The sequence below is a fragment of the Stutzerimonas kunmingensis genome (assembly GCF_014764705.1).
GTDB lineage: Bacteria > Pseudomonadota > Gammaproteobacteria > Pseudomonadales > Pseudomonadaceae > Stutzerimonas.
Genome location: NZ_JACXXG010000005.1, coordinates 1 through 55363 on the forward strand (window position 1 = coordinate 1; position 55363 = coordinate 55363).

A 55363-nucleotide genomic window follows, 5' to 3' on the forward strand; every position below is an offset into this window, starting at 1 on the left:
GTGGTGCTGAAACCTGTCAAAAAGGCCTGAAGTCAGGCCTTGTGTGGACTCCGTTAGGCCAAAGCGCTTGAAAAAGCGCCAAACCGGACGGGTTGGGGCAGTTGAAGCCGAGTTTTTCAACGGCCTGCTAGATACCCGCGCGCTGTTCAGCTGCCACTCTCGCGACCCCGCCGTGTTGCATGCGCAGAGCAAGAAGCCGCGTCTGCCGATACGCCCGGTGGCATTCAGCGATTCGCCGCAAGTGCGCTTCGTCGGTCACCCCGAGCTGGAGGCGAACGACGCATTCATGGCGCCCTGGCTGGACAAGGTGGCTGGCTGGATCGAGGCCGGCAAGACGCCGCACGTCTATCTGCATACCCCCGACAATCATCGTGCGCCCGAGCTGGCGATGCGTTTTCACGGCTTGCTGAGCGAGCGCTTGCCCGGCCTGCCGGTCCTGCCTGCATTGCACCCTGCGCCGCAGATGTCCTTGCTGACGGATTGAGCCAGCGATTTCGACCAGTTTTGTAAAACATCCCTTTCAACTTCGCGGGTTGGCTGTTGCCCATAAGGAATGACCTTTGGCCGCTTCTTCCTTCTCCTGTTGCTGCTGCTTGCCGGCTTCGTCCTGGCGGTGCGGCAGGATCTGATCGACATCCCGCCGCGCTGGAACCCCTGGGCGCCGCTGGATATCCGTGAGCCGCCAAACCTGTTGACGCCACTCAAGCTACGGCGCCTGCAGCAGGACCGAACGCTCTGCGAACAGGCGCTCGCCACGGCACCGCTGCGTTATTCAGCGGTGCCGGACAACACGCCGGAGCCCGGCTGTCCGGTCGAGAACAGCGTTCGGGTGCAGGGCTCGGACGTGCGGTTCAACGGACCTTTTCTCGCCACCTGTCCGCTGGCGGCGGCTTATGCGATGTTCGAGTTGCACGGACTTCAGCCGGCGGCCCAGGCAGTATTCGAGCAGCCGGTGGTGCGCATTGATCACTTCGGCAGCTTTGCCTGTCGCAACATCGCCCGCAGCAACCGCCGCAGCCAGCACGCCAGCGCCAATGCACTGGATATGGCGGGCTTTCACCTTGAGGATGGCACCCGCATCACCGTGGCTCGGGACTGGGAGGGCGAGGGCGACAAGGCGCGTTTCCTGCGGCTGGTTCGCGATGCGGCCTGCGATGCGTTCAACGTGACGCTCGGGCCGGAATACAACGCGGCCCACCACGACCACTTTCACGTCGACATGGGCGGCTTCGGGATGTGCCGCTGAACGCTCGCGCGCAGCCTGGAATGCTCTGGCACAATGCGCGGCTTTCCATCATCGCTGGATGTCCCATGTCCGCACGCAACCCTGTGGTTCGAGTCGAACCGCTGACTTCTCAGTTCGCCGCTGCCGCCCATCAATGGGCGCAGCGTCTCGACTTGCCGGAAATTCAGGACGTGGCCGAATTCGCTTTGCAGATTGGCGCGGACGGCTTGCAACTGCAGTTGCTCGAAGCGCAGGCGCCGGGCCCGGTACGAGTGGACTTCGTCGAGGGTGCTGCGGCGCACCGGCGGCAGTTCGGTGGCGGCAGCGGGCAGATGATCGCCAAGGCCGTGGGCATCCAGCCCGGCATCCGGCCGCGTGTGCTGGATGCCACCGCTGGGCTCGGGCGCGATGCCTTCGTGCTGGCGACGCTGGGCTGTGAAGTGAGCCTGATCGAACGCCAGCCGCTGATTGCCGCGCTGCTGGAGGATGGCCTGGGTCGCGCGGCTGGGGACGCCGAGGTGGGTGCTATCGCCGCGCGGATGACCCTGCTCAAGGGCAATGCCATCGAGCTGATGACGCAGTGGCAGGGCGAGGCGCCGCAGGTCATCTACCTCGACCCGATGTTTCCCCATCGCGACAAGAGTGCGCTGGTGAAGAAGGAGATGCGCCTGTTCCGGCCCTTCGTCGGCGACGATATGGACGCGCCGGCGCTGCTGGCCGCGGCACTAGAGCTGGCCAGCCATCGTGTGGTGGTCAAGCGTCCGCGCAAGGCGCCGGCCATCGAAGGCGCCAAGCCCGGCTACAGTCTGGAAGGAAAATCCAGCCGCTACGACATCTATCCGAAGAAGAAACTGCAGGGCTGATTCACCCGTCCGCAACCTCTCGCTTGCTCACCTCAGCGGCGATAGGCGCGTAGAAATACGCTCACCGCATCCCGTGCGTGCAGGTTGCCTTCGTCATTGGTTGGCGCCTCGGCATAGCCGACCAGCAGGCGGAAGTGCTGGGCACCCTTGATCAGCGAGCAGAAATGCTCGGCGGCCCGCAGCGGATCGTCGATCTCCAGCAGGCCCAGCGCGTTGGCTCTGGTGAACAGCTGTTGCAGGTCGCATAGCAGTTGCTGCGGGCCGGCATCGAAGAACATCTTCACCAGCCCCGGATTCTGCGTCGCCATCGCCACCATCACCCGATGCAGACCGATGGACTCGGGGCTATTGACCAGCTCATTGAAGGCACCGCCGATCGCCAGCAGCACCTTCTCGATGTCGCAATCTTCCTCCACCTGAAACAACCGCCTCGGCAGGCGCGTTTCGCAGGTGGTCTTCACGGCCGCGCTGAATAGCGCCTCCTTGTCCTTGAAGTGGCTGTACAGCGTGAGCTTGGAAACGCCGGCTTCGGCGGCGATGGCCTCCATGCTGCTGCCTTCGTAGCCGTTGCCGAGGAACAGCACCTGCGCGGCAGCGAGGATCGCCTCGCGCTTGGCAGGGTCTTTCGGGCGACCGGGACCTGGCGATACGGAGTGGTTTTCTGTCATGGGCGTTTTAATAGTGGACTGGCTGGTACGGTATTTTTACTATACCGCGCAGTATAAGTATTCCAATCCGCTTCGCGACAGAGAGACTTCATCGTGTTCCGACATGCCTTGTCCCTTGCCTCCATGTTCGGTTGTGCCTTTGCCCTGGTCGCCTGCGGCAACGGCGAACCGCCGCAGCAGCTCCCTCGTCCGGTCATGGTGGTGCACCCGCAGCCAGCCAGCGAAGCACGCGAAAGCTATCCCGGTGAGGTGCACGCACGCTACGAGCCGGAACTGGCGTTTCGTATAGGCGGCAAGGTTGTCGAGCGTCTGGTGGAAGCCGGTGATCGCGTTCGCAAGGATCAGCCTCTGGCGCGGCTCGATCCGCAGGACGTGCGGCTGCAGCTGGACGGTATGCGGGCGCAGGTGGCGGCGGCGGAAGCCAATCTGCGCGTAGCCAAAGCGGAACACGACCGTTACAAGGCGCTGCTTGGTCGCCAACTGGTCAGCCAGTCGCAGTTCGACAATGCCGACAACGCCTATCGCGCCGCGGCTGCCCGTTTGCAGCAGGCGCGGGCCGAGTTCGATGTGGCCAGCAACCAGGTCGATTACGCCGTGCTGCGCGCCACCAGCGATGGCTTGATCGCGCAGCGCCGAGTCGAGGTGGGGCAGGTGGTCGCGGCGGGGCAGACCGCCTTCGTGCTGGCTGCAGATGGCGAGCGGGAAGTGGCCATCGATCTGCCGGAGCAGTCGCTGGAGCGCTACCGGGTTGGCCAGGAAGTCGAGGTCGAACTCTGGTCGCAACCGGGGCGCCACTATCTCGGCAAGATCCGCGAACTCTCGCCAGCCGCCGATGCGCAGTCGCGGACCTATTCCGCGCGTGTTGCCTTCAGCGAACAGGAGGTGCCAGCCGAGCTGGGACAGAGCGCGCTGGTGAGCATTCGCCGCGATGGCGAAGTGTCGCTGGCGGTGCCGCTGTCAGCGCTGAGTGCGGAAAAGGGCCGGGCGCATGTCTGGCGGCTCAGAGCCGATTCCACCGTCGAGCGGGTCGAGGTTCGGACCGGGCCCTTCGGCGAACAGCTGGTGCCGGTCCTCGAAGGGCTGGGCGCCGACGACTGGATCGTCCTGGCCGGGGTGCAGATGCTCAGCGATAACCAGCCGGTTCGCCCGGTGGATCGCCACAATCGCCCCGTCGAGCTGGCCGCCCAGGAGTAATCGCGATGCGCTTCAATCTCTCCGCCTGGGCGCTGCAGAACCGGCAGATCGTCGTCTACCTGATGCTGCTGCTGGCGATCGTCGGCGCGCTGTCGTACAGCAAGCTCGGCCAGAGCGAGGACCCGCCATTCACCTTCAAGGCCATGGTCATCCAGACGCAATGGCCGGGCGCTACCGCCGAGGAAGTGTCGCGCCAGGTCACCGAGCGCATCGAGAAGAAGCTGATGGAAACCGGCGAGTACGAGCGCATCGTCTCGTTCTCCCGACCGGGCGAATCCAATGTCACCTTCATGGCACGCGACTCGATGCGCTCGAAGGACATTCCCGACCTCTGGTACCAGATTCGCAAGAAGATCGGCGACATCCAGCACACCTTTCCGCCGGGTGTGCAGGGGCCCTTCTTCAATGACGAGTTCGGCACCACCTTCGGCAACATCTACGCCCTGACCGGCGACGGTTTCGACTACGCGATCCTCAAGGATTACGCCGACCGCATCCAGCTGCAGCTGCAGCGGGTCAAGAACGTCGGCAAGGTCGAGCTGATCGGCCTGCAGGACGAGAAGATCTGGATCGAGCTCTCCAACGTCAAGCTGGCCACGCTCGGCGTCCCGCTGGAAGCCGTGCGCCAGGCACTGGAGGCGCAGAATGCGGTGACTGCCGCCGGTTTCGTCGAGACAATCAGCGATCGGGTGCAGCTGCGCGTCACCGGCAGCTTCGAGACGGTCAAGGAGATTCGTGATTTCCCCATCCGCGTTGCCGGCCGCACCTTCCGTATCGGCGATGTCGCCGAGGTACATCGCGGCTTCAACGACCCACCCGCGCCGCGCATGCGCTTCATGGGCGAGCCGGCACTGGGGCTGGCGGTATCGATGAAAAGCGGTGGCGACATCCTGGTGCTGGGCGAGGCACTGGAGCAGGAGTTCGCCCGCCTGCAGCAGGAGCTGCCGGCGGGGATGCAGCTGCGCAAGGTCTCGGATCAGCCCGCTGCGGTGAAGACCAGCGTCGGCGAGTTCGTCAAGGTGCTGATCGAGGCGCTGGTGATTGTGCTGCTGGTGAGTTTCTTCTCGCTAGGCGTGCGTACCGGGCTGGTGGTCGCGCTGTCGATTCCGCTGGTGCTGGCAATGACCTTTGCCGCCATGAGCTATCTGGACATCGGCCTGCACAAGATCTCCCTCGGCGCCCTGGTCCTGGCCCTCGGACTGATGGTGGATGACGCGATCATTGCGGTGGAGATGATGGCGATCAAGATGGAGCAGGGTTACGACCGCCTCAAGGCCGCCAGCTTCGCCTGGACCAGCACGGCGTTCCCGATGCTGACCGGCACGCTGATCACCGCCGCCGGTTTCCTGCCAATCGCCACCGCCAATTCCAGTACCGGTGAATACACCCGTTCGATATTCCAGGTTGTGGCCATTTCGCTCATCGCGTCCTGGATCGCCGCGGTAATGTTCGTACCGCTGATCGGCGAAAAACTGCTGCCGGACCTGGCCAAAAAATCTGCACACAAGCACGGCACAAGCAGCGAAGGCCACGATCCTTACGCAACCCCGTTCTACCAGCGCGTACGGCGCGTGGTGACCTTCTGCGTGCGCCGGCGCAAGACCGTCATCCTGCTCACCCTGGCGATCTTCGCCGCCGCGGTGGTGCTGTTCCGCCTGGTGCCGCAACAGTTCTTCCCCGCGTCCGGCCGTTTGGAGCTGATGGTCGATCTCAAACTGGCCGAAGGCGCCTCGTTGAAGGCGACCGAAGCGGAGGTGGCGCGGCTGGAACAGCTACTCAAGGAACGGGCCGGCATCGACAACTACGTGGCTTACGTCGGCACCGGCTCGCCGCGTTTCTACCTGCCGCTGGATCAGCAGCTGCCGGCGACCAGCTTCGCCCAGTTCGTCGTGCTGGCCGACAGCATCGAATCCCGCGAGGCTCTGCGCAGTTGGCTGATCGAGCGTATGCGCGAGGACTTCCCGAGCCTGCGTGGTCGCGTGACGCGACTGGAGAATGGCCCGCCGGTGGGCTATCCGGTGCAGTTCCGTGTCACCGGCGAGCACATCGACGTGGTGCGCGGGCTGGCTCGCCAGGTTGCTGCAAAGGTCAACGAGAACCCGCACGTGGCCAACGTCCATCTGGACTGGCAGGAGCCGAGCAAGATGGTCCGGCTGAACGTCGATCAGGATCGTGCCCGGGCGTTGGGCGTGACCACCGCCGAGCTGTCCGGCTTCCTGCGGCGCACCTTCACCGGCAGCAGCGTCAGCCAGTTCCGCGAGGACAACGAGCTGATCGAGATCCTCCTGCGCGGCACCGAGCGCGAGCGGCTTGAGCTGTCGATGCTGCCGAGCCTGGCTATCCCAACCGAGAGCGGGCGCAGCGTGCCTCTGTCGCAAGTGGCGACGCTTGAGTACGGCTTCGAGGAGGGCGTGATCTGGCATCGCAACCGCCTGCCGACGGTCACCGTGCGTGCCGACGTGTACGGGGAGCAGCAACCGGCTGCGCTGGTGCGGCAGATCGAGCCGACCCTGGCAGACATTCGCGATCAGCTGCCCGGCGGCTATCTGCTGGAGGTTGGCGGAACGGTGGAGGACTCCGAGCGCGGCCAGCGTTCGGTGAATGCCGGCATGCCGCTGTTCGTCATCGTCGTGCTGACCCTGCTGATGGCGCAGCTCAAGAGTTTTTCACGCTCGGCCATGGTGTTCCTCACCGCGCCGCTGGGCATCATCGGTGTGGCGCTGTTCCTGTTGCTGTTCGGCCAGCCGTTCGGCTTCGTCGCCATGCTCGGCACCATCGCGCTGTCGGGAATGATCATGCGCAACTCGGTGATTCTGGTGGATCAAATCGAGCAGGACATCGGCGCTGGGCAGGCGCGCTTCACCGCCATCGTCGATGCCACGGTGCGCCGCTTCCGGCCCATCGTGCTGACCGCGCTGGCGTCGGTGCTGGCGATGATTCCGTTGTCGCGCAGTATCTTCTTCGGGCCAATGGCGGTGGCGATCATGGGTGGCCTGATCGTTGCCACGGCGCTGACGCTGCTGTTCCTGCCAGCCCTGTATGCCGCCTGGTTCAAGGTTCGGGAAGACGAAGCCGGCACCCTCTGATCGGCAAGAGGGCGCGCCCACTGCGACGCGCCTAGATTCCGGCGGCCTCGAGCAGTCGTTCGGCGGCGACTTTCGCGTCCCGTGCCTGCTCGCCCGGCCCTTCGATATGCGCCATGCTCAGCGCGCCTTCGAGCAGATACTGCAGTTGGCGCGCCAGCTGCAGCGGCTGTGGCGCATCCAGGCGTTCCAGCAGCTCGCGAAGGTAGGCCAGCAATTCTGCCTTGTAGGCGGAGGAGCGGCGGTGAATCGGGTGGTCGCGGTCGTGATATTCGGCCGCTGCGTTGATAAACAGGCAGCCGCAGAAGGCGTCGTTGCCGTGAATCATTCCGTGCAATCCATCGAAAATTCCCAGTAGCGCCTCACGCGGCGGCAGTCTGGTGGCACGCTCGCGCAGGCGCGCGAGCATCAGGTCGTGGCGCGCCTGCAGCACGGCCAGGATCAGCTCGTCCTTGGACTTGAAGTGCTTGTACAGCGTCATCTTGGCCACGCCGGATTCGGCCAGGATGCGATCGATGCCGGTGGCGTGATAACCCTCGCGATAGAACAGATTCTCTGCGGTGTTGAGCAACTGGTCACGCTTGTTCGATGCCATGGATACCTCCTGTGGTTCGACATTATGCGGGAGCGCTCGCGGCTTGCTCCAGTTGGGGTGGATTTGGGTTGGTGCTTGAAGTGTACAGACAGGTCTGTATATTATCCAGTCGCAGCCAATCACGAGGGCAACACCATGAAGCTTTACGACCTGACGCTATCCGGCAATTGCCACAAGGTTCGTCTGTTTCTCAGCCTGATCGGCCAGCCGGTGGAGCTGGTGCCGGTGAATCTGCTTGCGGGCGAGCACAAGCAGCCGGCGTTCCGTGAAATCAATCCGCGCGGACAGATTCCGGTGCTCGAGGACGGCGACTTTCGACTTGGCGATTCCCAGGCAATCCTGGTCTATCTGGCCCAGCGCTATGCCAATGAGTGGTATCCGCAGGACGCCGAAACCCAGGGCCACATCGCCAACTGGCTGAGCTTTGCCGCCAACGAGGTGCAGCATGGCCCGGCCACCGTGCGTCTGGGCAAGCTGTTCGGCCGGCCGATCGACGAGCCCCTGGCGCAGGCACGTGCCGCCAGCGCCCTGCGTACGCTTGAGCGGCACCTCGCGCAGCACGCCTGGCTGGCGCAGACCAGCAAACCGACCATCGCCGACGTTGCCGTCTTCCCCAACGTCGCGCTGGGTGGTGACGGCGGGCTCGATCTGGCTGCCTATCCGGCGCTGCAGGCCTGGTTCGCCCGCGTCCGCGCGCTGCCGGGTTATGTCGGCATGCCGGGGTTGTGACGCCATGAACGTGCAGAATGGTCGGATGCTCGGCGAGCTGGACCGGCACCCGGGCCGACGGATCGGAGTATCGCTGCTGCTGGTGATCGGGCTGGCAGTCTCCCTGTTTGGCTTCGTCGAGGATGCTTCGGCTGCGCAAGGGTTGCGCTTCAGCCTGGTGAAGACGGCGCAGAGCGACAGTGGCGACTTCCTGCTGGGACGGAACGGTTGGCAGGAGGCGCCGCCCACTCAGCACATCGCGATTCTGATCGAGCATCGCGGCAGCCGCTTGCTGTTTGGAACCGGGCTCGGTCGACAGATCGACGCGCAGCTGGACGCCGAGGTGCCCTGGCGAATCAAGCGCTACGCGGACGTGCGTCCGGTGCGCGATCAGCTGGAGGGGGACGGACTGGAGATTGATCGTATCGTGCTGGGTTGCGTGCGCTGGGAGCACGCTTCGGGGCTGGCCGACTATCCCGAGGTACCGGTATTGGCCAGCGCGGACAGCCTGGGCTATCTGGAGGCTGCCACGCCGCCAGCGGTGTTGTCCAGCCAGTTTCGCCACCCGGTCCGCTGGCAGTCGCTGGAGTTCCAGGCGAGCCCCTATCGGGAGCACCGTCGCAGCCTGGATCTGTTCGGCGACGGCCAGGTCGTGCTGGTGCCGCTGGATGGCCATGGGGCGGTCGGTCTGTTCCTCACGCTTGCCGATGGCCGCCGCTTCTTCTTTCGCGGCGACCGACTGGAACGGGACGCCGGCGATGCGCCAGAGGACGTTATCGCGCTGCAGGATGCCAACACCCACGCTTCGCTCGGCTACTATCCGCGCTGGGTGGAGGGAGCCGGACAATAAAAAAATAGCGCGGCCGCTGCGGATTTGGGCGATGCTTAGGGCATGGGAACGAGCGATCAGCCGCGCGACGGCGCCGCCCCGATCGCCAGGCCCGTGCCCAATGGCCGAAGTAGGTCTGCCGCTGTGAAGACGGATAGCTGCGAGCCCCTGGCAAGTGTCGTCGATTTGTTACTGGATGCGATCTGCGTTGTCGATGCGCAGGGCAACTTCGTCTACGTCAGCGCCGCCTGCGAGCGCATCTTCGGCTACACCCCGCAGGAGATGCTCGGCAAGCGGATGATCGAGATGGTCTACCCCGAAGACCGTGCCCGGACCCTGGCCGCCGCCAAGGAGGTCATGGCCGATCAGCCGCTGCTGCACTTCGAGAACCGCTACGTGCGCAAGGACGGCGGTGTGGTGCACATCATGTGGTCGGCCTGCTGGTCGACCGATAACAAGCTGCGCATCGGCGTGGCGCGCGACATCACCCAGCGCAAGCAGTCTGAAGCGATGCAGGCGGCGCTCTATTCGATCTCCGAGGCGGCGCACGGGGCCAAGGACCTCGCGGCGCTGTATCAGCAGATCCATCTGACCATCGCCCAGCTACTGCCGGTGGACGATTTCATCGTCGCCATCCGCAGTGCTGCCAGCGGCGAGCTGAGTTATCCCTACCAGGCACTGGCGCTCGATTCGACCGGGCTGCCAGCGGAGCCCGCGGCGTCCCTGTGTTTCTCCGTTCTGCATGGCGCGCAGCCGTTGCGCTTCAATGCGGACTCGATGCCAGCGCTGGCGCTTCCGCTCGGTGATGGGGATACCCATGCCTGGTGGCTGGGGGTGCCGCTCAGTTCGAGCGAGGGGGTGATCGGCGTGCTGTTGCTCAAGAGCACGGCCGCGCCCTACACCGAGAAGGATCAGGAGCTGCTGCAGTTCGTCTCGGTGCAGGTGGTCACGGCAATCGAGCGCAAGCAGCTGTATGCGCGACTGCACCGGATGGCACAGTACGACGAACTCACCGGCCTGCCGAATCGCGCCTGTTTTCGCGATCGCCTGGACACGGCCCTGGCGCGGGTGCGGCGCAATGGCGGACGCGTCGCCTTGCTCTACGTGGATCTGGATCGCTTCAAGCAGGTCAACGATACCTACGGACACAGCGGTGGCGACCAGCTGCTGCGCGCAGTGGCCGATCGCCTAACGCACTGCGTGCGCGACACCGATACCGTGGCGCGGCTGGGTGGCGATGAGTTCGTGGTGCTGCTGGAAAGCATCGCCGAGGCAGAGGATGCCCGCCGCGTCGTCGACAAGATCCGCGCGGCCTTCGAGGAGCCGATGCAGATTGCCGAGCACAGTCTCGATATCGGCTTGAGCATAGGCACCGCGCTCTATCCCGAAGACGGTGATGCGGAGGCCCAGCTGCTCAAGCAGGCCGACGACCGCATGTATCTGATGAAGGCCCGTGGCGGCCAGCCGCAGGATTGCGACTGAAGGTCCCGGACATATCGGCACCGCGCCTCAGAACGACTTCAGCATCCTGCCCAGCAACTCCATCGCCTGCTCGCTGCGGGCGTCCCATGGATGGCCGTGATTCAGCCGCGCGCAGTTGCGAAAGCGCTGGGTCGCCGAAAAGATCGGCCCTGGCGCCAGGCTGATGCCCTGGGCCAGCGCCAGTTGCAGCAGCTGCAGCGAATCCACCTGCTCGGGAAATTCGAACCACAGAAAGTAGCCGCCGCTGGGCCGGGTGACTCGCGTGCTCGCTGGGAAATGGCGGGCCGCGGAGGCGAGCATCGCGCCCTGCTGCATCTCCAGCGCATGGCGCAGCTTGCGCAAGTGACGGTCGTAGCCGCCATGCTGCAGGTAGTCGGCGATGGCGGCCTGCGCCGGCACGGAAGGGGAGATGGTGGTCATCAGCTTGAGCCGGGCGATCTGCTCGGCATAGCGACCGCCGGCAACCCAGCCGACCCGGTAACCGGGCGCGAGACTCTTGGAGAACGAACCGCAGTGCATCACCAGACCTTCGCGATCATGGCTTTTCACCGGCTTGGGCGGCTCGCGGGTGAAGTACAGCTCGGCGTAGACGTCGTCCTCGATCAACGGCACCTGGTGGCGCTGCAACAGCTCATAGAGCTGCTGCTTCTTCGCCTCGCCCATGCTCGCGCCCAGCGGGTTCTGCAGGCTGCTCATGAACCAGCAGGCCTTGATCGGCAAGTGCGCGAGGCGATCGGCGAGGATGTCGAGGTCGATGCCTTCGCGCGGGTGCACCGGAATCTCCACCGCCTTGAGCTTGAGCCGTTCCAGTACCTGCAGCGTGGCGTAAAACGCTGGCGCCTCGATGGCCACCAGGTCGCCCGGTTCGGCCACCACCTGCAGGCAGAGGTTCAGAGCCTCCATCGCACCGGTGGTGATCACCAGTTCGTCCATCGGCAGCATCACACCGCTGACCATGTAGCGCAGGGCGATCTGCCGGCGCAGGTCCGGGTTGCCGGCGGTCATCTCGGCAATCACCTCGCGTGCCGGCATGTCGCGCACGCTCTGTGCCATCGAGCGCGCCAGGCGCTGCAGGGGAAACAGCTCGGGACTGGGAAACGCCGAACCGAAGGGCACCGTGGCCGGGTCGCGCAGCGAGGCGAGCACCGAGAACACCAGCTCGCTGACGCCGACATCGGTGGTTTCCGCCGGACGCAGGCTGATGTCCGGTTCGTGCAACGGGCGCTTGGCATGTTCGCGGACGAAATAGCCCGAACGCGCCCGCGCCTGGATCAGCCCGCGGTCTTCCAGCAGGTAGTAGGCCTGGAATACGGTGGACGGGCTGACGCCGTAGGTGCGGCTGGCGTGGCGCACCGAGGGCACCTTTTCTCCCGGCGCGAGCACGCCACTGCGGATCAGTTCGGCAATCTCGTCGGCGAATTTCTCGTAGCGCTTCATCGTGTCCGGGCCGTGGCGCTTGGGCATGGCCAGTCTACTGGCGTAGCGCCGCGATGGGGGCGACGAAGGTGCTCGGTGTACTCACCCGGCTGCTCGGCTCGGCCAGGTCGCTGACCTCGAAGCGCAGCTCGCGGCTGAAGTCGCGGGCGTTGTCGAGCAGCGCAACGCTGACCGGCAGGTCGGCGATCTCGCCCGGGGCCAGGGCGATCTCCTGCGGTCCCTGCAGCGCAAACGGCCCGCCTTCCAGCCCGAGCGCGTAGCGGCGCGGTTGCTGGGTCTTGTTGATCAGCTTGAGGCGGTACATGTTTTCGATCTGCCCCTGCATGTTCTCGCGGTACAGGGTGCGGTCGCGGGTGACGTCCAGCTGCAGCTGCGGCCGCGCGTCCAGTGCCCAGCTGAAGGCGGCGATCATCGCCGTCATCGCCACGGCATACCCGATCAGGCGCGGGCGCAAGAGGCGGGTGGCGCCGCCCTTGAGCGCACGCTCGGAGGTGTAGCGCAGCAGGCCGCGGGCGTAGCCCATCCGGTCCATGACACTGTCGCAGACGTCGATGCAGGCGCCGCAGCTGATGCAGTCCAGCTGCAGGCCGTCGCGGATGTCGATGCCGGTGGGGCAGACCTGCACGCACAGCGTGCAGTCGACGCAGTCACCGAGGCCCTGCGCGCGCGGGTCACTGCCCTTGCGTCGCGCGCCGCGGTTCTCGCCACGGGCTGTGTCGTAGGAGACGAGCAGGGTATCGGCGTCGAACATTACGCTCTGGAAGCGCGAGTAGGGGCACATGTGCAGGCACACCTGTTCGCGCAGCCAGCCGGCGTTGATATAGGTCGCAGCAGTGAAGAACAGCAGCCAGAAACCGGTGGTCGCGCCGAGCTCGAAGCGGGCAAGGTCGGCCACCAGTTCGCGTACTGGCGTGAAATAGCCGACGAAGGCCAGCGCCGTGGCCAGGCTGATCGCCAGCCACAGCGTGTGCTTGGCGGCACGGCGCAGCAGCTTGGCGGGCGACCAGGGCGCGGTGTCGAGCTTGATGCGCTGCAGGCGATCACCCTCGGTGACCTTTTCCACCCACATGAACATCCACGTCCAGGTGCTCTGCGGGCAGGCGTAGCCGCACCAGATGCGTCCGGCCAGCACGGTGATGAAGAACAGGCCGAACGCGGCGATGATCAGAATCGCCGAGAGCAGGATGAAATCCTGCGGCCAGAACGTGGCGCCGAAGATGTGAAACTGCTGCCGGTCCAGATCCCACAGCACCGCCTGGCGCCCGTTCCAGTTCAGCCAGACGGTGCCGAAGTAGAGCAGCATCAGCAGCGCGCCGCCCAACAGGCGCAGGTTGCGGAACCGGCCGCTGAAACTGCGCGTATGAATGGGCGCGCCGCTCTGCGCGGGTGTCAGGCGGATCGGTTGGCTGGGATCAACGGTTTCGATGATCTGCGCGGGTATGCGGTCGGTCATTAGGCTTCGCCCCATAGGCTTTTCAGGCGAGGCGATGATCCGTGCGAAGGGTGACGCATAACAGACTCAGATGAATCGAGGAAATACGGATCAGATGAATCCCCTGTGTGCGCCTTAGGGCCTTGTGCCGCCACGGCTTGACCTGTGTCAGTGGACCGTGTCGCAATCGGCTGATCTGCTTTTTTAGTGCCAATCTGCATCTGTTGCGCCGCTGCCAACGCAGCCATAGTCGAAACCTTTTGCCACGCCCTGAGGAGCTGTCGTCATGATTTCTGACCTGCCGCCAATGGAGCACCGCCGATGATTCTCAAGGGCCTGACCTGGCTGGTGTTGCTACAACTGCTCGGCAACCTGATCAATCTGGTGCTGCTGCCGGCATTGCCTGGGCCGATCATCGGCATGCTGTTGCTGTTCGGCCTCCTGTTGCTGCGCCGCAGCATTCCCGAGTCGCTGGAGAAGACCGCGGCGTTGCTGCTGCAATACCTGCCGCTGCTGCTCATCGTGCCCGCCGCCGGAATCATGACCAGCGGCGCCGCGCTGCTGGATGACCTGCCTGCCATCGCCGCCGGGCTGGTGCTGTCGTTGCTGATCACCGTGCCGTTCTGCGGCTGGCTGATGCAGCGACTGATTCGCCGGCTCGACCTCAAGCGGGAGGATCAGGCATGACGGTTCTCGACTGGCGCACGGCCTGGGCGGCCGTTGTGGTGCACCCGCTCTTCGCCGTGGCGCTGACGCTGATCGCTTTCCAACTCGCGCTGATGCTCTATCGGCGTAGCGGCTGGTTGGTTCTGCAGCCGGTGATGATCGGCATGCTGCTGGTAGTCGGCACGCTCACCCTGGTGGATTTGGACTACGCGCGCTACCGCGAGGGCGCCGCGTTGATCGCCATGTTGCTGGGGCCTGCAACCGTGGCGCTGGCGGTGCCGCTGCATCGTCACCTCAAGCGGATTCAGCAATTGTTCTGGCCGATCGTCATTACCCTGGCTGTGGGCGGCGTGCTCAGCGTGGTGCTGACGCTGGTGATCGCCTGGGCGCTGGGCGCGCAGCTGCCGGTGCTGATGAGCCTGGCGCCGAAGTCGGCGACCATGCCCATCGCCATGCTGGTGGCCGAGCAGCTCGGCGGGCTGGCCTCGTTGGCCGCGGTGTTCGTCATGCTCACCGGCGTTATCGGCACCGCGTTGGGGCCGCTGTTGCTGCGCTGGGCCGGTGTCGAGCATCCCGCCGCGCGGGGCCTCAGCTATGGCATCAACGCGCATGCCATCGGTACGGCGAGGGCGTTGGAAGAGGGTGACGAATGCGGCGCTTTCGCCGCGCTGGGCATGAGTCTGCTGGGCATCCTGATCGCGCTGCTGCTGCCCTTTGCCCTGGGCTGATGCGCGGCGCTGCCGCAAGTAGGTGAACCGGACGGATTCCGGGCCCTTCAGCCTTCACGCACCACTGGCTAGCACCCCGTCAGCCCGGTTAGAGTAGGCGGCGGTCGCTTGACCGTGCACAGGGTGCAAACATGAAATTGCGGATGTTTCAGGTAGATGCCTTCACTGCCGAGCGCTTCAGGGGCAATCCCGCGGCAGTGATACCCCTGCAAACCTGGCTGCCGGACGAGCTGATGCAAGCCATCGCCGCCGAAAACAACCTTTCTGAAACGGCCTTTTTCGTACGCGAAGCGGACGGGGCGTTTCACATTCGCTGGTTTTCGCCACTGACTGAAATCGACTTCTGCGGCCATGCCACGCTGGCCAGCGCCTTTGTGCTGCTGGAAGCGGGCCTGGCTCAGGCACCGCTGACCTTCCGCGCTGCCGCCGTGGGTGACCTGGCGGTGCAGCGACGGGCTGATGGCATGCTGGAAATGAGCTTTCCCAACCGCGCGCCGGAACCAGTTGCCGAACCGCCGGCGGCATTGTTGCAGGGGCTTGGGTGCGAGCCGGAAGCGGTGCTGCGCAGCTCGCAGGCGTGGTTCGCCGTCTACCGTGACGAGCGCGAGGTCAGGGCGCTGGCTCCCGATCTGGATGCGCTGCGTACGCTGGCCCCACTGGACGTGGTGGTGACCGCCGCAGGCAGCGAGCAGGATTTCGTCTCGCGCTACTTCTGGCCAGCCAACGGCGGCGACGAGGACCCGGTTACCGGCTCCATCCATGCCGGGCTCGCTCCCTACTGGGCCGCGCGGCTTGGGCGCAACGAACTGGTGGCGCTGCAGGCTTCGAAACGTAGCGGCATCCTGCACTGCCGGGTCGAGGCGGATCGTGTGATGGTGGCCGGGCAGGCCGTGCTTTATCTCGACGGCACCATCGAACTTTAAAAATAGTCTTCAACCCATTGCGATCGGCTTTCACAGGCGGCGCGATGGGTGTGTCTGTGTGTGGCTGATCGGTTCAACGAATGGGGTTGCGGAACGTGATGATGAAAAGGCTGTTGCCGTTTGTCCTGCTTGCCAGCGCGATGGGCTCGTTCCCCTGCGCGGCACAGCCCGCGTTGCCGCTGGATGACCGGCAGGCGCTGATCGAAACCCTGCTCGAGCGCATGACCCTGGCGGAGAAGATCGGCCAGTTGCGCCTGATCAGCATCGGTGGCGACATGCCGCGCGAGCGGATCGTCGAGGAGATCGCTGCCGGACGCATTGGCGCCACCTTCAATTCGGTCACCCGCGCCGACAACCGCCCCATGCAGGATGCTGCGCTGCGCAGTCGCCTGGGCGTTCCGATCTTTTTCGCCTACGACGTCATTCACGGCCACCGCACCATCTTCCCGATCAGCCTGGCGCTGGCTTCGAGCTGGGACCTCGAGGCCATCGCCCTTAGCGGTCGCGTGTCGGCCATCGAGGCCAGCGCCGACGGCCTGGACCTGACATTTGCACCGATGGTCGACATCACCCGTGATCCGCGCTGGGGCCGGACCTCCGAAGGCTTCGGCGAAGATCCCTACCTGGTCTCGCAGATCGCCGGCACGCTGGTGCGCGCCTATCAGGGTGAGCGCCTGAGCACCGCGGACAGCGTGATGGCCAGCGTCAAGCACTTCGCCCTGTATGGCGCGGTGGAAGGGGGCCGCGACTACAACGTGGTCGACATGAGTCCGCAGCGTATGCATCAGGATTATCTGCCGCCATACCGTGCGGCGGTGGACGCCGGCGCAGGCGGCGTGATGATCGCGCTGAACACCGTCAACGGCATGCCGGCCAGCGCCAACCGCTGGCTGTTGCGCGACCTGCTGCGCGACGGCTGGGGCTTCCGTGGGCTGAACATCAGCGACCACGGCGCCATCGACGAACTGCTGCGCCACGGCGTGGCTCGCGACGGGCGCGAGGCTGCGCGCCTGGCGATCGAGGCGGGTATCGATCTGAGCATGCATGACTCGCTTTATCTGCAGGAACTGCCGGGGCTGGTCGAGCGCGGTGAGGTGCCGATAGAGCTGATCGACCAGGCGGTGGGGCGTGTGCTCGGTGCCAAGTACGACCTCGGCCTGTTCCATGATCCTTATCGGCGTATCGGCAAGGCGGCGGGCGATCCGGTTGAGGTCAATGCCGAAGGCCGCCTGCATCGCCAGGCGGCAAGGCAAGTGGCGCGCGACTCGCTGGTCCTGCTGGAGAACCGTCAACAGACGTTGCCACTGCGCAAGGACGCGACCATCGCGCTGGTCGGCCCGCTGGCCGATTCCCACGTTGACATGCTCGGCAGCTGGTCGGCGGCCGGTGTGGCGGCACAGACGGTGACGCTGCGTCAGGGACTCGAGGCTGCAGTGGGCGATTCCGGCCGGGTCATTCATGCCCGTGGCGCGAACGTCACCGACGATCCGCGACTGATCGAGTACCTGAACTTTCTCAATTGGGATCGCCCGGAAGTGACGCAGGACCCGCGCCCGCCGCAGGCGATGATCGACGAGGCAGTGCGTGCCGCGCGCGAGGCTGACGTGATCGTTGCTGCGGTGGGCGAGTCACGTGGCATGTCCCACGAATCCTCTAGCCGTACCAGTCTCACGCTGCCGGCCAGTCAGCAGGCACTGCTCGAAGCGCTGGCTGCCACCGGCAAACCGCTGGTGGTGGTTTTGATGAATGGCCGGCCGCTGCAACTGGGCTGGGTCAAGGACAACGCGGATGCGGTGCTGGAAACCTGGTTCGCCGGCACCGAGGGCGGGCACGCGATTGCCGAGGTGCTGCTCGGTGCGCACAACCCGTCCGGCAAACTGCCGATCTCCTTTCCGCGCTCGGTTGGCCAGATTCCGACCTACTACAACCACCCGCGACTCGGCCGACCCTACGTCGAGGGTCGCCCCGGCAACTACACCTCGCAGTATTTCGAAGAACCCAACGGTGCGCTGTACCCGTTCGGTTATGGCCTGAGCTACACCGAGTTCGAGCTGGCGAAGCCGCAGCTTTCACGACATCAGCTGAAACGCGGCCAGATTCTGGAGGTCAGCGTAACGGTAAAGAACACTGGCGCACGCGCCGGCGCGACGGTAGTGCAGCTGTACCTGCAGGATCTGGTCAGCTCCAGCGTACGTCCGATCAAGGAACTCAAGCGCTTCGAAAAGCTCATGTTAGAGCCGGGCGAGTCGCGGGTAGTGCGCTTTGAACTGGGCGAGGACGATCTGAAGTTTCCTGACGCGCGACTCGACTACGTGGCCGAGCCCGGCGAGTTTGAAGTCCAGTTGGGCCTCGACTCGCGGTCGGTGCAAAGCGCGCGATTCGAGTTGTTGTAAGACTTTTTCTTTATGGCGATCTGCATCCAGCCCACGGCCGCTGCCGCGCTTCAGAGCAACGCGGCGGGACACGCGGGTTGTAGGCGATCAGAACACAGCGAAGCAGAGCGAACTCTGCACAAACGTGTAATTCGGAGGCGGTGTGTTACGCATTTTTCAATGGAACACGGGGAATCAGCCGGCACGCATGCTGGCCGGTCTGGCGGGTGGCCTGTGCATGCTTATGGCTGGCAGTGCGCTGGCGTTCAGCCTCGACGATGTGGCCAAGCGGGCTCAGGAACTGGCTGCCAGCGGTTACGAGGAGCCGGTGAGCAACCTGCCCGACGAATTCCGCAAGATGGCATTCGCCGACTACCAGCGCGTGCGCTTCAACCCGGAGCATGCCTACTGGAAGGACGTCGAAACCCCGTTCCATCTGCAGTTCTATCACCAGGGCATGCACTTCGACACGCCGGTGCGCATCAATGAAATCACCGCGACGAAAGTGCGCGAGATTCGCTACGACCCGTCGATGTTCGAGTTCGGCGGTGTCGACATCGACCCGGCCTCGCTGGATGGGCTGGGCTTCGCCGGTTTCAAGGTGCTCTATCCGCTGAACAAGAAGGACAAGCAGGATGAGGTGATGACCCTGCTCGGCGCCAGCTACTTCCGCATCATCGGCAAGGGCCAGTGGTACGGGCTCTCCGCGCGCGGGCTGGCGGTCGACACGGCACTGCCAGTGGGCGAGGAGTTCCCGCGGTTCCGCGAATTCTGGGTCGAGCGGCCGCAGGCTGATCGGCGCAACCTGGTGATCTACGCGCTGCTCGATTCGCCGCGCGCCACCGGCGCCTATCGCATGGTGCTGACGCCGGGCAAGGACAGCACGCTGGACGTGCAGGCCAAAGTGTTTCTCCGCGAGCAGGTCGGCAAGCTCGGGATTGCGCCACTGACCAGCATGTTCCTGTTCGGCGCCAACCAGCCGAGCAATGTCACCAACTTCCGTCCGCAACTGCATGACTCCGAGGGTCTGGCGATTCATGCCGGCAGTGGCGAATGGATCTGGCGCCCGCTGAACAATCCGAAGCGGCTGGCCGTGAGTGCGTTCAGCGTGGAGAACCCGCGCGGCTTCGGGCTGATGCAGCGCACTCGCGATTTCGGCCGTTACGAAGACCTGGACGACCGCTACGAGCTGCGCCCGAGCGGCTGGGTGGAAACCCGCGGCGACTGGGGCAAGGGCCATGTCGAGCTGATCGAGATCCCGACGCCTGACGAGACCAATGACAACATCGTCGCCTTCTGGTCCCCGGAAAAGCAGCCGGAGCCCGGCCAGTCGCTGGATCTGGAATACCGCCTGCACTTTTCCATGGACGAACCGAGCCTGCACGATCCTGAGCTGGCGTGGGTGCAGCAGACCCGTATCTCCACCGGCGACGTCAAGCAGGCCAACCTGATCCGCCAGCCTGACGGCAGCACGGCTCTGGTCGTGGACTTCGTCGGGCCGGTGCTGGAGAAGCTCGCCGAGGATGCGCCGGTCAGCACGCGCGTCAGCGTCGATGACAATGCCGAGCTGGTGGAAAACAACCTGCGCTACAACACCGTCACCAAGGGCTGGCGCCTGACGCTGCGCGTGAAGGTGCGCGACCCGGCGCGCCCGGTCGAGATGCGTGCGGCGCTGGTCGATGGCGACAAGACCCTTTCCGAAACCTGGACCTACCAGATTCCTCCCCATGAATGAGCAGCATGCAGTGAATGGTCTGACGCAAAACTATTGCGACGGCCTGGCATTGAACGAAACCGAGGACCCGGCCAGATACCGGCAGGCGGCCGAGCGGGGCGGCCTGTTCGCGCTGCATGATGAACTGTCTGCCGAGACCAGCGCGCAGCGCAGCCCGTCGCGGCGTCTGCTCGACTCGGTGGTTGCGCGACTGCGGCTGGGCTGGGGCGATCTGTTCGACCGCGCCGGCGTGATCGCCGAGGATCACCAGGGGCGCGCCTATGTGCAGTCGACCCCGCCGATCGTGCGCACGCGCATGGTGCCGGAGCCCTGGCATACCAATATCCTGCGCCGTGGCTGGCGCCGGATGCTGGGTCGCACGCCGCCGCGGCGTCACTTCGAGCCCAGTCCGCAGCCGCTCGACGAGGCGCGCTGGCGCCGGGTCGCGGCGCTGCGCCGTGCGGCACTGCTGGTGCTGATGCTCGGCCAGACCGCCTTTGCCACCTGGCAGATGAAGGCGGTGCTGCCTTACCAGGGCTGGTTCCTGGTCGACATGCAGGAAGTGTTCGTCCAGCCGCTGTCCGAATCAGCCCGGCAGATCCTTCCCTATGTGGTGCAGACGAGCATCCTGCTGCTCTTCGCACTGCTGTTCTGCTGGGTCTCGGTGGGCTTCTGGACCGCGCTGATGGGCTTCTTCCAGCTGCTGCGCGGCAAGGACCGTTACAGCATCTCGGCCAGCAGCCCCGGCACCGAACCGATACCGGCCGAGGCGCGTACGGCGCTGGTGATGCCGATTGCCAACGAGGACGTGCCGCGTGTGTTCGCCGGCCTGCGCGCGACTTACGAGTCGCTCAAGGCAACCGGTGAACTCGAGCATTTCGACATCTTCGTGCTCAGCGACAGCAACGACCCGGACACCTGTGTTGCCGAGCAGAAGGCCTGGGTCGAGTTGTGCCGTGCGGTGGATGGCTTCGGCCATATCTTCTACCGTCGCCGCCGTCGCCGGGTGAAGCGCAAGAGCGGCAACATCGACGACTTCTGCCGTCGCTGGGGCAGCAGCTACCGCTACATGGTGGTGCTGGACGCCGACAGCGTGATGAGCGGCGAATGTCTGACCAGCCTGGTGCGATTGATGGAGGCAAACCCCAATGCCGGCATCATCCAGACCGCGCCCAAGGCGTCGGGCATGGACACGCTCTATGCGCGGCTGCAGCAGTTCGCCACGCGCGTCTACGGTCCGCTGTTCACCGCCGGGCTCAACTTCTGGCAGCTGGGTGAATCGCATTACTGGGGCCACAACGCGATCATTCGCGTGAAGCCGTTCATCGAGCACTGCGCGTTGGCGCCGTTGCCCGGCACCGGCTCGTTCGCCGGGGCGATCCTCTCCCACGACTTCGTCGAAGCCGCGCTGATGCGCCGCGCCGGCTGGGGCGTGTGGATCGCCTACGACCTGCCGGGCAGTTACGAGGAGCTGCCGCCTAACCTGCTCGACGAACTCAAGCGTGATCGTCGCTGGTGCCACGGCAACCTGATGAACTTCCGCCTGTTCATGGTGCGCGGAGTACACACGGTGCATCGCATGGTGTTCCTCACCGGGGTGATGTCCTACCTGTCGGCGCCGCTGTGGTTTCTCTTCCTGCTGCTGTCCACCGGCCTGCTGGCGATCCATACGCTGATGGAGCCGGAGTACTTCCTGCAGCCGAACCAGCTTTACCCGCTGTGGCCGCGCTGGCACCCGCAGGAAGCCATCGCGCTGTTCTCGGCGACCATGACACTGCTGTTTCTGCCCAAGCTGCTCAGCGTGCTGCTGGTTTGCATCCAGGGTGCTGAAGCCTATGGCGGGCGGCTGCGGGTGCTGCTGTCGATGCTGATCGAAACGCTGTTCTCGGTGCTGCTGGCGCCGGTGCGCATGCTCTTCCACAGCGTGTTCGTCACTGCAGCCTTCCTCGGCTGGTCGGTGCAGTGGAACTCGCCGCAGCGCGGCGATAACGCAACCCCCTGGGGTGAGGCCCTGCGCCGGCATGGCTCGCAGATCGTCATCGGTGTGCTCTGGACGGCATTGGTCGCCTGGCTGGATGCAGCCTTTCTCTGGTGGCTGGCGCCGATCGTGGTGTCGCTGATCCTGTCGGCGCCGGTATCAGTGATCACCAGCCGTACCGGTCTCGGCTTGGCCGCGCGGCGCAGCAAGCTGTTCCTGATCCCGGAGGAATACGCACCGCCCACCGAGCTGGCCAATACCGACCTGTACCAGCAGCAGAACCAGGCGGTTGCCTTGCGCCATGGCTTCCTCGTGGCGGTGGTCGATCCGCTGTACAACGCGCTGGTCTGTGCCATGGCGCGCGCCCGGCATGCCAGGGTGGTCAGCGGCGCCGAGCGTTTGCGCGAGCAGCGCCTCGGTCAGGTGCTGGCGGTCGGCCCGGACGGCGCGGATGCCGAGGCGGCGCGCTGGCGCCTGCTGAACGATCCGGATGGCATGGCGCTGTTGCACCGTCACGCCTGGGAAGATCCGGCCGGGGCAGTCTGGTTGGCGCGCTATCGGGAGCAGTATCCCCACGGTGTGGCGCGCCCGGACCTCGCCAGCGAGGCCTGATTCGCGCGACTTTCTGGCGGCCCGCAGGGGGCGTCAGAGAGGCTGGTCAGTCGTCTCGCGTCAGCACTTCGAGCAGCTCGATCTCGAAGTGCAGATCCGAATTGGGCGGAATATGCGCGCCGACCTGGCGCTCGCCATAGCCCAGCTGCGCCGGCACGAACAGCCGGCGCTTGCCGCCGACCCGCATCCCCATTAGCCCGATGTCCCAACCCTTGATCACCCGACCGGTGCCGATCACGCACTGGAAGGGTTTGCCGCGCTCGTAGGAGCTGTCGAACAGCGTGCCGTCGCTCAGCGTGCCGCGGTATTGGGTGGTGATCAGCGCACCCTTGACCACCGCTTTGCCATCGCCGAGCTGAATGTCTTCGACCAGCAATTCATCGTTCATTGATGCGCTTCCTGAAAGCTGAAAGAGGGGAGCGCTTTGTGGCAGGTAAATGCGCTACGGGCAAGAGAGAATGGTCGCTACGCCAGATAGCCGAAGCCCATTCGTCTGCATAAGTATCGATTTCGTCGATGGTTATTGGCTGAAAATTGCAAACAATATTGATCTGATTGAATGGATCATCTCCCTCATTGGCCGGGTTCGTCCCGGTGCCCCGATCTGTGGAGAGCGAGATGATCGAACTACGTCCATATGCCCGGCTTGGCCATGCGCAGCACGGCTGGCTGAACGCGCGCCACCACTTTTCCTTTGCTGGTTATCATGACGTCGAGCGCATGCGCTGGGGCCGCCTGCGCGTATGGAACGAAGACAGCATCGCGCCGCAATCGGGGTTCGAACCGCACTCGCACCGGGACATGGAAATCATCACCTACGTCCGCCAGGGCGCCATCACCCATGAAGACAGCCTCGGCAACCGCGGCCGTACCGTCGCTGGCGATGTGCAGGTGATGAGCGCAGGCACCGGGATCGTGCACAGCGAGTACAACCTGGAGGATGTGGAAACGCGCATTTTCCAGATATGGATTCACCCGCAGCAGACCGGACTGCCGCCGGCCTGGGGCACTCGCCAGTTCCCCACTGGCGAGCGGGCCGGCGCCTTCGTCACGCTCGCCAGTGGCCTGTCCGGCGATGACGAGGCGCTGCCGATTCGTGCTGAAGCCAGGCTGGCAGCGGCTACGCTTGCAGCAGGGCAGAGCGCCGACTACGAAATTGCTGCCGGGCACCGGGTGTATCTGGTGCCGGCCAGCGGCCAGATCGAAATCAACGGACTCGCGGTCGCCGCCGGCGATGGCGTGGCCGTGCGTGATGAGACACGGCTGAGCATCAGGGCCGTGGCAGACAGCGAAGTTGTCCTGGTCGAGTCGCTCTGACGCCTGCTGTTGGAACGACCCGTCTGGCGCGTTATCCCATCCACCACTTAATTCAGACTCACCCACCGAAAGAGGAAAGCAAGATGGCGAAGATTCTCGTGCTCTATCACTCCATGTACGGCCATATCGAAACGATGGCCAATGCCGTCGCCGAAGGCGCGCGCCGCGTGCCGGGCGTGGAGGTGACGATCAAGCGCGTGCCGGAAACCATGCCGGAAGACGCCTTCCGCAACGCCGGCGGCAAGGTCGATCAGCCAGCCGATATCGCCGATCCGAACGAGCTGCCGGACTACGACGGAATCATCTTTGGCACCCCGACCCGCTTCGGCAACATGTCCGGGCAGATGCGCAACTTCCTCGACCGCACCGGCGGCCTGTGGGCCAAGGGCGCGCTGCACGGCAAGGTCGCCAGCGTGTTCGCCTCGACCGGTACCGGCGGTGGGCAGGAGATGACCATTACCTCGACCTGGACCACCCTGGCGCACCACGGCATGGTCATCGTGCCGACCGGTTATGGCATCAGCGAGTTCTTCGACATCTCCGAAACCAACGGTGGCACGCCCTACGGCGCCACGACCATCGCCGGCGGCGACGGCTCGCGTCAGCCTTCGGAAAAGGAACTGGCCATCGCACGCTACCAGGGCGAGCACGTGGCGAAGATCACCAGCAAGCTCAAGGGCTGACGAACGACGCAGTACCTACGCTGGGACCCGCCCGGGTCCCAGCAACAGTCCATACATCAGCTCGTCGACGAAGCCGTCGTCGCTGCTGCGCTTGTAGGCAGCGCGTTGCGTGCCTTCGTGGACGAAGCCGAAAAGCTCGTAGAAGGCGATCGCTCGTGGGTTGTCCGCCTCCACCGTCAATTCCACACGACGAATGCCGCTGGCGGCCAGCTTGTCGAGGGCTTCCTGCATCATCCGCTGCGCCAGGCCGCTGCCCCTGACCTCGGGCGCGACGGCCAAGATGCCGAGGTAGGCCACATGGGCGGCGCGGCCCAGGTGGCGCTGCACCTTGTAGAAGCCCTGCACCATGCCGTCGTCTTCGAAGACATAGAAGCTGGCGCTTTCGAACAGCGGCTCGAAAACCTTGCCGAAGTGCTCGCGCGGCATGGGATCGAAGCCCAGGTAGGGCACCACGTCCGGGTGCATGTAGATGTCGTAGACCCGCTGCTCATCGGCGGGCGTGGCGAGGCGGCGCATGGGGTTCTCCTGTTGGGACGGCTCCAGCATAGCCGGGTCCTGGAAGAAACTGCGCTGCGTCAGTCATCGCTCGCCGATTGAGGTGATAATGGCCACCGCTCATCTTCTGCCTCAGCCAAGGACATCGCCCTGTGGTGCTATTCGAGATCGTTCCGCTCAGCCCCGAAACCTATCGCCAGCAGACCCGGCGCAGCACGCTGATCGTCGCCGCGACCTTTGCCGTCCTCGCCATGGGCTTGTCGACCCTTGCCGTGGCGCTGTTCGGTGAGCCCGGTGGCGACAACCTGCGGCTGAACATCATTGGTGTCGTGGCCGGACTGGCGCTGACGATCGGAATCGTCAGGTGGCTGTACTGGCAGCAGCCGTGGATGGCCGCAGCGGTGTACGGCTGGCAGCTCAAGCGCAGCCTGATGCGTGTGACCAACATGATGCACCAGGTCAAGGCAGGCGTAAGTGCGGGCGATCCGGATGCGATGAAGCTGCTGCGCTTCTATCACCTGGGGCTGACGCAGATGCATCGGCTCGATGGCAACTCCAGCGGCCTCAGCGATTCGGTTGCCGAGATTGATCGTCACCGCGAGGCGATGGAGGCGCGGAGCATGGATATCGACCAGCCACGACTGGAGTCGGGTTGGCTGGAACGAGTCGGACAGATCGAGGCGAAGCGCTGAAGCGAACGGCTTGAAGGACGATTGCGCCGTTCATGGCGCAGCGCATCAATGCACGTGGCGGCTACCGTCCGGGTGGTGGTGTACATCGGCTTCCGGTGCTGCTTCCGATTGTGCCGGCGCATGGCCGTCGTGTGCGCCCTGATGATGGTCTGCGCCTGCCGGCTGCTGATCGGCGGCAGGAGCGGGGTGCTGGCCGCTGTGATCGTGCATGTCCGATTCACCGCCACCGTGCTGGTGGCCGTCACTAGAGTCCACCAGCGTCTGGTATTCCAGCGGGGTGAGTGAGGGCAGTTGTTCGACGAAGGCGACCAGCGACCAGATGTAGCGGTCGTCCATGAACTTGCCCCACGCCGGCATGCCGGTGGACTTGAGTCCATGCTTGATGACCCAGAAAGTCGCGGCCGGGTCGTTGTCGCGGGAGTCCTCGGCAAGCGTTGGGGGCGCGGGGTAGAGGCCCTGGCTCAGTTCGGTCGGCTCTACGCCGGGCGCCAGGTGGCAACCGACGCACATGGCCGCGTAGTTGCCCGCCCCGGAACGAATCTGCTCCGCAGACCCCAGCGTCGGCACTTCGAGGTCGCGGGCGCGCACGGCCACGGCGCGTTCACGGGTGGTCTCCAGCACGGCGTGCAGTGGCGCGCTGTGCGGGGCGTCCGCGCCGACATCGATGATGCCGGAATACACCACCAGCGCGCCGCCGATTGCAACCAGCAGGGTGCTCAGTGCCAGTGTCGCCAGGACAGTCTTCATACGTGGGGCCTCAGAACCAGAAGCGAATACCGGCTACCAGCTTCGCCTCGCTGACGTCTTCGTCATCGGCACGCAGCAGGTCAGCGGTATTGCCGTAGGCACGGCCCCAGCTGACGCCGACATAAGGCGCGAACTGACGACTTATCTCGTAACGCAGGCGCAGACCGACACTGGCGTCGCTGAGACCGGAGCCGACGCCGCGCGCCTGGTCGTTGCGCCCGTGCAGGTTCAGCTCCGCGGTGGGCTGCAGTACCCAGCGCTGGGTCAGCAGGATGTCGTATTCAGCCTCCAGGCGCAGCGCGCTCTGGCCGCCCTCGCCAAGGAAAGCCGTGGCTTCGGTTTCCAGACCGAACAGTGGCATGCCCTGCACGCCAAAGGCGGCCCAGGTCTGTGGCGAACCAGGCTTGAAGTCCTGGCGCACGCCGGCGACGGTTTCCCACCAGGGGCCGATGGCGTGGCTCCAGAGCAGCTGCAGTTCGGCCTCCTCGGTGTGGCCATTGGTGCGCTCACCCTCGGAGCGGAAGGCGAGGCGGTCGATATCGCCGCCATACCAGCCGGAAAGGTCCCAGGCCAGCGTGCTGCCTTCATCGGCGTCCTGCCATTCCAGCTGATCGGCGAGGAACAGAAAATTGCTGCCGCCCTGATGCATAGAATGAGGCGGCAGGTCGGGAAATGCCGCGGCGCGGTCAGCATCGCTGATCGTAGGAATTGGCGTGCGCGGCTCCTGTCCGGTGCCGACGCCGGTGACCGGCGGGTGAGCCATTGAACTGTGATCCATGCTGCTGTGATCGCGATGATCCATGCCGCCTTGGTTCACAGGCTCATGGTTCATCTGGCTGTGACCCATCTGCCCAGGATCCATCTGGCTGTGGTCCGCTGGCGCAGCGTGCCCGGCGTGTCCGGAATGATCCATGGCCTGCTGCGCCTGGCTCGCCGTCGCAGCCAGTGCGAGGGCGATGGCGACCGGCAGTGTCTTAATGATCATGCGGCTTGCCTTGTTCGGCGCCCTTTGGCAGGTCGTTCTGCATCTTTCCGTTGCCCATGCTGCCGTGGTCCATGTGGTCGGAACCCATGTGCTGGTCGTGCATGTCCTGCATCTTGTCGTGGTCCATGCCCTGCATCATGTCGCCCTGCTTTTGTCCGGGCTTGGGCTGGCTGGCCTGCGGCGCGGCCTGTTCGGCTGGCGCGTTGGCGGGATGATGACCGTCCTGCTCGCTTTGCGCGTAGGCGGCGTTGAGGCTGAGAGCGGCGGCCAGGCCGAAGGCGAGCAGGGCGGTGCGCTTGATTGTTTTCATGGTTTTCTCCGTCATTCTTCTACGCGGACTTCGCGGAACATCCCGAGGTCCATGTGCATCAGCATGTGGCAGTGATAGGCCCAGCGCCCGAGGGCGTCGGCGGTGACGCGATAGCTGCGTTTCGAACCCGGTGGCATGTCGATGGTGTGCTTGCGCACCTGGAAATTGCCGTGTTCGTCCTCCAGATCGCTCCACAGCCCGTGCAGGTGGATGGGGTGGTGCATCATGGTGTCGTTGACCAGCACGAAGCGCACCCGCTCGCCGTATCTGAGGCGGATCGGCTCGGCGTCGGCGAAGGGGATGCCGTCGAACGACCAGGCGAAGCGCTCCATGTGTCCGGTCAGGTGCAGTTCGATGGTGCGCGTCGGCTCACGGCCGTCCGGATCGGCGAAGGTGCTGCGCAGGTCGGCGTAGGTCAGCACGCGCCGGCCGTTGTCGCGCAGGCCGATGCCGGGATCGTCCAGCTTGGACACCGGCATCATGGTCTGCATGTACACCAGCGGGTTGTCGGTTTCGCTTGCCGGATGCGTCTGCATGCCGCCGCCGGACGAGCCGTGGCCCATGGTCGCGTGGTCCATCTGGCCATTCATCTCATTCTGATTCATCGCGCCGTGATCCATGTCGCCATGCCCGGCGTGAGGATCGTCGCTCGGCGCAGGCGCAGCAGCCTGGCCGTGGGCGGCATGATCACCGTGGCCCATGTCCTCCATGCTCAGTTCTGGGCGCGGATCGGGCTCGGGCACCGACGCCTGCAAGCCATCGCGCACTGCCAGCGTGCCGCGGGCATAGCCGCTGCGGTCCATGGCTTGGGCGAACAGGGTATAGGCGTCCTGGCTGCCGTCCGGCTCGACGATCACGTCGAGGGTTTCCGCCACGGCCAGGCGCACTTCGTCCACCTGCACCGGTTCGACGTTCTGCCCGTCGGCGGCGACCACGGTGAGCTTGAGACCGGGGATGCGGAAGTCGAAATAACTCATCGCCGAGCCGTTGATCAGGCGCAGGCGGATGCGCTCGCCTGGCTGAAACAGGCCGGTCCAGTTGCCGTCCGGCGCCTGGCCGTTGAGCAGGTAGGTGTAGGTGGCACCGCTGATATCGGCCAGATCGGTCGGCGACATGTTCATCTTCGCCCAGGCCCAGCGCTTGCTGACGGTGTCACTCCAGCCGTTGTCGGCGACGTCATTGATGAAATCGCCAAGCGTGCGGCGGCCCCGGTTGTAGTAGTCCGAGCGCTTCTTCAGCTTGGCCAGCACCCGTGCCGGGCTTTCGTCGGTCCAGTCGGAAAGGAACACCACATAGTCGCGATCGTAGCTGAAAGGCTCCGGCTCCTTGGGATCGATGATCAGCGCGCCATAGACGCCCAGCTGTTCCTGAAAACCGGAGTGGCTGTGGTACCAGTAGGTGCCGCTCTGGACGACCTTGAAGCGGTATTCGTACATGCCATCCGGCGCGATGCCGGCGAAGCTGAAGCCGGTAAGCCGTCCATGTTGGCCGGCAGCAGGATGCCGTGCCAATGGATGGAAGTGTCGTGGGGTAGCCGGTTGCGCACGCGCAGGGTCACGGTGTCGCCCTCGCGCCAGCGCAACAATGGGCCGGGGATGCTGCCGTTGATGGCCATGGCAGTGCGGCGCTTGCCGGTGAAGTCCACGCTCATGGAATCAATGGTGAGGTCGAACTCGGTGCCGCTGAGCACCGTCGGCTGACCTGGGCTGGTCAGCGCCCAGACGGGCTGTTGCCACAGCCCGAGGCCAGCGACGGCGCCGCCGGCAGCCAGGCTTTTGACGAAGGTGCGCCGAGAACTGGTCAATTGCATGCGGGTCCTGTTCGGTCGATCGAATTGTTGGTTTGCCGCCGCGCAGGCGCGACGTTGCAACGCTTGTGACAAGCACCATAGCGCGGTGCATCTGTCAGCGACCTGAAGCGAAAATTACGATTTTGTCAGCTGGCAGCGTGGCCAGCCCCAATCGGGCTGGCCCTGCCGGAGATGCCGAACGGCATCGCCTGTCCTGATGGCAGCGCGGCTTAGCGAACCGGTTGCGCGCCGAGGTAGTCGCCGAGCACCAGATCGCGGCCCTTGGTGGTCAGGCCGATCACCTGGTACTGCTGGTGCGGCTGGCCATAATCCATGCCCGGCGAGCCCGCCGGCATGCCCGGTACGGCAACACCGGCGAGATCGTCGCGCTTCTTCAGCTCATGAATCGCCGCAACCGGAACGTGGCCTTCGACGAACTTGCCGTCAATCACACCGGTGTGGCATGAGCCCAGGCGAGGCGCGACACCCAGCTTCTGCTTGACCGCCGACATGTTGCTTTCGACGTGATCGCGCACCTCGAAACCGTTGGCCTCCAGGTACTTGATCCAGTCCTTGCAGCAGCCGCAGTTGGCATCGCGATGCACATCGATGACGTCCGCGGCGTGGGCCATGCCGGACATCAGCAGAGCGGCGAGTGCGGTGAGGTAGAGTTTCATGGGCTTCTCCAGAGCGATGTTCAGTTGCAGCCGCAACCGCATCCGGTTTTGCGGGGCGTCGGGGCAGGCGAGTCGGTGGTGACCTCGGCAGGGTAACCGGCTTCGTCGAGTGCGGCGATCAGCTCCGCGCTATCGGCCGTGCCGTCTATCCGGGCGACCCCGGCGGCCAGATCGACCTCGACGCGCTCGACACCCGCCAAGGGCTGTAGTGCCGCGGTTACATGCCGGACGCACGCGCCGCAGGTCATGCCGGATACCTTGAGTTGAATGCTGGTCATGGGATGGTCCTCGGTTAGCCAGTCTGGTAGCACTGGTTTGATGCTCAACCTTGACGCGATGGCAAGGTCAAGCCTCATTTTTCTGAGTACCACGCTAACCCCGGCGGCCTGACAAGAGGCTGATCGAAAGATTACTTTTTTGTCAGCTTCGTGGCGTCCCAGCTGCGGGCACTGCCACACTTGCGGCGTCGCCACCGAAGGAACTCGCCGCCATGAAATTGCTGGTCGCTGAAGACGAACCGAAAACCGGCATGTACCTGCAGCAGGGGCTGAGCGAGGCCGGCTTCACCGTCGACCGTGTTACCAGCGGAACCGACGCGCTGCAGCATGTGCTGAGTACGCCCTATGACCTGCTGATTCTCGACGTGATGATGCCGGGCCTGGATGGCTGGGAAGTGTTGCGCCTGGTGCGGGCGTCGGGCAACGAGGTGCCGGTGCTGTTTCTGACCGCGCGCGATCGCGTCGAGGATCGAGTCAAGGGGCTGGAGCTGGGCGCCGACGATTATCTGGTCAAGCCGTTCGCTTTCTCCGAGCTGCTGGCGCGCGTGCGCACCCTGCTGCGACGAGGCAACGCGGCGGCCTTGCAGACCCAGTTGAAGATCGCCGATCTGGAGGTCGATCTGCTCAAGCGCCGCGCGGTGCGGGCCGGCCAGCGTATTGACCTGACTGCCAAGGAATTCACCCTGCTGGAACTGCTGTTGCGTCGGCGCGGCGAGGTGCTGCCCAAGTCGCTGATCGCTTCGCAGGTGTGGGACATGAATTTCGACAGTGACACCAACGTCATCGAGGTGGCGATCCGTCGCTTGCGTGTGAAGATCGACGATGGCTTCGAGCCCAAGCTGATCCACACCGCACGGGGCATGGGTTACATGCTCGACGAGCCGGACGCGCCATGAAGCGGCTGTCGCTGACCGCGCGGCTGAGCCTGATGTTCATGCTGGCGGTGACCGGCGTGTTGGCCGCCGCCGGTTACTTCTTCAGCCAGCTCAGCGAGCATCACTTCGACGAACTGGACCGCCATACGCTGCACGAAAAGCTCGAGGCAAGCCGACGCCTGCTGGGGGAGCTGGACGACCTGCAGAACTTCGAGCGCGTTCGCCCACAGCTGCAGGTGCTGCTCGGTGGGCACAGCGAGATGCGCGGTTTCATTTTCGATGAACGCGGTGCACAGCTGTTTCCTCAGCCGGGCGTTGATGAAGCGGAGCCGCCGCTGCTCGATCTGATCGGCCGGGAGGCGGGGGAACTGACGCTGGACGGGCGCGTCTGGCGTGGCGAGGCCGGGCATGTCGAGATCGGCGCACAGCGGCTGACCTTGCTAATCCTGCTCGATGTCACCGCACACAAGGCCTTCTTTCACACCTTCAGCGGCTGGCTGTGGGCGGCACTGGTGCTTTGTGCGCTGCTCAGCGGGTTGCTCGGCTGGCTGCTGGTGCGCAGCGGCTTGCGATCCTTGCGCGAGGTGACCCAGGTGGCCGCCTCCGTCTCGGCCAAGTCGCTGCGCGAGCGCATCCCCGACGAGTCGACGCCGGCGGAACTGCAACAGCTGGTGCAGGCCTTCAACGCCATGCTGGCGCGACTGGAGGACGCCTTCGTGCGGTTGTCGAACTTCTCCGCCGACATCGCCCACGAGCTGCGCACACCGCTGAGCAACCTGATGACTCACACCGAGGTGGCGCTGACCCGCGCGCGCACGCTGGATCAGTACCAGGACAACCTGCATTCGAATCTGGAGGAGCTGCAGCGCATGTCGCGGATGATCGACGACATGTTGTTCCTCGCCAAGGCGGACAACGGGCTGATCGTGCCGGACGCCAAGCCCGTCGCGCTGGAGGCGTTGTGCGCGCAGCTGCTGGACTATTACCAGCTCTCGGCGGACGAGCGCGGGGTGCGTTTCGAGCTTTTCGGTGCCGGCACCATTCAGGGCGATCTGTTGATGCTGCGCCGGGCGCTGTCGAACCTGCTGTCCAATGCGCTGCGTTACACGCCCGACGGCGAGCGGATCCGGGTGACCATCGAGCGAGGCGCCGGTCACGTGACGCTTGAGGTGAGCAATCCCGGCGCGACCATCGCGCCCGAGCATCTGGAGCGACTGTTCGACCGCTTCTACCGGGTCGACCCGGCGCGCCGCGAAGGCAGCCCGAGCAATGCCGGCCTGGGCCTGGCGATCACCCGTTCGATCGTTCAGGCCCATCAGGGCCGAATCCACTGCAGCTCCGCGCAGGGCTGGACGACCTTCTGCCTGGAGTTCCCTGGCTAAGCGCGTGCTCAGCGCTGCAGCGGTACCGTCAGTGATACGCGCAGGCCGCCGGCCTGGCTGTCGAAGGTGAGGGTGCAGTCGCAGCGTTGCGCGATCGCCTGGACAATGGCCAGGCCCAGGCCGCTGCCACTGCTGGCGGCGTGTCGCCAGAAGCGGCGGGTCAGGTGCTCGAGATGCTCGCCGGCGATGCCCGGGCCCTGGTCGCGTACTTCGAAGCGTACTCGCTCGGCTTCAGGCTGCAGGGTCAGCGTGACGGCGCTGCCCGGCGCGGTGTGGCGCTGGGCATTTTCCAGCAGGTTGCGCAGCGCGGCGATGGCCAGCACCGGCGGCATGGCGAGTGGCACATCCGACAGTTCCGCTGGAATCTGCAGGGCAATCGGCGCGCCGTCACCGCCACCGGCGTCCTGAATCGCCAGCCGCGCGACCTCGGCAGCCGAGCATTGCAGGCCATCGTCGAAATCCAGACTGCCTTCCACCCGGGCCAGCAACAGCAGCTGTTCCAGCGTGCGTTGCAATCGGTCGGCACCGGCCTCGGCGTTGGCCAAGGCTTGTTCGGCGGCGGCGCCTTCGGTCATGCGTGCTACCTGCAGGTGGGTCTTGATCGCCGTCAGCGGGCTGCGCAGTTCGTGGGCGGCGTCGCCTGTCAGCCGGCGTTCGCGTTCGATGGCCTGGGCGATGCGCTGGAACAGCTGGTTCTGCGTCTGCACCAGCGGCAGCAGCTCCGGCGGCAGGCCTTCGACCGGCAAGGGTTCGAGGGAGTCGGCGCTGCGTCGGGTCAGTGCCTCGCGAATCCGCCGCAGGGGCGCCAGCCCACGGCCGAGGCCAAGCCAGAGCAGGCCCAGGCTGCCGAGCAGAGCGACCGCCACGGGCAGCGCCGCCGCCAGCAACACCGAGCGCTTCAGTGCGGCACGTTCATCCAGGCGGTCGGCCGTGGTGATGCGCAGCTCGCCTTGCACCAGAGTGAAACTGCGCCAGGGCACGCCGTCGATCAGCTGGTCGCGAAAGCCGTTCTGCTCGGCGTCCAGTTGCTGATCGGGTGCGCTGTGGCTGCGCGCCAGCACCTCGCCACGCAGCGAGCTGACCTGGCAGGCCAGGCCATTGGGGATGCCCAGTTGTTCGGCGCTCAAACGCTGCGGCGGGCCGTCGCCGGGCACCGGCTGCGGCAACTGCACCAGCAGACCGGCGACCATGCGCGCCGAGGCCGCCAGGCGCTGGTCGAGCGAGAGCATCATCTGGCCGCGCAGATCGACCAGCATCCAGGTCGCGGCTAGCGCCCAGAGCAGCACGAAGGCCGAGCCGAGCATCAGGGTCAGGCGTAGACGCAGGCTCATGGCGCGTCCTCGTCGCCGGCCGGGCCGAGACGGTAGCCCAGGCCGCGCACGGTCTCGACGATGCCGTTGCCGAGCTTGCGGCGCAGATGGTGAATGTGCACGTTGAGCGCGTTGCTCTCGACGTCGTCGGCAAAACCGTAGATTGCGTCCTTGAGCTGCTCGCTGCTGAGCACCCGGCCCTGGTTGTTGAGCAGCGCCTGCAGCAGTGCCTGTTCGCGGCGCGACAGGTCGACGAGGCGGCCGTCCAGGCGTGCTTCGCAGCGGCTCGGGTCGTAGCTCAACCGGCCATGTTCGATGAGGTTGACGCTGCGGCCGGACATGCGCCGCATCAGCGTGTGCAGGCGCGCGGCCAGCTCGCGCAGGTCGAACGGCTTGAGCAGGTAGTCGTCGGCACCCGCCTGCAGGCCGGTGACCCGGTCGCTGACCGCATCGCGTGCGGTGAGCACCAGCACCGGTAGTTCCAGGCCCTGTTGGCGCAGGCGTCGCAGCAGGACGATGCCGTCTTCGTCGGGCAGGCCGAGGTCGAGGATCAGCACATCGAAGTGCGCCGTACGCAGCAGGGCTTCGGCATCCGCCGCAGTCGCGGCGTGGTCGACGATCAGGCCCTGGGCATTGAGCCCGGCGACGATACCGCTGGCGATCAGCGCGTCGTCTTCGGCAAGCAGCACGTGCATGGGAGGGTCCGCAGAAGAAGCTCAAGGATGGACCTTAGCGATTAAGGCAACGTTATGCAGCCGTGCGCTGGCGTTAGCAGGCCGTTGAAAAACTACCTGCGTTGCCATCGCAGCGTTAAAAACAGGCTCAAAATGCTCATTTACCGTTCGTAAACTGCGCTTTTTCGCCTGTTTTGCCTCGCGCTGGCGGCCTCGCCTACGTTTTTCAACGGCCTGTTAATGGCGCGTTAATCCCGTCGCGGCATGCTGCGCGGCAGTCATTTCTCGGCCAGGACTCTCATGCGCATATTGGTTCTTCTGCTGTTTCTGTTGGCGCCCGGATTGGCGCTGCCGGCCGGTGGGCTGTTTGGCGGCGGCTCGCAGGATGATTTTCTGCCGGTGGAAGAGGCGTTCGCGCTGACGGTCAGCCCGCAGGAGAACGGCGCGACGCTGCTGTACTGGCGGATCGCACCGGGCTATTACCTCTATCAGCAGCGCCTGCAGTTCGACGGCCTGCCGCCGGAGCGCCAACCGCAGCTGCCCGAGGGCGAGCCCTACAGCGACGAGTTCTTCGGCGACTCGCAGATCTACCGCGACAGCCTCGAACTGCTGATCCCGCCGGGCGCGGAGAACAGTGTGCGTCTCGGCTGGCAGGGCTGCGCCGATGCCGGGCTCTGCTATCCGCCGCAGACCCGCGAGGTGTCGTTGACTGGCAACGGCACGGCGGCAGCACCTGGGCTGGCTGAGGATCAGGCGCTGGTCAGCGGCCTCGAAAGTCAGGCACTGGCCTGGAGCCTGCTGGTCTTCTTCGGCCTCGGCTTGCTGCTGGCCTTCACCCCCTGTTCGCTGCCGATGCTGCCGATCCTGGCGGGCATCGTGGTCGGCAGCGGTGCCACCTCGCGCCGTGGTTTTGCCCTGGCGTCGGCGTACGTGGTCAGCATGGCGCTGGTCTACGCCGGGCTCGGTGTACTGGCGGCGCTGCTCGGCGCCAACCTGCAGGCGGCGCTGCAGCAGCCCTGGCTGCTCACCAGTTTCGCCGTGCTGTTCGTGTTGCTGGCGCTGCCGATGTTCGGTTTGTTCGAGCTGCAGTTGCCGGTGGCGCTGCGTGATCGCCTGCAGCGTGCCGGTGATCGCCAGCGTGGTGGCAGTCTCGCCGGTGCTGGCGCGCTGGGTGTGCTCTCCGGACTGCTGGTCGGCCCCTGCATGACCGCACCTCTGGCCGCCGCGCTGCTGTTCATCGCACAGAGCGGCAGTGCGCTGCAGGGTGGCTTGGTGCTGTTCGCACTGGGCCTCGGCATCGGCACGCCGTTGTTGTTGCTGGTGACGGTCGGCCGGCGTTTTCTGCCCAAGCCGGGCGCCTGGATGGACCGGGTCAAGGTGGTATTCGGCTTTCTCTTCCTGGCGGCCGCGCTGTTCGTTGCGCGTCCGTTGCTGGCCGACTGGCTATGGCTGGGCCTGTGGGGGGCGCTGCTGGTGGTGCTCGCCACCGCATTGCTGAATGTGGCGCAGGTAGTGCAACGTCAGCGCGTGCTCTGCCAGGCCAGCGGCATTCTGCTGGGCCTGTGGGGCGCAGCGATGCTGCTCGGTGCCGCCGGCGGTGCGGACGATCCACGCCGGCCGCTGGCGATCTATGCCGGCGGTGGGGCGGGTGCCATCTCCGCCGACGCTCACGCGCTCGGTTTCAGCGATCCGTCCGTGCTGGATCGTGAGCTGGCAGCGGCTAAAGCACAGGGCCAGTGGGTGCTGATCGATTACTACGCCGACTGGTGCGTCTCCTGTAAGGTCATGGAGAAGGAGGTCTTCGGCAATGCCGAGGTGCAGGCGAGCCTGGACGGCGTGCGCGTGCTGCGCCCCGACGTGACCCGCAGCGACGCCGCCAGCCGCGAATTGCTGGACCGTTACCAGGTGCTCGGCCCGCCGACGCTGCTGTGGATCGGCCCGGATGGCGTCGAGCGCCGCGAACGCCGTATCACCGGTGAGGTCGGTGCCGGGGACTTTCTGCAGAACTGGAACCAGACCCGGGAGCGAGGTTGATGCTGACTGTGAATATCGGGCCGCTGGCCCTGGCGGTGCCCCATGTATTGCTGCTGGGCAGCCTGCTGCTGGCGACCCTGACCGGCTGGTGGGTCGGCCGCCGCAGCGAGCGCAACCCGGAGCGGCAGCTGTTTCGCCTGCTGCTGGTGGCGCTGTTCGTGGCTCGCCTGGCCTTTGTCACGCTGTACTGGGCGTACTACCGGGATGACTGGCTAAGCGTCATCGATATCCGTGACGGTGGCTTCATCGCCTGGCCCGGGCTGGTCGCTGCGCTGGCGTTGGGCATCTGGTGGGGCTGGCGCGACCGCGAACTGCGCAAGCCGCTGGGTATCGCGCTGACGGTGGGAATCCTCAGCTGGGGCTTCAGTAACCTGGCCTGGCATTCCTTCGAGCAGGGCACGCGGCTGCCGGAAATGGCCCTGCGCGACAACCAGGGGCGTCCGGTGGCGCTGGAGGATTATTCAGGTCAGCCACTGGTCATCAATCTCTGGGCGACCTGGTGCCCGCCGTGCCGGCGCGAGATGCCGGTACTCGCCGACGCCCAGGCACGGGAAAGCGACACCCTGTTTCTGTTCGTCAATCAGGGCGAGGGGGAGGGGGAGATCAACCGCTTCCTGGAAACCGCAGGGCTGAGTCTCGATAACGTCCTGCTCGACAGTGGCGGGCGCCTCGGTCAGCACGTGGGCTCCACGGCGCTGCCGACCACGCTGTTCTACAACGCCGATGGCCGCCAGGTCAGCAGCCATCTTGGTGAACTCTCGCACGCCAGCCTGGCGCGCGCGCTGGAAAAACTGAAAGAGGAAGCTGCGCAGTGATTCGATTCAAGCCGTTACCCTACCTGCTGGCCGGCGTCAGCCTGCTGGCCCTGCCCATGGCGCAGGCCGAGGAATTGCCGGAGGCGATCAAGGCCGTCGAGGCGCGTGGCGCCGAGGTCGTCGGCCGTTTCGAGGCACCCGGCGGGCTCAAGGGCTATGCCGCGCGTTACAACGGGCAGGGCATGGCGCTGTATCTCACCCCGGATGGCGAGCACGTGCTGATCGGTAGCCTGCTCGATGCAAAAGGCGAGGACCTGACCCGCGCGCACCTGGAGAAGCTGGTCTACGAACCGCTGGGCAAGGAAATGTGGACGCGCATGGAGAACAGCACCTGGATCGCCGACGGCAAGGCCGACGCACCGCGCATCATCTACATGTTCAGCGACCCTAACTGTCCGTACTGCAACATGTTCTGGAAGCAGGCCCGGCCCTGGGTCGAGTCCGGCAAGGTGCAGTTGCGGCACATCATGGTCGGCATGCTGCGCGCCGACAGCGCCGGCAAATCCGCCGCGCTGCTCAGCGCCAAGGATCCTCAGGCAGCGCTCAACGAGCACGAGGCGGCCGGCAAGGCGAGCAAGCTGAAGGCGCTGGATAAGATCCCGGCAGCACTGGAAAAACAGCTCACCAACAACCTGATGCTGATGAGCGAACTGGGTGCCCAGGCGACTCCGGCGATCTTCTATCTCGACGACAACGACCGTCTGCAGCAGCACCAGGGTGCACCGCAGCCGGATGCGCTGGCGCAGATCATGGGGCCACGCTGAAGGATTGCTGTGGGAAGGCTGGTCGCTGAGCTGTTTCGCGGCACATCCGCTTCAGAACGGGGCGGCGTTTCACTGCGAAGCGACTATCCGCTGTAGACATCATTGGGTGGGGCGCCATCAGAACAGATGGCGTGGCAGCCAGACGATCATCACCGCGCAGAAGACGCTGAGACCGATGCAGAACCACAGGAAGCGCCGCTGCCGGCGCTCCGGGGCGCTGTCGGCGTGTTCCGGCAGCGGCATGCCGCAGTTGCTGCATTCGGCTTGCTTCGGCGGGTTGTCCTGTTGGCAGTACAGGCATCTGGGCATGGCGGCGCTCCTCTCGGTCGGTAAAGCCTGACACGGCGGAAAAATCGCAGGCTTTGACGACGATCAACTCACTCGAACTGCTCGAGCCGCTGGCGATCGAGGATCGCGATCTGCCGGCCTTCCTGGGTGATGATGCTCTCGTCGATCAGTCGCCGAATGATCCGCGAAAACGTCTCTGGCTGGATCGACAGGTGCCCGGCCACCAGCTGCTTGGCCATCGGTAGCTCGAAGCTGTTGCTGCCGTCCTTCACTCGCGCCAGTTGCGTCAGCAGATAGCGCACCACGCGGTGGGTGGCGTTCTTCAGCGACAGCGTTTCGATTTCGTTGATGCGCTGGTGCAGGCGTACGCAGAGCTTGCCGAGCAGGGCGAAGGTGAGGCGCTGGTTGGCTTCCAGCAGGCGCATGTAGGCCGCGTTGGAGAACCGGTAGACCTGCGACGGGCAGACCGCCTGGGCCGAGGCCACGTAGTTGGGCGTGTCCATCAGCATCATGGCTTCGGCAAAGGTCTGGCGGTTGCCGATGACCTCGAAGACCTTCTCCTGGCCGTCGGGCGTCAGGCGGTAGACCTTAACCGCACCGGAGATGACGAAGTAGAAGTTGTGTGCCGGCTCGCCCTGGTGGAACAGGTTGTCACCCTTGTCGAGGTTGAGCAGTTGGCTGGCATTGAGCAGTTCTTCCATCTGCTCTTCATTCAGCGGTTCGAACAGGTGGTGGCTGCGGAGAATCTGGTGGTGTACGCGGTGAAGCACCATGCAAGGCGTCCTGTTTCAATTGAACAACAACAAACGTCGGCCTTCAGCCTAGCGCATGTGATGGGCGATGACGCAGGTTAGAAGTTGATGACGGTTATGATCTGGCCATATGCGGCTCGGTACCGCGTCGGCGATCAGTGCAGATGCGCGACGAATCCTTCACGCCATATCGGCTCGGCAAACAGCTGCGGATAACGTTCCAGTGCGTCGAAAATGCGCTGCAGGCCCTGTTCACGCTGCTCGGCATCGGACAGCGCCTCGGCGCCCTTGAGCAGGTCGATCAACAGGCCATGCAGCGCGTTGTCAGCGGCTTCCGGCAACTTGCAGTTGGCAATGAGATAGCTGGTCGCCGCTTCGATGTCGCGTTGCAGCGCGGCCGCCGACTCGTCACTGACCGGCTGGCCGGGGGCACTTGGCATGCTGCGTTGTACGGCTTCGTGGATACGGGTCATGCCTTCGCGCAGAGCGGCGTCGGTGGCCCAGCGCTCGCCTGGCGTAGCTTGGGCGGCGACGGGCGTTGGGTGGCTGTGATCGTGTGCAGTGGCCGCCTGCGCCGTGCCGACGGCCATGCTCAGGGCGAAGCTGCTGGCCAGGGCGACGACCGAGGCCATTGCCACGCCCCAGGCGATAGGTTGCAGATACTGTTTCATGACTGAGCCACCTCGATACGTTGTACGCCTTCGTCGCTCGCTGTCAGCGCGGTCATTTCCGCGTTACGGAACAGCACGTTGTTCTCCAGGTGGATGTGCTGCATCAGGTCGCTGCGCATCTCCTCCAGCCCGCGATACAACGCGCGCCAGGTATTGCATGCGTTGGCCGGCGGGGTGATGTCGTTGGTCAGCGCCGCCAGCTGCTCCAGCGCATTGCCGTGCTCCTGATGCTCGTAGCGCATTACCGAGATCGGCCCCTGCGCCTGCGGGAAGCGCATGCCGCGCTGCAGCATCGGGAAGAGAATCTGTTCCTCCTTCAGCATGTGGCTTTCCAGCTCCTGCTGCATATGCCACAGGTGTTCGGCGAGACCGTTGGGGCATTCGGGGCGGCTGCCATGGACCTGCTCGACCCGGCTGGCCAGGCGAATCAGCTCCGGGAACTGATCGCGATGCCGCTCATGAAAGCGCGCCAGGATGTATTCGATCAGCTGGCCAGCGGGCTCGGCGCGCCAGTCTTTCTCGGATTCTTCCGGCTCGAGGGCGAGCAGGGCGCCGGCGATGATGTGCGGATCGACATCGATTCGCGCCGCGGCCTCGCGCAGCGGCAGGTCGCCACCGCAGCAGAAGTCCAGACGGAACTGGCGGAATACCCGGGTGGCACCCGGCACCGAACATGCGAGATTGCCGAGGGTCTGGTCGATTAGGTCGGTGGTCATGGCAGTGGTCCTGATGGATATGACCAGTCCATCGCAACAGCCGTGCCAGGCGCCGACACCGCGGAAACTGGCGACTACGACACGCTGCTGGTGGAAATTACCCGAAGCGGTTATGGTTCGAAAAACCATGAGGGTATTCAGCACCATGATGGCTGACGCACTGCTTGCCGACCTGACCACCGAACTGCCCAACGCGGTGCGCCTGCAACGTCTGGTGCACACCCTGCACCAGCACTTTCGCTGCGGTGCCGTCGTGCTGTTGCGTCTCGACGAGGACAGCCTGCGGCCACTGGCGGCGGTAGGGTTGGTGCAGGAGGCGCTGGGCCGGCGCTTCGTCGTGGCGCAGCATCCGCGTCTGGCGGCGATCCTCTCCCAGCGCGAGCCGACCTGGTTCGAGCCCGACAGCCGCCTGCCGGACCCCTATGACGGTTTGCTCGACGAGCACATCGGCGAGCCGTTGCCGGTGCATGACTGCATGGGCGTCAGCCTCTACGTCGAAGGCAAGCTGTGGGGTGCGCTGACGCTGGATGCGCTGCATGCCGGCACCTTTGGCGATGACGCCCGCTGCGACCTGCAGCGCTACACACTGGTGATCGAGGCCGCGGTGCGGGTTACCCGGCTGGAGCATGAGAATCGCGGTCTGCGCCTGGCGCGTAGCGACGTAATGGAAGCCGCACTCGATCATGGTGATGGCGAAATTCTCGGTCAGAGCGATGTGATCCGCGAACTGCTGCGCGAATTGCAGGTGGTGGCCGATTCCGAATTGCCAGTGCTGCTGCTGGGCGAGACCGGTGTCGGCAAGGAGCTGTTCGCGCGCTGGCTGCATCGGCATTCGCGGCGGCGCAACAAGCCACTGGTGCACGTCAACTGCGCGGCACTGCCGGAATCCCTGGCCGAGAGCGAACTGTTCGGCCACGTCAAAGGCGCGTTCTCCGGTGCCACCACCGATCGGCCCGGTCGTTTCGACGCTGCCAATGGCGGCACGCTGCTGCTCGACGAGGTTGGCGAGCTGCCGCTGACGGTGCAGGCCAAGCTGCTGCGCACCTTGCAGAACGGCGAGATCCAGCGCCTCGGTGCGGACAAGCCGCGCCAGGTCGATGTGCGCATCATCGCCGCGACCAACCGCAACCTGCGCGAAAGCGTGCGTGACGGGCATTTCCGCGCCGATCTCTATCACCGGCTGTCGGTCTATCCGGCGCCGATTCCACCCTTGCGCGAGCGTGGCAACGACGTGCTGATCCTCGCCGGGCACTTCCTCGAACTCAATCGCGCGCGGCTGGGGTTGCGCAGCATGCGCCTGTCGCCGGCCGCCGAGCGCGCTCTGCTGGCCTATTCCTGGCCGGGCAACGTGCGCGAGCTGGAGCATGTGGTCAGCCGTGCGGCGCTGCGCCTGCTCAGCCGTGGCGCGTCGCGCAGCGAGATCCTGACGCTGGAGCCCGATCTGCTGGACCTGGACAGCCATGCCGTCGGTGTGGTCGCGGCGCAGGTGGCCGATGAGCCGGTAGTCGCCGACGAGGTGCTGCCGCTGCGCTACACCGTCGATGCTGCCCAGCGCCAGGCCATCGTCCGGGCGTTGGAGGCCAGCGGCGAGAACTGGGCGCAGGCCGCCCGCCTGCTGGATGTCGACCCGAGCAACCTGCACAAACTGGCGCGACGGCTAAAGCTCAAGTAGCGCCCGTCGGCCGGCGAGAGTCGCAGACGACCTGCCATGGTCTAACCTCATATCACAACCGAGGAGAGCTCCATGGCACTGGACCAGAACGAATTCGAAGCGCTGTTGAGCGAGGCGCAGGCCTTCGCCGAACGCGCCGCCAGCGAAAACAATCCGCTGCACTATCGCGACGCCTTCGCTGCGAGCCTGAAGGCCATACGCCTGCTTGGTGAGGAGTCCGGCGCGTGGCGGCAGATGGTCGCCCGTGCCACCGAGGAATTCGAGGGCGACGAGGGCATTTGAGGCAATTGCTCGCCAGCCATGGCACGGCTGGCGCGCACCTTCCGCTGCATTTCGTCGCAGTCGCGACGTCCGAGCAAACTTGACCCCTATCAATGCTGGCCAATGGTCAGCTGCCTAGACTGCCGGCTGTTTTCCGTTCAGCCGAACGACCGCCACGCCATCGGTGCGTGGCGCGCATGTACCCGAATGTCTAGGAGTTGTCATGCACCTGGTCTGCCCGGCAGGAAGCCTGCCCGCGCTCAAGGCCGCCGTCCAGCAGGGCGCCGATGCCATCTATGTCGGATTTCGCGACGACACCAACGCCCGCCATTTCGCCGGCCTCAATCTCGATGAAAAGCAGCTCGACAAGGGTCTGCAGCTGATCCGCGAGAAGGGCCGGCAGCTATATATCGCCGTCAACACCTATGCCCAGCCGGACGGCTGGAATCGCTGGCAGCGCGCCGTGGATCAGGCCGCCGACATGGGCGTGGATGCGCTGATCGCGGCCGACCCCGGCGTGCTCGGCTATGCCAGCAAGCGCCATCCCAAACTCAATCTGCATCTGTCGGTGCAGGGGTCGGCTACCAATGCCGCCGCGCTGGGCTTCTACCAGCAGCGCTACGGCATCAGCCGCGCGGTACTGCCGCGGGTGCTTTCGCTCAAGCAGGTCAAGCAGGTCGCGGCGAGCAGCCCGGTGCCGATCGAGGTATTCGCCTTTGGCAGCCTGTGCATCATGGCCGAGGGTCGTTGCCATCTGTCTTCGTACCTTACCGGCGAATCACCCAATCTCTGTGGCGTCTGCTCGCCGGCCAAGGCGGTGCGCTGGAGCGAGGAGCCGGAAGGGCTCACTTCGCGCCTCAATAACGTGTTGATCGACCGCTACGCCGAAGGCGAATCGGCTGGTTACCCGACGCTGTGCAAAGGTCGCTTCATGGTCAATGGCCAGCGCTTCCACGCGCTGGAAGAACCCACCAGCCTGAACACCTTGGATCTGATCCCCGAGCTGTCCGCCATCGGCGTCACCGCGATGAAGATCGAGGGCCGCCAGCGCAGCCCGGCCTATGTCGAGCAGGTCACTCGGGTCTGGCGCGCGGCGCTGGACAGCTATCTCAAGGCGCCGCAGCGCTACGTGGTCGAACCCGGCTGGCGGCAGGTGCTGGATGGCCTCTCCGAAGGCTCTCAAACCACCCTGGGTGCCTACCACCGGGCCTGGCAATGAACGAGGAGTCACCCATGAAACTTTCTCTGGGCCCGGTGCTGTTCTACTGGGATCGCCAGCAGACGCTGGACTTCTACGCCAACATGGCCAGCCAGCCGCTGGATGTTATCTACCTCGGCGAAACCGTTTGCTCCAAGCGCCGCGCGCTGATGCTCGATGACTGGCTTGGTCTGGCCCGTGATCTGGCTGAGGCCTCCTCGGCGCAACTGGTCTTGTCCGGCCTGACCCTGGTCGAAGCCGCTTCCGAGCTATCAAGCCTGCGTCGCCTGTGCGACAACGGCGAGCTGCTGGTGGAAGCCAACGACATGGGCGCGGTGCAGCTGATGTCCGAGCGCAAGCTGCCCTTCGTCGGCGGCCCGGCGCTGAATCTCTACAACGGCCACGCCCTGGCCGAGCTTGTGGCCAGCGGCATGACCCGCTGGGTGCCGCCGGTGGAAGCCTCCGGCAAGCTGATCAAGAGCGCCCGTGCGCAGCTGCAGGAGCTGGACGTCACGCTGCCGGAAATCGAGATATTCGCCTACGGCCATTTGCCGCTGGCCTATTCGGCGCGCTGCTTCACCGCCCGTGCCGAGAACCGGCCGAAGGACGACTGCCAGTTCTGCTGCCAGAACTATCCCGAGGGCATTCCGCTGCTGAGCCAGGAGGGTGAGGCGCTGTTCACCATCAACGGTATCCAGACCATGTCCGCAGCGGTCAGCAACCTGCTCGCCGACTACGCGGGTCTGGTCGACAGCGGTGCCGATCTGCTGCGCCTGAGCCCGCGCGCTGCCGGTATGGACGAGGTGATCGCTGCCTTCGATGCAGTGCGCAAGGGCGCGCTGCCGCCGCTGGCGGTGGATGGTTGCAATGGGTATTGGCATGGCCAGCCGGGCATGCTGCGCGCCGAGGAGGCCGGATTATGCTGAATCCACGTGCCCATCTGGTGAATCTCGGCGGGCGGCTGTTGCCGCTTGCGGCCAAGACGCCATTCCTGCTCCAGCGCCTGGCGCTGGAGCGCAGCCTCAATCAGGTATTCGCCGAAGCACTGAGCGACGGCGCCTTCGACGTGCTTGACGGCCACTGGATGAAGCTCGAAGTCGCCGACCTCGGCCTTGCCTGGTGCCTGACCTGCGAGCGCGAGCAGCTGCGCATTGCGGCGCAGGCACCGGTGGAGGTGACCATTCGCGGCAACTGGCGCGAGTTCCTGCTGTTGGCCAGCCGTCAGGAAGACCCGGATACGCTGTTCTTCCGCCGCCGGCTGGTTATTGAGGGTGATACCGAGCTGGGCCTGGCGATCAAGAATCTGATCGACAGTCTCGACCCCGACACGCTGCCGAGCTGGCTGTGGAAACTGCTGCAGGGTGCCGGCGAGGAGGTGGCGGCGGCCGGCCGGGCACAGGCGGCCAGAGCCTGACCGATTGTTCCGCCCGCAGCCGTCGCAAACTGCCTGCGCCTGCAAGGCTCAGGCTGGCAGACCGCCCCGACGATTCGCTGTAGCAGCGAGCCTGCTTTGGATGCGTCTGGAGGCGGACCGAGGTATCGGTCCGATCCCCGGCGCGGCGCAACAGTGCGGGGGACGGCAGGGCGCGCTACCCGCTGGAACGAACTGTTCCGCGATTCCAGCGACACGCTCAGTCCGTGGGTTTCAGGCTGTGCGCAGCTGCATCCGGTCACTGGCGATAATGTCTTTCATGTCATCGAACAGCGCGCTGATCTCCTCCTCGCTGCAGTCTTCCCGATAGCGCTTGCGCAAGCCGTAGCTGCTGAGGGTGATGTGCACGTCGGGTGTCACGCCGTGCTGCGCGAGGCAGGCTCGGGCGCAATGCATCGGGCAGCCGTCGATGGCGAGAATGGGGCGGCCGGAGTTGGCTTTCTTCACCAGCGCTGCAACGCGCCCGCCGACGCCGGCGATGCAGGACATTTCCGCCAGCCCGGCGCGATCAAGGCGCACCGCCAGGGTGTTGGCCAGCTGCGCGACATTCGAACAACCGGAGCATGAATAGACCAGGGGCGCAGGCGTTGTGGTGATCATCGCGTTTTCCTGACGGTGGCGTGACGCGGGTCATTTTCCAAGGCGCGCAGTCGACTGGCTTTGACAGCAATCAAGATCACTGGGGCGTTCTGCCGCAGGTCACTCGTCATAGGCGGCGAGCTTGCGGTTGTCGAGAATCTCGATGCGTCGCCGCTGGACCGATATGGTCCCGGCGTCGATCAGCCGATGCAGGATGCGCGAGAAGGTTTCCGGCTGAATGCCCAGTTTCGACGCGATCAAGCGTTTCGGCACATCGAGCACCACCACGCCGCTGTCGTCCTGCTGCGATTGCGCGAGAAAGCGCACCACTCGATGGCTGGCGTTGGCCAGGGTGAGGGTGTCGATCTCGGTCATACGCTGGTGCAGCCGAATGCTCAGGGTGGCGAGGATGTCCAGGCAGATATCCGGGTGCTGCTCGAGAATGCGCCGGTAATGCGGCCCGTTCAGGCTCGCCACCAGGCTGGCCTTTAGCGCGGTGGCGCTGACCGGATAGCTCGGCGTGCCCTTGAACAACAGCGCTTCGGCGAACGATTCACCGGCACGCATCACTTCCACCAGCTTCTCCTGCCCGTCGCAGACTACGCGGTGCAGCTTGATCTGGCCGCTGAAGAGGAAATAGAAGCGGTCGGCCTTATCGCCCTGATGAAACAGCGAGGCCCCCGCAGGCAGGCGCTTCAGGTTGGCAGAGGTGCACACCTCCTGTAACGCCGCCTCGGGCAGTCGGCTGAACAGATGGTGGCGGCGCAATTCCGCGACCAGGGTTTTTTCAGTGAGCATGTGTCCTCCCCCGGACTGAACCGGGTTTATCAGCCTGCATCCTAGGAGCCCGGTGTCCGCCGCTTCCTTGATCACGGACAAGAGTGTCGGCCATGAGCCGTCGGCGCCGTCCGGCGATCACTTGCCTGTGCTTGACGATGATCAATTCGGTAATGAGGTTCCACCTCTAAAGTCACACCATATTGTGTTTTCGGCGAATAGATTCACTACATATGGTTATGGAGGCGTTGATGCCCAGGCAGGCAGAGGTGGCGAAACCGGTTTCACTGCGCAAGCGCGATGGCCGACTGGCGGCGTTCGAAGTGGACAAGATAGAGCGCGCCATCGCGGCGGCAGGCGCGGCGACCGGCGAGTTCGAGTTGACAATGGCGCAGGCATTGGCCGAGGCCGTTCGTCAGCAACTGGCCCATCGCACGGCGGTGGAGGTAGAGCAGGTGCAAGACGGCGTCGAGCGTGCCCTGATGGCAGCCGGCTACTTCGATACCGCCCGGGCCTACATCGTCTACCGCGAACGCCATGCGCGTCTGCGCCGAGATCGCAAGGTAGTGGTCGACGTCGCCGCCTCGATGAACGAATACCTCTCCCGCGAAGACTGGCGGGTGCGCGCCAACGCCAACCAGGGCTATTCACTCGGCGGGCTGATCCTCAACGTATCCGGCAAGGTCACTGCCAACTACTGGTTGGACGAGGTCTACAGCCCGGCAATCGGCACCGCGCATCGCGAGGGTGATCTGCATATCCACGACCTGGACATGCTCGCTGGCTACTGTGCCGGCTGGTCGCTGCGCACGCTGCTCAATGAAGGCTTCAACGGCATTCCCGGACGGGTCGAAGCGGGCCCGCCCAGGCACCTGTCCAGCGCGCTGGGGCAGATGGTCAACTTTCTCGGCACGCTGCAGAACGAGTGGGCCGGGGCCCAGGCGTTCAGCAGCTTCGATACCTACCTCGCGCCGTTCGTGCGCAAGGACCAGCTCGGTTTCGATGAGGTGCGTCAGGCGATCCAGGAGTTCATCTACAACCTCAATGTGCCGTCGCGCTGGGGCACGCAGACGCCGTTCACCAACCTGACCTTCGACTGGGTTTGCCCCGAGGACCTTCGCGAGCAGATCCCCTATATCGGCGGCGAGGAAATGCCCTTCGCCTACGGCGAGCTGCAGACCGAGATGGAGCTGATCAACCGCGCCTACATCGAAGTCATGCAGGCCGGCGACGGCCTCGGCCGGGTTTTCACCTTCCCGATCCCGACCTACAACATCACCCACGACTTTCCCTGGGACAGCGAGAACGCCGAGCGCCTGTTCGAGATGACTGCACGCTACGGGCTGCCGTACTTCCAGAACTTCCTCAACTCGGACATGCAGCCGAACCAGGTGCGCTCGATGTGCTGCCGCCTGCAGCTGGATGTGCGCGAGCTGCTCAAGCGCGGTGGCGGACTGTTCGGTTCGGCCGAGCAGACCGGCTCGCTGGGCGTGGTGACGGTCAACTGCGCGCGCCTGGGCTATCTCTACCGTGGTGACAAGGCGGCGCTGCTCGAACAGCTGGATGCGCTGCTGGACATGGCGCGGCAGAGCCTGGAGGTCAAGCGCAAGGTCATCCAGCACCATATGGATGCCGGGCTCTACCCGTACACCAAACGCTACCTCGGCACCCTGCGCAATCACTTCTCCACCATCGGGGTGAACGGTCTGCACGAGATGGTGCGCAATTTCACCGACGACACCGAGGGGCTGCAGACCGCTGCCGGTCGCGCGCTGGCGATCGAGGTGCTCGACCACGTGCGGGCGCGGCTGGTGCAGTTCCAGGAAGACACCGGGCACCTCTACAACCTTGAGGCGACGCCGGCCGAAGGCACCACCTATCGTTTCGCCAAGGAAGACCGCAAGCGCTTCCCCGACATCCTCCAGGCGGGTTCGGCCGAGGCGCCGTACTACACCAACTCCTCGCAACTGCCGGTCGGCTTCACCGACGACCCCTTCGAGGCCCTGGAGCTGCAGGACGAGCTGCAGTGCAAGTACACCGGCGGCACCGTGCTGCACCTGTACATGGCCGAGCAGATTTCCTCGGCCGAGGCCTGCAAGAAGCTGGTACGCAATGCGCTATCGCGCTACCGCCTGCCGTACCTGACGGTCACGCCGACCTTCTCGATCTGCCCGGTGCACGGGTATCTCGCCGGCGAGCACGAGTTCTGCCCGAAATGCGACGAGGCGCTGCTGCACAAGCAACAGGCCGAAGCGGCCCTGGCCGTCTGATCTGCGATCCCATGTCACGCCGCTCCAAGAGGTGCGGCGCCGCATACTTCACCCTCAGCAAAAGGAGCGTCACCATGAACCCAGCCAGCCAACTGCCCCAGGACCAGCGCCAGCGTTGCGAAGTCTGGACCCGCGTGATGGGCTATCACCGCCCGGTTACCGCGTTCAATCCAGGCAAGCAGTCCGAGCATCGCGAGCGCCTGCATTTCACTGAAGCGGCGGCGCGGTGACCGCAGCACTTCGCGTCGGGGGGCTGGTCCCCCTGACCACGCTGGATTTCCCAGACCATCTGGCCTGCGTGCTGTTCTGCCAGGGTTGCGGCTGGCGCTGCCGCTACTGCCACAACCCGCAGCTGATCCCCGCCTGCGGCAGTGAGGAAAAGCCCTGGCCGGAGATTCTCGCCTTTCTCGAACAGCGCGTCGGCTTGCTCGAGGCGGTGGTGTTCAGCGGTGGCGAGCCGACCCTGCAGACCGCGCTGCCCGAGGCGATCGCCCAGGTGCGGGCGCTGGGCTACAAGGTCGGCCTGCACAGCGCCGGCATCAAGCCGAAGCTGTTCGCCAACATCCTGCCGCTGGTGGATTGGGTCGGTTTCGATATCAAGGCGCTACCCGAGCACAGCACCGCGATCACCGGCGTGGATGGCAGCGGCAAGGCCAACTGGAAGAGCCTCGAACACCTGTTGGAAAGCGGCGTCGAGCACGAATGCCGGACCACCGTGCACTGGCAGCTGTTTGACGCCGATACCCTTTGGGAGATGGCCCAGCGCCTGCGCCGGTTGGGTGTCGAACGCTTCGCCGTGCAATGCGTACGCACCGCGCGGATGCTCGACGACAACCTCGCCGAAAGCCGTGCACCCTACGACCAGCAGCGCTTGTGGGAGCGCATGGATCGTCTGTTTCCTTCATTCGTGTTGCGTGGCTAGCGAAGGTGGCGAGCACCTTTCCACGCGCTGCCTGCGCGCTAGGCCTGGCTCTGTAGGGTGGGCTTTAGCCCACCGTGCAGGGCGTTGAAGGGATTCTGGTTGGCTGAACCCACCCTGCGCCTGCCGGTGCTGCAGTCCCATCTGGGACGTGCTCTAGCCCACCATGTACAGGCAACTCACCAGCCCCAGAACTGCAACCACCAGCCGTAGCCCACCAGCGTGCAACCCACGTTGACGCAGGCAAACGCCAGCAGCCGGCGCAGGCCGTTGCCGCCGTGACGGCTGATCACGTTCCACGCCAGGTACAGACTCCACGCCACGGCGCCGATCAGCAGCGCGGCGCGAGCCGGTTGCGCCCAGGCCAGCAGGAATCCCTCGTAGCGCAGCAGCTTCACCGTGGTGGCGGAAAGGCCGAGAAACAGCCCGGCGCCACCCAGCGGCACCAGTGCCAATGCGAGGTGCTGGAACACATTGTCGCCACGGCGCATCACCCGCACGGCCGCACGCAGCAGCAGCCACAGCGCGCCGCCAACGAGCAACGAGGCACCGAAGATATAGGTGAGGATCGCCGCACCATCGAGCCAGGTGAAGGCGTCGTTGGCCTGCGGATAATGGGTCAGCAGCCACCAGGGCGCGTTGGCTTCCAGCGGCCAGAAGATGTCGCGATCTACCAGCCATTCCGCCGCGGCCTGCTTGAGGGTGATGAACCAGGGACTGACCGTCCACTGGAAGGCGCCCATGGCCAGACCGATCATGCCGAACAGCAACAGGGTGCTGTCCCAGTGATCGCTTTGCTGCTGACCGCCGACGATGAGGATTTCAGAATTGGGCGAACGGGCGCTCAGTTGCACTGCACCGCGCTGGCTGCTGCAGCGGCCGCAGGCATGGCAATCGGCATTGCCCTGCATGCGACGGATGTCGATCAGTGGGGCGCAGTTGGGTGTCGGCAGGTGCGGTTCGCGATTTTCCAGCCAGCGCTGTTCGTCGACCTTGTAGTGCACCGGCGCCAAGCGGGCGAGCAGGGCGAACACGCCGCTGACCGGGCACAGATGGCGGCACCAGATCCGCTTGCCGCGGCCGTAGAGAAAGCCCACCAGCATCGCCGCGACGGTGGAGCCGCCGAGGATCAGCAGTGCCGCCTGGGCATAGTCATAGACGCTGATCAGCTGGCCGTAGACGGTGGTGAGGATGAAGGCGATGGTCGGCCAGCCGCTCCAGCGCACCCAGCGCGGCGTGCGTTTGTTCAGCCCGCGCCAGCTGATCCACTCGCTGAGCGAGCCTTCGGGGCAGAGCACTCCGCACCACAGGCGGCCGAAGAAGATCATCGACAGCAGCACGAAGGGCCACCACAAGCCCCAGAAGATGAACTGCGCCAGTACCGTCAGGTTGTCGAGCATGCCGGCCTGGGCCGGCGGCAGATCAAGAAAGGCGGGGATCACCAGCAGCGTCAGGTAGAACCCCACCACCAGCCACTGCAGCGCGCGAATGGCTTTCGCATGCTGGCGCAGCAGGTCACCGAGTCGCGCCAGCCACGGCGCCTGGGTGATCATGCTGGCCTCGCAGCGAGCTGCACCTGTGCCCGCGGTTTGAGCCACGTCCACGCGGCGAGCCAGTAAAGGCCCAGAACTACCGCGGCGGCCAGCGAAGGCATGGCGCGATAGCCGGTGAGGCCGGCCAGGGTGCCGCCGAGCGCGCCGCCATCATCCAGCAGGGCCGAGGTATCCCAGAGCGGATCGCCGAACACCGTGTACAGCACTTCCGGTACGTCCATACCCATCAGCTGGCCGCTGAAGCGATCCAGCGCCGCCATCAGCAATGCGCCGCCGAGCAGCAGCAACATCACTTCGCTGACCTGGAAGAAACGCCGCCAGCTGAAGTAGCGGCTGCCGGCCTGCAGGGCTGCATAACTGAGCACTGCGAGGACGAAACCGAGTACACCGCCGATGACGAAGCGGGTGAGGTCCATACCCGCCTGCTGGTTACCGATGCCGTAGAGGAACACCACTGTCTCGCTGCCTTCACGGCCCACGGCGAGCATGGCCAGCAGCAACAGGCCGATGCCGCTGCCCTGGTTGAGCTTTTCCGCGGCGCTGTTCTGCAGGCTGGTCTTCAGCGTGCGGCCATGCTGATGCATCCAGCCGACCATGTGCAGAATCAGCATGCTGGCTACCAGCAGCATCGCGCACTGGAACCATTCGCCACCGCTGCCCGCCAGCCAGTCGCCGGCCTGCAGTACGCCCCAGCCCAGCGCAGCGGCCAGACCGAGGCCGGCAGCGACACCGGCCCAGAGCATGCGCAGCGCATTGGCCGCGCCTGGTTGCTGGCGCAGCCAGGCATGCAGGATGCCGATGACCAGCAGGGCCTCGACGCTTTCGCGCCAGACGATGAACATGGATTGGCCCATGGGACGCTCCTCAGAAAAGCAACTACTTGGCGACGATCTCGCCTTCGGGAAGATCCATATGGAATTCGTCGAAGAATGGATAGCGGCCCGGCTTCAGCGGGTGGATCACGACGAAGGAGGTCACCCCGGGTGACAGCACCTTCTCGACGCGTAGCGGGGTGCTCTCGAACTCGGTCGGCCCGCTGCCGGCGTTGTGCACGATGATCTTGAAGCGCTGGCGGGCAGGGACCTCGATGGTCGCTGGCTCGAAGTGGCCGTCACGTATGGTCAGCTCGTACGTCGGCAGCGCGGCCTGCGCCGGGCTCGCGAGCCCGACCAGTAGCGGCAGCACGCCGAGCAGCGATTGCCCGGCGCGACGCATCAGTAGCCCCCTTTCTTGCCGATGCCGGCGTAGGTGAACTCGTACGTCAGCTCGCAGCCTTCGAACCAGGGGGCGACGCCGGTTTCCTTGTCGGTGTGGCGACCGAACATGTTGTGCCCCGAGCCTGGCGGCAGGATCTTGTAGGTCAACTGGTACTTGCCTGGGCCGAGCAGCTTGACGTTGTCACCGTAGTGCGGGCCGTCGTTTGCCACCATCGGATGGAAATCGCCTTCGACGACTTCGTCGGAACCCTTCTTGCGCAGCGTGTAGTGGATGCTCAGATATGGCACGAAGCTGCCTTCCTGCCAGCCGTTGCGGTTGTCTTCGGTGGCGCTGATATCGGCCTCGAGATGCACGTCGGACTCGGCCGCGGCACGCATCATGCCCGGTGGGTCCATTTCGACCGGCTGCAGGTACACCGCGCCGACCTCCATGCCGCCGCACTGCTGCGGTTCGCCGATGGGATATTCCTTCGCCTGGGCGAGCGGGGTGAGCAGCAGGGTGGTGATGGCCAGTGTGGCGGGGATGCGCATGGGAATTCTCCGGAAACAGAAAAGGACGGAGCGAAGATTGCATTTGCGCTTCCGAATGATAATGATTCGCGTCAATTTCCCAAGAAATATTTTGTTACCGGTGCCTGAACGCAAGGCTGTATGCAGCTGCAGACGGCTGTTTGCGGGCGCTGCAGGCTAACTGCGACAGGTCGTCACAGTGGCAGTTGGTGTGGGTGTGCGGAGTGCAGCGATCCGAACCGGCGCCGAACGAATCCTCTAAGATGGTGCACCTTTCGTATCCGGGGACTTCATGCAACCGCCCGTCTCACTCGACGCCCGTACCGCGCGGATTTTGCCGTGGCTGGTGGCCATCGCCTTCTTCATGCAGACGCTGGACGGCACCATTCTCAATACCGCGCTGCCGGCCATGGCGCGCGATCTGGCGGAAAACCCGCTGCGTATGCAGGGCGTTGTGATCGCCTACATGCTCACGGTGGCGTTGCTGATTCCGGCATCCGGCTGGATTGCTGACCGCTTCGGTAGCCGGCGCATCTTCGTGACCGCCATCGTGCTGTTTTCCGTGGGCTCGCTGTTGTGCGCGTTGTCGACCAGCTTCAACCAGCTGGTGGCTTCCCGCGTGCTGCAGGCGCTGGGCGGAGCGCTGATGCTGCCGGTGGGGCGGCTGGTGGTGCTGCGGGCATTTCCGCGCAGCGACTTCGTGCGGATCATGGCCTTTATCGCACTGCCAGGACTGGTCGGCCCGTTGCTCGGGCCAACCCTGGGTGGCTGGCTGGTGGAGTACGCCTCCTGGCACTGGATCTTCCTGATCAATCTGCCGGTGGGCGTGATTGGCTGCATCGCCGCCCTGCGCTTCATGCCCGATCTCAAAGGGCCCGAGCGGGTGCGCTTCGATACGCTCGGCTTCCTGCTGTTCGGCGCAGCGATGGTGCTGGTCACCATCGCGCTGGAGGGGCTCGGCCAGATGCACATGTCGCATGCCCGCGTGATGCTGCTGCTGTTCGGCGGCGCAGCGTGCATGGCGGCCTACTGGCTGCGCGCCGGGCGCATCGATGCGCCGCTGTTCAGCCCCAAGCTGTTCCATACGCGCAGCTTTGCGGTGGGCATCTTCGGCAACCTGTTTGCCCGGCTGGGTGGTGGCGCGCTGCCGTTCCTGCTGCCATTGCTGCTGCAGGTGGCGCTTGGCTATTCGCCGGCGCAGGCCGGGATGAGCATGATTCCGCTGGCCTTGGGTGCGATGGCGGTCAAATCCCTGGCCAAGCCGATCATCGATCGTCTCGGTTATCGCCGTCTTCTGATCGGCAACACGCTGCTGCTCGGCTGCCTGATCGCCAGCCTGGCGACCATCGATGGACAAACGCCGACGTGGCTGCTGCTGGTGCATCTGGGCCTGATCGGCATGGTCAACTCGATGCAGTTCACCGCGATGAACACCGTCACCCTGGTCGGCCTTAGCCATGCCGACGCCAGTAGCGGCAACAGCCTGCTGTCGGTGGTGGTGCAGCTATCAATGAGCCTTGGCGTCGCCACCGCCGGTGCGCTGCTGGGAGGCTTCACCGTGGACGACGCGCAGGGCAGCGAGGTGCTGCGGGCATTTCAGCTGACGTTTCTCTGCGTCGGCGGTATGGCGATGCTCGCTGCCGCATTGTTCCTGCAGCTGGAACATCGCGACCCTGGCCATGACGACGATGTGCGGCGACCGGTGGACGTCGGCGAGTAATCCTTTGTCGACCTGTAACGAATCACGACAGGTGGTCGCAGTGGGGCTGCGTCATGCTGGCACATTGCCGGGCGGCCTGCGTGGTCCATAGCCGTCCTTCACTAGCAGATGGCGGCAATGACCTGCTGCAAATGTTTACCTGTGCAAGTAAACATTATCGACCTGTCGTCATAAGCTACATATTGTTGAGTCTCTGGAAGCGGTACTGCGCCGCAATCAAAGGAGCGAAACGATGAGTGCAATGAGCCTCGCCTGGCTGCTGATCGGCACCTCGCTGTGCGGCGTGATGGTGCTACTGGTACTGCTCTGGCTGCTATGGATGGGCCGGCAGAGCCAATGCCGTGAACTGGAAGTGCTGCGTGAGCTGCTGGATGGCCTTGGCCAGGTGATTGTGCGCCTGGAGCAGGACAAGGCTGAGCTGACTTCCGGGCTGCGGGCGGAAAAGACCCATGTTGCGCAGCTAAGCCGCCAACTCGAATTGCTGCGTCGCTG

At 65.0% G+C, this 55363-nt stretch carries 54 protein-coding genes and 2 pseudogenes (1 of these 56 cut by a window edge); 32 read left to right on the top strand and 24 right to left on the bottom strand.

The annotated features are described in order from the left end of the window. Window positions 1–127 precede the first annotated feature (127 nt). The 3 genes and pseudogenes from IEG05_RS06120 to IEG05_RS06130 all read left to right on the top strand — a co-directional run. Window positions 128–484 (top strand): annotated as a pseudogene (locus IEG05_RS06120) (DUF72 domain-containing protein); the annotation flags it as partial. A 69-nt stretch (window positions 485–553) separates the two neighbouring features. Continuing rightward, window positions 554–1246 carry an extensin-like domain-containing protein gene (locus tag IEG05_RS06125; protein ID WP_046618732.1) on the top strand — a complete coding sequence of 231 codons (693 nt, stop codon included), beginning with the start codon at window positions 554–556 and terminating at the stop codon, window positions 1244–1246. 65 nt (window positions 1247–1311) lie between these two features. Beyond that, complete coding sequence (locus tag IEG05_RS06130) at window positions 1312–2088, top strand: class I SAM-dependent methyltransferase (protein ID WP_046618729.1); 777 nt, start codon at window positions 1312–1314, stop codon at window positions 2086–2088. Window positions 2089–2120: 32 nt separating this feature from the next. Here the strand turns inward: IEG05_RS06130 and IEG05_RS06135 are convergent, their stop codons facing one another. After that, window positions 2121–2756, bottom strand: coding sequence for a TetR/AcrR family transcriptional regulator (locus IEG05_RS06135; protein ID WP_046618728.1), 636 nt, complete (start codon window positions 2754–2756; stop codon window positions 2121–2123). Between the two features lie 93 nt (window positions 2757–2849). Between IEG05_RS06135 and IEG05_RS06140 the strand changes: the two genes are divergently transcribed. Together IEG05_RS06140 and IEG05_RS06145 are read left to right on the top strand one after the other, a co-directional pair. Continuing rightward, window positions 2850–3950 carry an efflux RND transporter periplasmic adaptor subunit gene (locus tag IEG05_RS06140; RefSeq protein WP_046618727.1) on the top strand — a complete coding sequence of 367 codons (1101 nt, stop codon included), beginning with the start codon at window positions 2850–2852 and terminating at the stop codon, window positions 3948–3950. 5 nt (window positions 3951–3955) lie between these two features. Then, the gene (locus tag IEG05_RS06145) at window positions 3956–7036 is read left to right on the top strand and encodes an efflux RND transporter permease subunit (protein WP_046618726.1); all 3081 of its coding nucleotides are present in this window, start codon (window positions 3956–3958) and stop codon (window positions 7034–7036) included. Between the two features lie 31 nt (window positions 7037–7067). Here the strand turns inward: IEG05_RS06145 and IEG05_RS06150 are convergent, their stop codons facing one another. After that, a complete protein-coding gene (locus IEG05_RS06150) occupies window positions 7068–7628 on the bottom strand; it encodes a TetR/AcrR family transcriptional regulator (protein WP_046618725.1) in 561 nt (186 codons plus the stop codon). Between the two features lie 135 nt (window positions 7629–7763). Between IEG05_RS06150 and IEG05_RS06155 the strand changes: the two genes are divergently transcribed. From IEG05_RS06155 to IEG05_RS06165, 3 genes are all read left to right on the top strand, one after another. Then, a complete protein-coding gene (locus IEG05_RS06155) occupies window positions 7764–8357 on the top strand; it encodes a glutathione S-transferase family protein (RefSeq protein ID WP_046618724.1) in 594 nt (197 codons plus the stop codon). A 25-nt stretch (window positions 8358–8382) separates the two neighbouring features. Beyond that, the gene (locus tag IEG05_RS06160; protein ID WP_046618723.1) at window positions 8383–9186 is read left to right on the top strand and encodes an MBL fold metallo-hydrolase; all 804 of its coding nucleotides are present in this window, start codon (window positions 8383–8385) and stop codon (window positions 9184–9186) included. A 123-nt stretch (window positions 9187–9309) separates the two neighbouring features. Continuing rightward, a complete protein-coding gene (locus IEG05_RS06165) occupies window positions 9310–10647 on the top strand; it encodes a sensor domain-containing protein (RefSeq protein ID WP_046618722.1) in 1338 nt (445 codons plus the stop codon). 27 nt (window positions 10648–10674) lie between these two features. Here the strand turns inward: IEG05_RS06165 and mapR are convergent, their stop codons facing one another. Both mapR and ccoG read right to left on the bottom strand, forming a co-directional pair. Beyond that, window positions 10675–12084 (bottom strand): GntR family transcriptional regulator MpaR, encoded by a 1410-nt coding sequence (mapR, locus tag IEG05_RS06170; RefSeq protein WP_046618743.1) that lies wholly within the window; start codon window positions 12082–12084, stop codon window positions 10675–10677. A gap of 34 nt (window positions 12085–12118) precedes the next feature. Next, window positions 12119–13537, bottom strand: a complete 1419-nt coding sequence (gene ccoG / locus IEG05_RS06175; RefSeq protein ID WP_046618719.1) for a cytochrome c oxidase accessory protein CcoG — start codon at window positions 13535–13537, stop codon at window positions 12119–12121. A gap of 300 nt (window positions 13538–13837) precedes the next feature. Here ccoG and IEG05_RS06180 point away from each other — a divergent pair, with 300 nt between their 5' ends. From IEG05_RS06180 to mdoH, 6 genes are all read left to right on the top strand, one after another. Continuing rightward, window positions 13838–14203 (top strand): CidA/LrgA family protein, encoded by a 366-nt coding sequence (locus IEG05_RS06180; protein ID WP_014820968.1) that lies wholly within the window; start codon window positions 13838–13840, stop codon window positions 14201–14203. Beyond that, complete coding sequence (locus IEG05_RS06185; RefSeq protein WP_041014529.1) at window positions 14200–14910, top strand: LrgB family protein; 711 nt, start codon at window positions 14200–14202, stop codon at window positions 14908–14910. The genes IEG05_RS06180 and IEG05_RS06185 overlap by 4 nt, the downstream gene beginning before the upstream one ends. Window positions 14911–15053: 143 nt before the next feature. After that, window positions 15054–15833, top strand: a complete 780-nt coding sequence (locus tag IEG05_RS06190) for a PhzF family phenazine biosynthesis protein (protein ID WP_080950567.1) — start codon at window positions 15054–15056, stop codon at window positions 15831–15833. Between the two features lie 101 nt (window positions 15834–15934). Next, window positions 15935–18226: a beta-glucosidase BglX gene (bglX, locus tag IEG05_RS06195; RefSeq protein ID WP_046618714.1), complete on the top strand. Its 2292-nt coding sequence runs from the start codon at window positions 15935–15937 to the stop codon at window positions 18224–18226. A 187-nt stretch (window positions 18227–18413) separates the two neighbouring features. Next, window positions 18414–19940, top strand: a complete 1527-nt coding sequence (locus tag IEG05_RS06200; protein ID WP_046618713.1) for a glucan biosynthesis protein G — start codon at window positions 18414–18416, stop codon at window positions 19938–19940. Then, complete coding sequence (gene mdoH, locus IEG05_RS06205) at window positions 19933–22509, top strand: glucans biosynthesis glucosyltransferase MdoH (RefSeq protein ID WP_191121782.1); 2577 nt, start codon at window positions 19933–19935, stop codon at window positions 22507–22509. The genes IEG05_RS06200 and mdoH overlap by 8 nt, the downstream gene beginning before the upstream one ends. Window positions 22510–22555: 46 nt before the next feature. Here the strand turns inward: mdoH and IEG05_RS06210 are convergent, their stop codons facing one another. Next, entirely contained in the window at window positions 22556–22897 is a 342-nt protein-coding gene (locus IEG05_RS06210; protein ID WP_014820962.1) for an FKBP-type peptidyl-prolyl cis-trans isomerase, read from the bottom strand. A gap of 230 nt (window positions 22898–23127) precedes the next feature. Between IEG05_RS06210 and IEG05_RS06215 the strand changes: the two genes are divergently transcribed. Together IEG05_RS06215 and wrbA are read left to right on the top strand one after the other, a co-directional pair. Next, a complete protein-coding gene (locus tag IEG05_RS06215) occupies window positions 23128–23826 on the top strand; it encodes a pirin family protein (protein ID WP_191121783.1) in 699 nt (232 codons plus the stop codon). Between the two features lie 83 nt (window positions 23827–23909). Then, window positions 23910–24509: an NAD(P)H:quinone oxidoreductase gene (gene wrbA, locus IEG05_RS06220; protein ID WP_014820960.1), complete on the top strand. Its 600-nt coding sequence runs from the start codon at window positions 23910–23912 to the stop codon at window positions 24507–24509. Window positions 24510–24524: 15 nt separating this feature from the next. Here wrbA and IEG05_RS06225 read toward each other — a convergent pair whose 3' ends face one another. Continuing rightward, window positions 24525–25025: a GNAT family N-acetyltransferase gene (locus IEG05_RS06225; RefSeq protein WP_046618710.1), complete on the bottom strand. Its 501-nt coding sequence runs from the start codon at window positions 25023–25025 to the stop codon at window positions 24525–24527. A 131-nt stretch (window positions 25026–25156) separates the two neighbouring features. Between IEG05_RS06225 and IEG05_RS06230 the strand changes: the two genes are divergently transcribed. Continuing rightward, window positions 25157–25696: a DUF3087 domain-containing protein gene (locus tag IEG05_RS06230; RefSeq protein ID WP_046618708.1), complete on the top strand. Its 540-nt coding sequence runs from the start codon at window positions 25157–25159 to the stop codon at window positions 25694–25696. A 45-nt stretch (window positions 25697–25741) separates the two neighbouring features. Here the strand turns inward: IEG05_RS06230 and IEG05_RS06235 are convergent, their stop codons facing one another. The 6 genes and pseudogenes from IEG05_RS06235 to IEG05_RS06260 all read right to left on the bottom strand — a co-directional run bounded on the left by IEG05_RS06235 (window position 25742) and on the right by IEG05_RS06260 (window position 30482). Beyond that, the gene (locus IEG05_RS06235) at window positions 25742–26443 is read right to left on the bottom strand and encodes a c-type cytochrome (protein WP_046618707.1); all 702 of its coding nucleotides are present in this window, start codon (window positions 26441–26443) and stop codon (window positions 25742–25744) included. 10 nt (window positions 26444–26453) lie between these two features. Next, the gene (locus IEG05_RS06240) at window positions 26454–27428 is read right to left on the bottom strand and encodes a copper resistance protein B (protein WP_046618703.1); all 975 of its coding nucleotides are present in this window, start codon (window positions 27426–27428) and stop codon (window positions 26454–26456) included. Further along, window positions 27418–27738 (bottom strand): hypothetical protein, encoded by a 321-nt coding sequence (locus tag IEG05_RS06245; RefSeq protein ID WP_044314887.1) that lies wholly within the window; start codon window positions 27736–27738, stop codon window positions 27418–27420. Before IEG05_RS06245 ends, IEG05_RS06240 begins: the two co-directional genes overlap by 11 nt. A gap of 11 nt (window positions 27739–27749) precedes the next feature. Then, a pseudogene (locus tag IEG05_RS06250) lies at window positions 27750–29548 on the bottom strand (copper resistance system multicopper oxidase). 209 nt (window positions 29549–29757) lie between these two features. Next, a complete protein-coding gene (locus IEG05_RS06255) occupies window positions 29758–30204 on the bottom strand; it encodes a DUF411 domain-containing protein (protein ID WP_044315681.1) in 447 nt (148 codons plus the stop codon). A 20-nt stretch (window positions 30205–30224) separates the two neighbouring features. Continuing rightward, window positions 30225–30482, bottom strand: a complete 258-nt coding sequence (locus IEG05_RS06260) for a heavy-metal-associated domain-containing protein (protein ID WP_044315680.1) — start codon at window positions 30480–30482, stop codon at window positions 30225–30227. A gap of 212 nt (window positions 30483–30694) precedes the next feature. Between IEG05_RS06260 and IEG05_RS06265 the strand changes: the two genes are divergently transcribed. Together IEG05_RS06265 and IEG05_RS06270 are read left to right on the top strand one after the other, a co-directional pair. After that, entirely contained in the window at window positions 30695–31378 is a 684-nt protein-coding gene (locus IEG05_RS06265; RefSeq protein ID WP_046618700.1) for a heavy metal response regulator transcription factor, read from the top strand. Next, entirely contained in the window at window positions 31375–32739 is a 1365-nt protein-coding gene (locus IEG05_RS06270) for a heavy metal sensor histidine kinase (RefSeq protein ID WP_046618699.1), read from the top strand. The genes IEG05_RS06265 and IEG05_RS06270 overlap by 4 nt, the downstream gene beginning before the upstream one ends. An 8-nt stretch (window positions 32740–32747) precedes the next feature. Here the strand turns inward: IEG05_RS06270 and IEG05_RS06275 are convergent, their stop codons facing one another. Both IEG05_RS06275 and IEG05_RS06280 read right to left on the bottom strand, forming a co-directional pair. After that, entirely contained in the window at window positions 32748–34070 is a 1323-nt protein-coding gene (locus IEG05_RS06275; RefSeq protein ID WP_046618697.1) for a sensor histidine kinase, read from the bottom strand. Further along, the gene (locus IEG05_RS06280) at window positions 34067–34744 is read right to left on the bottom strand and encodes a response regulator (protein WP_046618695.1); all 678 of its coding nucleotides are present in this window, start codon (window positions 34742–34744) and stop codon (window positions 34067–34069) included. Before IEG05_RS06280 ends, IEG05_RS06275 begins: the two co-directional genes overlap by 4 nt. A 279-nt stretch (window positions 34745–35023) precedes the next feature. Between IEG05_RS06280 and dsbD the strand changes: the two genes are divergently transcribed. Genes dsbD through dsbG form a run of 3 tightly spaced genes read left to right on the top strand, consistent with a single transcriptional unit; the run spans window position 35024 to window position 38336 of the window. Next, entirely contained in the window at window positions 35024–36757 is a 1734-nt protein-coding gene (gene dsbD, locus IEG05_RS06285; RefSeq protein ID WP_046618693.1) for a protein-disulfide reductase DsbD, read from the top strand. Next, window positions 36757–37572 (top strand): TlpA disulfide reductase family protein, encoded by an 816-nt coding sequence (locus IEG05_RS06290; RefSeq protein WP_046618681.1) that lies wholly within the window; start codon window positions 36757–36759, stop codon window positions 37570–37572. Before dsbD ends, IEG05_RS06290 begins: the two co-directional genes overlap by 1 nt. Continuing rightward, window positions 37569–38336: a thiol:disulfide interchange protein DsbG gene (dsbG, locus tag IEG05_RS06295; RefSeq protein ID WP_046618680.1), complete on the top strand. Its 768-nt coding sequence runs from the start codon at window positions 37569–37571 to the stop codon at window positions 38334–38336. The genes IEG05_RS06290 and dsbG overlap by 4 nt, the downstream gene beginning before the upstream one ends. A 117-nt stretch (window positions 38337–38453) precedes the next feature. Here dsbG and IEG05_RS06300 read toward each other — a convergent pair whose 3' ends face one another. The 4 genes from IEG05_RS06300 to ytfE form a co-directional block, all read right to left on the bottom strand. Continuing rightward, entirely contained in the window at window positions 38454–38645 is a 192-nt protein-coding gene (locus IEG05_RS06300) for a hypothetical protein (protein ID WP_023446761.1), read from the bottom strand. Window positions 38646–38713: 68 nt separating this feature from the next. After that, window positions 38714–39397 (bottom strand): Crp/Fnr family transcriptional regulator, encoded by a 684-nt coding sequence (locus IEG05_RS06305; RefSeq protein ID WP_003299699.1) that lies wholly within the window; start codon window positions 39395–39397, stop codon window positions 38714–38716. A 134-nt stretch (window positions 39398–39531) separates the two neighbouring features. Beyond that, entirely contained in the window at window positions 39532–40047 is a 516-nt protein-coding gene (locus tag IEG05_RS06310) for a hypothetical protein (protein ID WP_046618679.1), read from the bottom strand. Beyond that, window positions 40044–40763 carry an iron-sulfur cluster repair protein YtfE gene (gene ytfE, locus IEG05_RS06315; protein ID WP_046618691.1) on the bottom strand — a complete coding sequence of 240 codons (720 nt, stop codon included), beginning with the start codon at window positions 40761–40763 and terminating at the stop codon, window positions 40044–40046. The genes IEG05_RS06310 and ytfE overlap by 4 nt, the downstream gene beginning before the upstream one ends. A 145-nt stretch (window positions 40764–40908) precedes the next feature. Here ytfE and norR point away from each other — a divergent pair, with 145 nt between their 5' ends. The 5 genes from norR (at window position 40909) to ubiT (ending at window position 45308) form a co-directional block, all read left to right on the top strand. Then, entirely contained in the window at window positions 40909–42435 is a 1527-nt protein-coding gene (gene norR, locus IEG05_RS06320; protein WP_023446758.1) for a nitric oxide reductase transcriptional regulator NorR, read from the top strand. Window positions 42436–42507: 72 nt separating this feature from the next. Further along, window positions 42508–42717: a hypothetical protein gene (locus tag IEG05_RS06325; protein ID WP_003299695.1), complete on the top strand. Its 210-nt coding sequence runs from the start codon at window positions 42508–42510 to the stop codon at window positions 42715–42717. A 202-nt stretch (window positions 42718–42919) separates the two neighbouring features. Further along, window positions 42920–43915 carry a ubiquinone anaerobic biosynthesis protein UbiU gene (ubiU, locus tag IEG05_RS06330; protein WP_046618676.1) on the top strand — a complete coding sequence of 332 codons (996 nt, stop codon included), beginning with the start codon at window positions 42920–42922 and terminating at the stop codon, window positions 43913–43915. Between the two features lie 14 nt (window positions 43916–43929). After that, window positions 43930–44820 carry a U32 family peptidase gene (locus IEG05_RS06335; RefSeq protein ID WP_046618674.1) on the top strand — a complete coding sequence of 297 codons (891 nt, stop codon included), beginning with the start codon at window positions 43930–43932 and terminating at the stop codon, window positions 44818–44820. Further along, on the top strand, window positions 44814–45308 hold the full coding sequence (gene ubiT, locus IEG05_RS06340; RefSeq protein WP_003279700.1) for a ubiquinone anaerobic biosynthesis accessory factor UbiT: 495 nt from the start codon (window positions 44814–44816) through the stop codon (window positions 45306–45308). Before IEG05_RS06335 ends, ubiT begins: the two co-directional genes overlap by 7 nt. A 231-nt stretch (window positions 45309–45539) precedes the next feature. Here the strand turns inward: ubiT and IEG05_RS06345 are convergent, their stop codons facing one another. Then, window positions 45540–45926, bottom strand: a complete 387-nt coding sequence (locus IEG05_RS06345; protein ID WP_003299688.1) for a putative zinc-binding protein — start codon at window positions 45924–45926, stop codon at window positions 45540–45542. A gap of 99 nt (window positions 45927–46025) precedes the next feature. Continuing rightward, on the bottom strand, window positions 46026–46703 hold the full coding sequence (locus IEG05_RS06350; RefSeq protein WP_003299686.1) for a Crp/Fnr family transcriptional regulator: 678 nt from the start codon (window positions 46701–46703) through the stop codon (window positions 46026–46028). Between the two features lie 230 nt (window positions 46704–46933). Here IEG05_RS06350 and IEG05_RS06355 point away from each other — a divergent pair, with 230 nt between their 5' ends. The 3 genes from IEG05_RS06355 to IEG05_RS06365 all read left to right on the top strand — a co-directional run bounded on the left by IEG05_RS06355 (window position 46934) and on the right by IEG05_RS06365 (window position 49874). Next, on the top strand, window positions 46934–48952 hold the full coding sequence (locus IEG05_RS06355; RefSeq protein WP_046618673.1) for a ribonucleoside triphosphate reductase: 2019 nt from the start codon (window positions 46934–46936) through the stop codon (window positions 48950–48952). 74 nt (window positions 48953–49026) lie between these two features. Next, the gene (gene nrdD, locus IEG05_RS06360) at window positions 49027–49182 is read left to right on the top strand and encodes an anaerobic ribonucleoside-triphosphate reductase (RefSeq protein ID WP_003279708.1); all 156 of its coding nucleotides are present in this window, start codon (window positions 49027–49029) and stop codon (window positions 49180–49182) included. Next, complete coding sequence (locus tag IEG05_RS06365) at window positions 49179–49874, top strand: anaerobic ribonucleoside-triphosphate reductase activating protein (RefSeq protein ID WP_046618671.1); 696 nt, start codon at window positions 49179–49181, stop codon at window positions 49872–49874. The genes nrdD and IEG05_RS06365 overlap by 4 nt, the downstream gene beginning before the upstream one ends. A gap of 176 nt (window positions 49875–50050) precedes the next feature. On the opposite strand, the gene IEG05_RS06370 is transcribed toward IEG05_RS06365, so the two are convergent. The 4 genes from IEG05_RS06370 to IEG05_RS06385 are packed head-to-tail and all read right to left on the bottom strand — an operon-like array spanning window position 50051 to window position 53172. Beyond that, window positions 50051–51424 carry a 4Fe-4S binding protein gene (locus tag IEG05_RS06370; protein ID WP_046618668.1) on the bottom strand — a complete coding sequence of 458 codons (1374 nt, stop codon included), beginning with the start codon at window positions 51422–51424 and terminating at the stop codon, window positions 50051–50053. Then, on the bottom strand, window positions 51421–52278 hold the full coding sequence (locus IEG05_RS06375; RefSeq protein WP_046618666.1) for an FTR1 family iron permease: 858 nt from the start codon (window positions 52276–52278) through the stop codon (window positions 51421–51423). The genes IEG05_RS06370 and IEG05_RS06375 overlap by 4 nt, the downstream gene beginning before the upstream one ends. 22 nt (window positions 52279–52300) lie before the next feature. Further along, window positions 52301–52639, bottom strand: coding sequence for a cupredoxin domain-containing protein (locus tag IEG05_RS06380; protein ID WP_003299677.1), 339 nt, complete (start codon window positions 52637–52639; stop codon window positions 52301–52303). Beyond that, window positions 52639–53172, bottom strand: a complete 534-nt coding sequence (locus IEG05_RS06385) for an iron transporter (protein WP_014820933.1) — start codon at window positions 53170–53172, stop codon at window positions 52639–52641. Before IEG05_RS06385 ends, IEG05_RS06380 begins: the two co-directional genes overlap by 1 nt. A 271-nt stretch (window positions 53173–53443) precedes the next feature. Between IEG05_RS06385 and mdtD the strand changes: the two genes are divergently transcribed. Continuing rightward, the gene (gene mdtD / locus IEG05_RS06390) at window positions 53444–54871 is read left to right on the top strand and encodes a multidrug transporter subunit MdtD (RefSeq protein ID WP_041014500.1); all 1428 of its coding nucleotides are present in this window, start codon (window positions 53444–53446) and stop codon (window positions 54869–54871) included. A 232-nt stretch (window positions 54872–55103) separates the two neighbouring features. Then, a protein-coding gene (locus IEG05_RS06395; RefSeq protein WP_046618665.1) for a hypothetical protein crosses the window boundary here: on the top strand, window positions 55104–55363 show its 5' portion. It continues 1 nt past the right edge of the window; 260 of the gene's 261 nt are visible here — the first part of the coding sequence; its start codon is at window positions 55104–55106; the stop codon is cut by the window's right edge — 2 of its three bases fall inside, at window positions 55362–55363.

Bases quoted from the DNA above. Each gene is read 5' to 3' on its own strand.
- IEG05_RS06125 (WP_046618732.1), top strand. From the start codon at position 554: ATGACCTTTGGCCGCTTCTTCCTTCTCCTGTTGCTGCTGCTTGCCGGC.
- IEG05_RS06130 (WP_046618729.1), top strand. From the start codon at position 1,312: ATGTCCGCACGCAACCCTGTGGTTCGAGTCGAACCGCTGACTTCTCAG.
- IEG05_RS06135 (WP_046618728.1), bottom strand. From the start codon at position 2,756: ATGACAGAAAACCACTCCGTATCGCCAGGTCCCGGTCGCCCGAAAGAC.
- IEG05_RS06145 (WP_046618726.1), top strand. From the start codon at position 3,956: ATGCGCTTCAATCTCTCCGCCTGGGCGCTGCAGAACCGGCAGATCGTC.
- IEG05_RS06150 (WP_046618725.1), bottom strand. From the start codon at position 7,628: ATGGCATCGAACAAGCGTGACCAGTTGCTCAACACCGCAGAGAATCTG.
- IEG05_RS06155 (WP_046618724.1), top strand. From the start codon at position 7,764: ATGAAGCTTTACGACCTGACGCTATCCGGCAATTGCCACAAGGTTCGT.
- IEG05_RS06160 (WP_046618723.1), top strand. From the start codon at position 8,383: ATGCTCGGCGAGCTGGACCGGCACCCGGGCCGACGGATCGGAGTATCG.
- mapR (WP_046618743.1), bottom strand. From the start codon at position 12,084: ATGAAGCGCTACGAGAAATTCGCCGACGAGATTGCCGAACTGATCCGC.
- ccoG (WP_046618719.1), bottom strand. From the start codon at position 13,537: ATGACCGACCGCATACCCGCGCAGATCATCGAAACCGTTGATCCCAGC.
- IEG05_RS06180 (WP_014820968.1), top strand. From the start codon at position 13,838: ATGATTCTCAAGGGCCTGACCTGGCTGGTGTTGCTACAACTGCTCGGC.
- IEG05_RS06185 (WP_041014529.1), top strand. From the start codon at position 14,200: ATGACGGTTCTCGACTGGCGCACGGCCTGGGCGGCCGTTGTGGTGCAC.
- IEG05_RS06190 (WP_080950567.1), top strand. From the start codon at position 15,054: ATGTTTCAGGTAGATGCCTTCACTGCCGAGCGCTTCAGGGGCAATCCC.
- bglX (WP_046618714.1), top strand. From the start codon at position 15,935: ATGAAAAGGCTGTTGCCGTTTGTCCTGCTTGCCAGCGCGATGGGCTCG.
- IEG05_RS06200 (WP_046618713.1), top strand. From the start codon at position 18,414: ATGCTGGCCGGTCTGGCGGGTGGCCTGTGCATGCTTATGGCTGGCAGT.
- mdoH (WP_191121782.1), top strand. From the start codon at position 19,933: ATGAATGAGCAGCATGCAGTGAATGGTCTGACGCAAAACTATTGCGAC.
- IEG05_RS06210 (WP_014820962.1), bottom strand. From the start codon at position 22,897: ATGAACGATGAATTGCTGGTCGAAGACATTCAGCTCGGCGATGGCAAA.
- IEG05_RS06215 (WP_191121783.1), top strand. From the start codon at position 23,128: ATGATCGAACTACGTCCATATGCCCGGCTTGGCCATGCGCAGCACGGC.
- wrbA (WP_014820960.1), top strand. From the start codon at position 23,910: ATGGCGAAGATTCTCGTGCTCTATCACTCCATGTACGGCCATATCGAA.
- IEG05_RS06225 (WP_046618710.1), bottom strand. From the start codon at position 25,025: ATGCGCCGCCTCGCCACGCCCGCCGATGAGCAGCGGGTCTACGACATC.
- IEG05_RS06235 (WP_046618707.1), bottom strand. From the start codon at position 26,443: ATGAAGACTGTCCTGGCGACACTGGCACTGAGCACCCTGCTGGTTGCA.
- IEG05_RS06240 (WP_046618703.1), bottom strand. From the start codon at position 27,428: ATGATCATTAAGACACTGCCGGTCGCCATCGCCCTCGCACTGGCTGCG.
- IEG05_RS06245 (WP_044314887.1), bottom strand. From the start codon at position 27,738: ATGAAAACAATCAAGCGCACCGCCCTGCTCGCCTTCGGCCTGGCCGCC.
- IEG05_RS06255 (WP_044315681.1), bottom strand. From the start codon at position 30,204: ATGAAACTCTACCTCACCGCACTCGCCGCTCTGCTGATGTCCGGCATG.
- IEG05_RS06260 (WP_044315680.1), bottom strand. From the start codon at position 30,482: ATGACCAGCATTCAACTCAAGGTATCCGGCATGACCTGCGGCGCGTGC.
- IEG05_RS06265 (WP_046618700.1), top strand. From the start codon at position 30,695: ATGAAATTGCTGGTCGCTGAAGACGAACCGAAAACCGGCATGTACCTG.
- IEG05_RS06270 (WP_046618699.1), top strand. From the start codon at position 31,375: ATGAAGCGGCTGTCGCTGACCGCGCGGCTGAGCCTGATGTTCATGCTG.
- IEG05_RS06275 (WP_046618697.1), bottom strand. From the start codon at position 34,070: ATGAGCCTGCGTCTACGCCTGACCCTGATGCTCGGCTCGGCCTTCGTG.
- IEG05_RS06280 (WP_046618695.1), bottom strand. From the start codon at position 34,744: ATGCACGTGCTGCTTGCCGAAGACGACGCGCTGATCGCCAGCGGTATC.
- dsbD (WP_046618693.1), top strand. From the start codon at position 35,024: ATGCGCATATTGGTTCTTCTGCTGTTTCTGTTGGCGCCCGGATTGGCG.
- IEG05_RS06290 (WP_046618681.1), top strand. From the start codon at position 36,757: ATGCTGACTGTGAATATCGGGCCGCTGGCCCTGGCGGTGCCCCATGTA.
- IEG05_RS06300 (WP_023446761.1), bottom strand. From the start codon at position 38,645: ATGCCCAGATGCCTGTACTGCCAACAGGACAACCCGCCGAAGCAAGCC.
- IEG05_RS06305 (WP_003299699.1), bottom strand. From the start codon at position 39,397: ATGGTGCTTCACCGCGTACACCACCAGATTCTCCGCAGCCACCACCTG.
- IEG05_RS06310 (WP_046618679.1), bottom strand. From the start codon at position 40,047: ATGAAACAGTATCTGCAACCTATCGCCTGGGGCGTGGCAATGGCCTCG.
- ytfE (WP_046618691.1), bottom strand. From the start codon at position 40,763: ATGACCACCGACCTAATCGACCAGACCCTCGGCAATCTCGCATGTTCG.
- norR (WP_023446758.1), top strand. From the start codon at position 40,909: ATGATGGCTGACGCACTGCTTGCCGACCTGACCACCGAACTGCCCAAC.
- IEG05_RS06325 (WP_003299695.1), top strand. From the start codon at position 42,508: ATGGCACTGGACCAGAACGAATTCGAAGCGCTGTTGAGCGAGGCGCAG.
- ubiU (WP_046618676.1), top strand. From the start codon at position 42,920: ATGCACCTGGTCTGCCCGGCAGGAAGCCTGCCCGCGCTCAAGGCCGCC.
- IEG05_RS06335 (WP_046618674.1), top strand. From the start codon at position 43,930: ATGAAACTTTCTCTGGGCCCGGTGCTGTTCTACTGGGATCGCCAGCAG.
- ubiT (WP_003279700.1), top strand. From the start codon at position 44,814: ATGCTGAATCCACGTGCCCATCTGGTGAATCTCGGCGGGCGGCTGTTG.
- IEG05_RS06345 (WP_003299688.1), bottom strand. From the start codon at position 45,926: ATGATCACCACAACGCCTGCGCCCCTGGTCTATTCATGCTCCGGTTGT.
- IEG05_RS06350 (WP_003299686.1), bottom strand. From the start codon at position 46,703: ATGCTCACTGAAAAAACCCTGGTCGCGGAATTGCGCCGCCACCATCTG.
- IEG05_RS06355 (WP_046618673.1), top strand. From the start codon at position 46,934: ATGCCCAGGCAGGCAGAGGTGGCGAAACCGGTTTCACTGCGCAAGCGC.
- nrdD (WP_003279708.1), top strand. From the start codon at position 49,027: ATGAACCCAGCCAGCCAACTGCCCCAGGACCAGCGCCAGCGTTGCGAA.
- IEG05_RS06370 (WP_046618668.1), bottom strand. From the start codon at position 51,424: ATGATCACCCAGGCGCCGTGGCTGGCGCGACTCGGTGACCTGCTGCGC.
- IEG05_RS06375 (WP_046618666.1), bottom strand. From the start codon at position 52,278: ATGGGCCAATCCATGTTCATCGTCTGGCGCGAAAGCGTCGAGGCCCTG.
- IEG05_RS06380 (WP_003299677.1), bottom strand. From the start codon at position 52,639: ATGCGTCGCGCCGGGCAATCGCTGCTCGGCGTGCTGCCGCTACTGGTC.
- IEG05_RS06385 (WP_014820933.1), bottom strand. From the start codon at position 53,172: ATGCGCATCCCCGCCACACTGGCCATCACCACCCTGCTGCTCACCCCG.
- mdtD (WP_041014500.1), top strand. From the start codon at position 53,444: ATGCAACCGCCCGTCTCACTCGACGCCCGTACCGCGCGGATTTTGCCG.